Raw genomic sequence first — 57,671 nt, 5'->3', positions numbered from 1 at the left:
CCCTGCTTTTTCTTCTCCATTTTCCGCTGCTTTTGCCGCAAGTTTATGTAATGCATCCCATGTCATTTGTTCAATTTCTTTAATTTTCTCTCGATTCATAATGACCAAGAACTCCCATGTTTGTGAGTTCGTATCGCTCGGTGCATAACGAGCACAATCAATAATTTCTTTTATATCACTTGTGGACACTTCTTGTTCCGTGAATTTTCTAACACTTCTTCTACCGTGAATTACTTCTTTAAAATCTTCATAATTCATACATTAAATCCCCTTTTAACAGCGTTTTCAAAACTTGTCCTATGGTTGAATTATATCATGAAAAAAAGCTGGGAGAATACCAGCTTTTTTCTTCATTATTAATTTGTTACTTTAAACAAACTAATACTTTCCTCATATGCAGCTTGTAGCTTTTTCGTAATTGTCCCTCTTTCGCCGCTTCCAAACTGTTCATCACCAATTTGAACAACTGGGAATATTTCAAGTGGTGTCGCCGTAAAGAAACACTCATCAGCCTCATATACCTCTTGTAATGAATATTCTCGTTCTTCTACTTCAATATGTAACTCTTTCGCTAATGTTATAACATAATGACGAGTAATACCATGCAAAATAAAGTGATCAGCTGGATGTGTAATCAGTTTATCATTTTTAACTATAAAGAAATTGGAATGACATCCCTCTGTTACAACTCCATCTCGTACTAAAATCGCTTCTTGATACCCTTGTTCATTTATTTTATTTTTAATCATGATATTAGGAAGGAGATTTAAAGATTTTATATGACAAAATTTCCATCTTATATCCTCTTCTACCGTTACCTTTATACCTGCTTCCATCGTAGCGATTGGTCTTGGGAACGAAACAATATTTGCAAAATATGTAGGTTGTAGATCTGACTCATATACATGATTACGTGGTTGGGCGCCTCTTGATATTTGCAAATATACATTTCCATCTTCTTGAAATTGATTTTTTTCAATCATTTGATGCAGCTCTTCCACTAATTCTTCCTTTGTAAATGGTGGAATTAGTTTAATTTCTTCCATGGATTTAAAAAAACGGTCCAAATGTAAATCTAATAAATGAGGCTTACCATCGTATAGTCTGAATACCTCATATATACCATCACCAAATTGGAAGCCTCGCTCTTCTAATGCCACCATCGGCTGTTCTTCCTTCATATTTACCATTCTTCCGTTAAATAAAATCCAATCTTTATGAGTAGCTTTCATTCCTTCCCACTCCTTTATTCCATGATTGGTTTTATTGTACAACTTATCCAAACTTAAAAGAAGGAATTTTCTGCGTTTTATTAATTTAAAATGCGTATCTATGTTGTACATAACAAAGATACGCATCCATAACACACTATAAATTTAATTCCTAATATTGGGTATATTTAATATACGAAGGATCATTGTACACCCATTGATTTCCACCAAGGTTCAACCATCCGTTTTGATTAATAAATACTAAATAAGATTCCGGTTTATTTAATTTACGAATAACTGAAGAAGATGTTGATGGAGCACTTCTTAAATTCACATTCATTCCTTGTATATATGCGACACCAATTGCGCTTCCATCATTATTGCTCGTCTTTACAAAATTAATGTAAGAAGGGTCATTATACACCCATTGTCCATTTCCTAAGTCTAACCATCCGTTACTTTCCTGAAATACGACATACGATTCTGGAGAGTTTAGTTGACGAATAACTGAAGAGGACGTTGATGGACCACTTCTTAAGTTTACATTTTTCCCAAGGATATAAGCAATCCCCTTCGTTTGTGGTGTTGGCTGCGGGTTGGGGGGTTGTGGATTCGGAGGATTTGGATTTGGAGATATTTCAAAAATAGCTGCTATTCCATTTGCATACGCTTGACTTAGATCCTCAATAAATTGTGGATTTTTCAATAAATTAGCATCAAATGTTGTATCAATAAAAGCAGTCTCAGTTAAAATTGCATCCATTGCAGTCTCCCTTAGTACCGCATAATTTGCTTTTTTTGCCCCTCGATCACGAAGACCGTATTTTGTTAATACAGGATTGACTGCTGCATGCATTTTTTGTTGCTTTGCATATGCGGAGCTACTATTAGATAACGCATTATAAATATAACTTTCAAAACCAGTACCCCCGCCACTATTTATATGAAATGAGATAAAGTAATCTGCACCAAAAGAATTAGCAATATTAGCACGTTCTGATAAAGAGATAAACACATCACTATCACGTGTCATTTTAATAGTAATTGGATAGTTGGCAGATAAAATGTCCCGAACACGTCTAGCGATTTGAAGTGTTAAGTTTTTTTCTACTAACCCATTACCAACAGCACCAGAATCATATCCACCGTGCCCTGCGTCTATAACAAGTTTCATATCCCTGTTTCATTCCTTTCTTTCATTTAATAAATTTACATTGCTACTCGTCCTATTTTATGTGAAATGCACAAGTTTCGTTACAATTGCAAATAAAAAACCCCCTTATGTAAGGCGGTTCCTCTCATTTTGCTTTAACCAATTTAAAATAAATATATACGATTGATAGTGAATATAGCGTATGCAAAATAAAATAAATACAAGAGCTATTCCGGCACCACTATACAATAGGCCAAACTTTAAAAAAATGTTCAAAAGTGGTGGGAAGTTAGTCATATTTTGTAATATAGCAAGCATACAAAATAAAATGAAAAACACAGGGACATATTGTAATTCATATGGCTTTCTTTTCTTATTCATTCTTTTCCGGATGAAAATATGGCTCATCTCAGCTACTATAAAACACCCTCCAATTAATACAAGACCAGAAGTTATCGTCATACATCCACCTGCCTTATATTTATTTTACCGCATAGCCAAGCATCGTTATATTTTCTTTACATATGTTCCATCTACTTCATTAAAACCAAAGCTCTCTATGAAAGATGTAGCTTGTTCCGTTAATCCCTCTTGTAATACTATTATCTCTTTCATACTTCTTTGTTTCATCATTTCTTCAAATGTAAAATACGTATTTGTACCATAACCATAACCTTGATAATCAAAATGAATAATTAACTGAGATAAAACAGCACTTTCCTCTTGAACACTATAATCTATTACACCAATATATGTATCATCAACTTTTACACAATACTGTACCTTTTTCTCAACTAAACTATGCGAGCTAAACATTTCTTTAACAACGCTTTCATTTTCTACAGTTACTTTCTCAAACGTAATCATATGTTGTCCATCCTTTTACTATTATTGTATCAATAACACGTTCTATTTATGAAAAAAACCTTAAGACCATATGCGATCTTAAGGTTTTTCTAATTAAACTAAGCTATACGCACGTTTTGTTTCTTCATGGAACTTATTCGTATCGTATTTATGCTCAACATAAATTTGGTGCCATACCATAAATGCAAGTACAGTCCAAATTTTACGGCTATAATCGCCTTTATCTGCACAATGTGCTTCCAGTAAGTTTAATACGTACTGTTTGTCGATTAAATGCTCGGTCTTACTTTCGTTAATAATATTTATAGCCCAGTCATGCATTTCGTCTTTTAACCAGTGACGAATTGGTACTGGGAATCCAAGTTTTTTACGATCTAACACGTGATCCGGAACAATTCCACGTGCTGCTTCACGTAAAATAGCTTTCGTAGTTCCGTTAGCAATTTTAAATTCAGTTGGAATTTTAGATGCAACATCGAATACTTCTTTGTCTAAGAACGGTACACGAAGTTCTAATGAGTTCGCCATCGTCATTTTATCAGCTTTTAATAAAATGTCGCCACGTAACCATGTGAACATATCAATGTATTGCATTTTGCTTACATCATCGTAATCTTTAATTTCGTTATACAATGGTTTCGTGATATCCATATAGTTAACACTTTCATTGTAATACTTCATTAATTCAGCTTTTTCTTCTTCACGGAAGATTTTCGCGTTTCCATAGTAACGCTCTTCGATTGGTGTACATCCACGCTCTAGGAAGCTCTTTCCTTTAAATCCTTCTTTAAGAGCACCACTTAATGCTTTTAGAACGCTCTTACCTGGGCTAGGAATGTAAGAGAACATTTTTAGGGAGTTTGGCTCACGATAAATGTTATAACCACCAAATAGCTCGTCTGCCCCTTCACCAGAAAGAACAACTGTTACATGTTTACGCGCTTCTTTTGCAACAAAGTACAATGGCACAGCTGCTGGATCTGCTAAAGGATCATCCATATGCCAAATAATTTTTGGGAACTCATCCATAAATTCTTTCGCTGAAATAAATACGTTATGGTTTTTAACGCCTAATTTCTCAGCAGTTTCTTTCGCCACATCAACTTCACTGAAACCACGTTGCTCAAAACCAACAGAGAATGTTAAAAGATTCGGATTCATTTCTCTTGCGATAGAAGCGATAATAGATGAATCGATACCACCAGATAAGAATGAACCTACTGGTACATCACTACGCATATGCACTTTTACAGAATCGTATAATACATCACGAATTGCTTGGATATGCTCTTCTTTCGTTGCGCTTGAAGCATTGAAATACGGCTTCCAGTAGCGATGGATTTCCATCTCTTTACCGATTTCCTTTACGAAATAATGACCAGGCTCAATTTTATTAACATCAATTGTTAATGTTTCTGGTTCTGGACCGTATTGGTACGTAAAGTAATGTTGTAGTGACGTTGGGTTTACCCCTTTGTCTTCCATTACATGCATAATACTTTTCTTCTCAGATGCGAAGAATGTAGTATCACCTTGTTGTGCGATATATAATGGCTTAATACCGAAGTGGTCACGTGCACCGAAAAGTTTCTTTTCTTCACGATCCCAAATCATAAACGCAAACATACCACGAAGGTAATCTACACATTTTTCTTTCATATGTGCATACAATGCAATGATAACTTCTGTATCAGATTGCGTTGCAAACGTTGCACCTTTTTCAAGTAACATTTCACGTAATTCTACATAGTTGTAAATTTCACCATTAAAAATAATTACATATCGATCATTTTCATAAGTTAGCGGCTGATGTCCTGCCTCTAAGTCAATGATACTTAAACGGCGGAAGCCAAATTGTACATGTTCATCACGAAAATATCCTTCGTCATCTGGACCACGGTGGAAAATCATCGTGTTCATATTTTCAAATTGATGTTTTTCTGTTTCTGAAAACCCTCTAGGGTTTTCACATAAACATCCTACAAAACCACACATACTTCTTACCCTCTTTCGGTTTTCATTCTGTCTCTATACTACTATATCAACCCTATTTATACTAGCATAATCAACTGAATATGGCGACCAAAAACTATAAAAAAATCACTCCATTTCACATTTTTAACAATTTTTTATGAAAACATGAAAACTAGGCATTCACCTTTCTCCGCTTTTGTCATATGATATCGCAAATTGATTTCTAGGAGGGAATACTATGAGTGAAGAAAAAAAAGATTCTTCTCGCCCACCAGTTCGAAGTTATTTAAAGCAAATTGATGATTTTTTTGAGCAAACTCCACTTCGTAATGTAATCGCTGATTTAAATCATTTTTTCCAAAAAGGAAACCGTTTATTAACATTCCCTGTAGATTTATATGAAGTTGGTGAAGAACTCGTTGTTACAGCTGAACTACCAGGTATACAAAAAGAACAAATTCAAATTGAAATACAAAATGAATACTTAAAAGTCTCTGTAAAAGAAGAGATGCTTGAAGAGACAGAAGAACAGACATCTCATAACTATTATCGTCGAGAACGTTCTATTTCAGAAGCATCAAGAATAATTAAATTACCATATTCAATTAATAAAAAAGCAACGAAAGCTTCCTATCAAAATGGTGTGCTAGAAATTCGTGCGCCGAAACTGCCTCAGCAACATGACATTTTATCTATAGACTAATGTAAAAAAGAAGGGTGCTCTGCACCCTTCTTTTTACTCCACTAGTCGTTTCATATCACGTATAATATCTTCATATGGCGTATTACTAATACCATTATACTTTTTCATTACTTTTCCATTTTGATCAATCAAATAAAATGATGTTCCATGTATTACTTGACCGTTCTCTGGCTTATCTACAAGTGATTGGAAATTATCTTTTGAAAACTTTGTAATATCCTCTAATGAATAACCAGTTAACAAGTTCCAATTACTCGTATCTTCTGTGAATTTTTGGATGAAAGTTTTCAGATTCTCTGGCTTATCAAGATCAGGGTCTACACTAAACGACACAAACTGAACGTCTAATTTCTCTTCCTTCGCCATTTTCTGTAATTTTGCCATGTTAGCAGTCATTGGTGGACAAACTGTTTGGCAGCTTGTAAACATAAAATCTGCAACCCAAACTTTCCCTTTTAAATCTTTTGTACCAAATTGTTTTCCATCCTGATTTGTAAATTGGAATGTTTCTAAGTCCCAGTTTAACGGTTTACGAAGCTTTGAGCCTGATTCACTACATCCAGCAAGTACAAAGAGACAAAATACAACCATAAGACCAATTATTTTTTGATAACGCTTCATTTATAAACCTCTTTTCTCTATCCTAAATTTAAATAGGTTATGTTCATAATAACAAAAGTTAACACTACGAGAAAATTGTTTACTACATTTGTTCACGAAATCGTACGAATTTACGTATGTTGTTTCTTAAATTCAAGTGAATTACTAGACAAAATATATTTTTTTACGAATATTTATCTAAATAGTATTTGCAAAACAAAGTTCATTGTTAATTTTGTAAATACTCCCCCCTATTTTTTAACAATTACTTAAACATTAATCCACGTTTTACACTGTATTCCTTAACAACATTTCGATACAATACAACTACAACGATTTTAAATGAGGTGATGTTCATGGCAAAACGCTATGAAAATATGGATAATGTTAGCACAAAAAAATCAATTCGTTCTTTTTTACGATGGCGTAAAGAACGAAAGCAAAACAAAAAAGACTTTTCATTCCTAGTAGAACAATCACCTGTTAAACAAAGTCCATTTTTGCAAAGTAATTTTGAAAAAACAACCGTCACATGGATTGGGCATTCCACTTTTCTTATCCAAACGAATGGACTTAATATATTAACGGATCCAGTATGGGCCAATAAATTAAAACTAGTACCAAGACTTACAGAACCTGGACTTTCTATAGAAGAACTACCGAAAATTGATATTGTCCTTATTTCACACGGTCATTATGATCACCTAGATTTTTCAACACTTCGCCAGCTAAATGATGATGTTCTATACCTTGTACCTATCGGCCTAAAGAAATTATTTACCCGTAAAAAATTCCCCCATGTAGAAGAATATAATTGGTGGGAAAGTACGACAATTAATGAAGTTTCATTTCACTTCGTACCTGCTCAACACTGGACGAGAAGATCATTATTTGATATGAATACGTCTCACTGGGGTGGATGGATTATTAATAATGAAACTACCATGGAAACCATTTATTTTTGTGGTGATAGTGGCTACTTCCAAGGTTTCAAAGAAATTGGCAAGCGATTTTCCATTGATATTGCTCTTATGCCAATTGGCGCGTACGAACCGGAATGGTTTATGAAAGTATCTCACGTTTCACCTGAAGAGGCAGTGCAAGCTTATTTAGATTTAAACGCTACACATTTTATACCAATGCATTACGGGACTTTTGCACTCGCTGATGAAACACCTCGTGAGGCAGTAACAAGACTTCGCAATAACTGGAATTTACGTATGTTACCGTGGGAGCAACTGCATGTTCTCTTTTTAGGCCAAACTTTCACTTACAATACTGCAACAAATGATAAACATGTAAATGAAAAAATTGAAACGTTACATGTATAACGTAACTACTTATTTCTTGCACCCATCATATACTATAGAAAATCATAAAGGGTGTTTTCTATGAATGAATATTTACAGATTCGCTATATCATTAGCGGTAGTGCCTGTATAACCCTTCTTATTTCTTACTTTCTCTTCACATAAAAAAGCTACTTGAAATACATTTTCAAGTAGCTTTTTTATTACTCTGCTAAATACATAAATCCGATTGCACCCGGACCTGTATGAGTACTAATGACAGGCGTTGTATAGAAAATTTCAGATTGTGCGAATCCACTCGCTTTTTCAATCGCTGCTTTCATACTTTCAGCTAAAGGAATTGCTTTTGCATGAGGAATCCCAACAGCTTTTATAGATTTCCCTGCTGTATCCTGCTCAAATATTTTAGTTAGTGTCTTTACAATTTGTCCTTGACTACGAACTTTCGTTACTGGATTGTATGCTCCACCATCAAGGTTTGCAATTGGTTTGATGTTCAGTAAAGAGCCGATAAATGCTTTACCTTTACCAATACGTCCACCTTTTACTAAGTTCTCTAATGTATCTACGACTACATATAAACGAGTATTTTTTCTCACTTCATCAATTCTTTTTACAATATCTTCTAATGAGCGTTCTTCTTTTGCCATTTTTGCTGCTTCAATTACTTGATATGCTAATGCATGGCTAATGAACTGAGAATCCACAACAGTTACTTTTGTATCAGTCATTGTTGCAGCACTATTTGCTGTTGCAACAGTACCACTCATACCACCTGTCATATGTATGGAAAGTACTTCGCTCCCATCTTCTCCTAGCTTTTCATACATTTCTACAAATGTACCCATAGCTGGTTGTGATGTTTTTGGTAATTCTTCTGATTTTGCCATCTCTTCAATAAATTCATCTGGTTGTAGATCAACGCGATCTAAATAAGTTTGTCCATTTACAGAAATTGATAATGGTAGAACATGAATGTCATACTTCTCAATTACCTCTTGTGATAAATCTGCCGTTGAATCTGTTACAATTTTAATTTTTTGCATATTATATTCTTCCCTTTCCAATACGCTCTCCTTGTTATTATACTAGCATTCCTAATCCTTTCAACAATTTCGAACAAAATTTCATCAAATTAATTATATTTTTATACCTAAAATAAAAAAGACAGAGTATTTCTAACTCTGTCCTACTTTGAATTATGCATTCTTTTCAAGAGTATTTGTTTTATATACCTTTGAATAATCATTCCACTTCAAACAATTTTGTAAATATTCACGGAAAGAATATGAAAATCTTGGGTGCTTTTGTTTTTGAATTTTTGTAATAAATAATTGAAGACGAGACTGAATTAGAAACGATAATGGATGCTGCGCTTGTAGGACAGGGATTTCAAATATTTTAATACAATTCCCTGTTGCATGAGTGAAATAAAAACTTTTCGTAATCACAATATCAATCCTCTTTTTCGTTGGATTTTTGAACTGCCTCCACTTAACGTTTTGACACATTGTGTAAAATACATGTTTTCTCCTACTACTGAAAAAATACGTTTTTCCTACAGTTAGTATTGGCAGGACTCATCTCGATCTAATTATCCTTTTGAGACGATAGTCTTGTTTCCAGTATATAGCTTATGAGCATAAGTATAAACTTATAGAAGCGCAAAGTTTGTCTAAATTTCGGAGATTCTATAATTTTTTTCTTCTTTATATTGTATACGATTATAGCTATAGTATAACAACTAAATAAAAAAGTGCCTTTATAACGAGGCACTTTTCGAATGTGTTTCTTCTCTTTTTTGTTTACGCTTACTTACAATTTTTGATATAGCAATACTAATTTCATAAATACAAATAAGTGGTACCGCAACTAAACTATGAGATAAAAAATCCGGCGGTGATATACACGATGCAATGATAATCAATGCTACGTATGCATACCTTCTTATTTTTATTAGCAATTCAGCCGTTAGTATTCCAATACTTGTTAAAAACATTACAACTACAGGTAATTCAAAAATCACAGCAAATGGTACTGTTAAATTAAGTACAAAATGAAAATATTTCTCTGTCGTAAACATCGTATTAAACATTTCATTACCTATCGTAGTTAAAAAATGAAATAGAAACGGCATTACAATGAAATATCCAAAACATAAACCTGCAATAAATAATACAGACAATACCGGTATATACATTAACGTCGCCTTTTGTTCATTTGGATGTAAACCTGGTTTTACAAATAGCCAAATTTGCAACGCAGCAAAAGGAATTGTACAAACGATAGCAAATACTGTAGCAATCGAGAAAAATATCCACAACACATCGCTCGGACCGAGAACAGTTAATTTCATTGGTAAATCTTTTACTAGCCAAAAATAAATATCCTTCGTAAAAGTAAAACCTATAATTAAAAATAATACAAAGGATAACACTGTATATATTACTCGTTTGCGAAGCTCAACAATATGTTCTACTACGCTCATTTCCCGATCTTCCATCTCGTTCACCACACTTTATTTATCCATTACAAGTAACATTCATCACATTTTTTCCTTCTTTTCCTTCTCTTCAAATGCGTCATCTGTCAATTCTTTCGTTGATTTTTTAAATTCTTTTAACGTTTCCCCTAAAGCCTTCCCGATTTCCGGCAATTTTTTAGGACCAAATAAAATGAGTACGGCTACTAAAATTAAAATTAACCCTGGAAAGCCAATATTTGAAAACATTTCCCCATCCCCTTTATTAGTAGTTTATTTGTCCTACTATTACATAATTTTATTTTGTCAAAAAAGTTTGAAAACGTCAACAAATCCATTGCCTTTTGTCAAAAAAATTCAAAAATATAATCAATTATACAAATTTCATTTTCTATTGCCCTTGTGTATGATATGGTAAGGGAAACGACATATTATTTTATGATAGTAGAAAGGATTTGCATTATGACTGAAAAAATGACACGAATGACCCAATTTGTGAAAGAAGAAATTGCAAATGCAATTACACATGGTATCGGTGCCATTTTAAGCATCCCTGCCTTAATTATATTAATTATCCATGCTTCTAAGCACGGTACCGCATCAGCTGTATTTGCATTTACTGTTTATGGTGTAAGCATGTTCTTACTGTACTTATTTTCAACATTGTTACATAGCATTCACCATCCAAAAGTAGAAAAATTATTTACTATTTTAGATCACTCAGCCATTTACTTATTGATTGCTGGCACGTATACTCCTTTTCTACTTATTACGCTTCGTGGCCCATTAGGTTGGACGTTACTCGCTATTATATGGACACTTGCGATTGGCGGTATTGTCTTCAAGATTTTCTTTGTACGTCGCTTTATAAAAGCATCGACATTATGCTATATCATTATGGGTTGGCTCATAATTGTTGCCATTAAACCACTTTATGAAAATCTAACTGGACATGGTTTTTCTCTACTCTTAGCAGGCGGCATTTTATATTCCGTCGGGGCAATCTTCTTCCTTTGGGAAAAGCTCCCTTTCAACCATGCCATCTGGCATCTTTTCGTTTTAGGCGGTAGTACAATGATGTTCTTCTGTGTACTCTTTTATGTCTTACCTGCAGCATAAATAAAGTGCTTCTTTAATCAGTGGAGGGTTTCGTACACCCCCGCTGATTATTTTACGGCATAAAAAAAGTTTCAGCTTACAACAAGCTGAAACTTTTTTTATTACTTATGTAATTGTGATGCAATAACATCCTGTGTATGCTTTGTTAATTCTTTAATATCCATATCTGCATACTCTTCAGGTGTAATCGGCTTAGAAATAGTTACCGTTGCATGTGCTGGTTTCATACGGTTTCCATTTGCCTCAAACATTTTATACGTACCATCTAACGTTACTGGTAAAATAGCTACGCCAGATTTTACAGCAAGATGAAAACTACCAGCTTTAAACTCTCCAATTTCGCCACCCTTACTTCTCGTTCCTTCTGGGAAAATTACGATAGAATGTCCATTTTTTAATATTTCAATTCCATCTTTAATCGCTTGAAGAGATTGACGACGATCATTTCGATTCATAAATACACAGTTCATAAGTTCCATCCAAGTTGGTACAACTGGAAACTTTTTAATCTCTGCCTTTGAAACGAATCCAATTGGTTTATTTAAATAACCTAGTAAAACAGGGATATCCATATTACTTTGATGGTTACTTACAACGAGGACTGGCTTGTCTTTCGGAATATTTTCAAGTCCTTTTACTTCTACTGCCCCTCCAGCTACGCGAACCATTTTCTTACCAAACCAATTTGTCGTTTTATACACAACACTATCTTTTTCTTGTGGTGACATCGTATTTACTTGTCTTTTAAGACGCCACATTCTTGGTGTAATCGCAATTACGATTAAAATTAAATAAAAGATTTTAAAAAACGTTTGAATCATACAGAACCCCCACCTATTATCATTCCGACCTTCATTATACTAGACAAACGAAGGAAAAAGAAGAAAAAATGTCCAAACAACAAGTGTTTGGACATTTTTGAAGTTTTCTATATTAGAAACGTTTTGCTAGTTCTTGTGCATTAGCAATTGCTGCTTCTTTAATTTCCTGTGCTTTTTCAGGGTTTGCATTCATGCCTTCAACTGCAATATATTCAGTATCATTTACACCGATGAATCCTAATACTGTTTTTAAGTGGTTGCGACCGAAGTCCACAGCTGCATATGCTCCTTCAGAATACACGCCGCCTGTAGCTTGAATGTGAAGTGCTTTTTTGCCTTCTAATAAGCCAACTGGACCATTTTCAGTATATTTGAATGTTTTACCTGCGATTGCTACGTTATCTAAGTATGCTTTTACTACTGGTGGGTAGCTAAAGTTCCACATTGGAGTTACGAATACATAACGATCTGCATGCATAAATGTTTCTAGGTTTGTGTTCATTGCTGCAACTTTTTGTTGTTGAGTTTCAGTTAAAGTTTCAAAACCTTCACCCGCTGCAAATTTACCCCAAGCAGCAAATACATCTGCATCGATTGCTGGTACTGTTGTATTGAATAGATCAATTGTTACAACTTCATCTTGTGGATGCTCATTTTTATAAGCCTCGATGAAAGCTTCCCCTACTGCCATACCGAAAGAGCCCTCTGCTGAATTTGGATTTGCTGTAATAAATAGTACTTTTGTCATTGTATTCTCTCCCTTTTTGCATTTTATCTTTAATTCGAGATTTATAATTTGAAAGTAAATAACTTACCTTATGTAAGTATAATACAAAAAGTTGGACGTGATGTCAATAAAAAATAGCTACTTTTTTTTCGTAAGTTAATGATTTATCTTGTTCCTTTATAGTTCGGTATACAAATATTTAGAAATTTTCATCCAAAAAGACTATCTCTACAAATTATAGAGATAGCCTTTTACTACAGATTATTTTTGAAAAACATGTTTCACTTTTCCAGCTGGAATATTACTTCCGCCTCTACCTTTTACATCTTCAATCATCATTGTAACCACCATATCTGGTGAATTCAAATCAAACGCAGCGAACCAGCCTAGTTCTTTTCCTTCGGCCTCTTTTGATACTTTTAATTCCGCTGTACCTGTTTTTCCAGCAAGAGTCATGCCGTCAATTTTAGCAATTTTCCCTGTACCATCTGGATCATTAATTACTTTAGTCAAAGCATTTTTTAATATATCCTGATTCCCTTTTGAAATGACATTCTCTTTCCAAACTTTTGGTTGTTTATCTGTTTTGATAATGTATGGCGAAGGTATATTTCCATCATTTACAATTGGCGCATATGTTAAAGCTAAATGAAGAGGAGTCATTAACACTTCTCCTTGTCCATATCCTGTATCTGCCATTTGAATATCATTTTTAATGCCGTCATTTGCAATTTTAGAAGCAGGGAATCCATATTCAATTGGTAGTTTCTCATCGAATCCGAATTTTTTCGCTCCACTCATAAATTTATCTTTTCCGATTTTCAAAGCTTCTTGTGCGAAATAAATATTATCCGAGTATTTCATTGCCTTATCAAAATCAATCGGATTTGCGTCTTTCACACGTGTTACATAATAATTACCCCACGAAGAATCTTTAGTCCATTGTAATCCTTCGATTTTCAATTCTTCTTTCGGATCAATCGTTTTCGTTTCCAGACCGATTGCAGCTGTAATTGGCTTAAATACAGAACCTGGTACCGATAATTGTGTGAATCGATTCGTCATAGGCTTTTTCGGATCATTATTCCAAGCTTCACGTTGTGCTTTTGATGTTCCTCGTGCAATTAAATTAGGATCATAAGCCGGACTACTTACAAGAGCAATTGTTTCTCCGCTTTTCGGATTAATCGCCGCACTTGACCCAGCTTCCCCTTTCATTTCATTATAAATTTTTTCTTGAGTAGCACTATCAATAGTTAAAGTTACATTTTCTCCATCAACAGCTTCTGTTTTTGCTAAATTTTTTATTTCTTTTCCTTGTGCATCTTCTACAAAGACACGGCCACCTTTTTTACCGCGCAGCTTTTCTTCTAATACTTGCTCTAATCCAGCCTTACCAACTGGATCCTCGGCTTGATAGCCTTTCTTTTGAAGCGTTTTTAAATCTTCAGCATTTACCTTTCCAATATAGCCAGTTAAATGTGCTGCCGCTTCTCCTAACGGATATGTACGAACATTTACAGGTTTTGTTGCAACGCCTGGTAAATCGATGTACGTATTTTGAGTTGCCCCTTCAGGCAATATTCCAATTGGTACAAGATAATTTGGTTTTACCCATTTTGCAGCTAATTTTTGATCAATTTCTTCTACAGACATATTTAACAACTTCGCTACAGTTTCTTTCGTTTGCGGAGCAGTATCGTCTAATTTTTCTGGAACGATTCCAATTTCAGAAGCTTTCCCATTCGTCGCAAGACCTTTTCCGTTACGATCGTAAATTTCACCACGTTTCGGTTGCGTCGTCTGCATACGCACTTTACTATCTTTAGTCATACCTGGGAAAATAAAATCAGGAGTCCAATCTACTTTCCAAGACTCTTTATCTCCATCTTTTTCTTTCACCATTTTTGCTTCATGTCCAAAAGTAATTTTACCACCAACTGTATCCATGCTTACTTTAAAAGGAACAGGGCCTTCATCTTTTTTATCTTCTTTTACTTCACCTGTTTCTACTTTTAAATCTTTCACTTCAATGCCAGAATAAATTTTTTCATATTTCTCAGTAAACTCTTTCTTAGAAATATCTTTTTTTGCATTTTCTGATAATTGATCATACATCTCTGCAAATTTTTGTTTATTCCACGCTTTTGCATATGTATCAAACGCTTCTTGTGGTTTTTCTTCTTTACCGCATCCAACTAACATGAATGTTAAGCAAAGAAAAAGAATCCCCCATATCTTTCTCAATCGCTTCTCCTCCTCTTTCTATATTAATACTTTTGAAAATTTTAGCATTTTTCACATGCTACCATTCATTATAGCACTATCAAATACCATCTATAAACTTACATTTATAAATACAAACAAAAAAGATTGATACGAATATTCGTATCAATCTTTTTTGTTATTGTTGTTTCTCGTATACATGATAATAATACGTATACGGATTTTTTTCATCTGTTAAGCCTTTCTCTGCAAAAATCTCTTTCCAATTTGTCATATCCATTTCCGGGAAGAATGTGTCTCCTTCAAATGCGTGGTGGATTTTTGTTATATATAACTTGTCTACATAAGGTAAAAAGAGGTCATAAATTTGCGCCCCGCCAAAAATAAAAATCTCTTCTTCGTTTTTACATAACTCAAACACTTCTTCCACAGTATGAGCAATTTCACAACCTTCTACATGGTAATCACCGTTACGCGTTACGATAATATTACGTCTTCCTGGTAGTGGTCTACCAATTGCTTCATAGTTCTTTCTTCCCATAATAAGTGGGTGACCCATCGTCGTTTTCTTCACGTACTGTAATTCACTCGGTAAACGCCAAGGTAAGTTATTATCTTTACCAATTACTCTATTTTCGTCCATTGCGACCATAAATGAAACAATCATCTTTTCATCTCCTCTACAATTACACTGCAACCGGTGCTTTAATTGCTGGGTGCGGATCATATCCTTCAATAGTTAAATCTTCCATTTCAAAATCAAACACAGATTTCACATCTGGATTTAATGTAAGTTTCGGGAATGGACGTGGTTCACGTGCCAATTGCTTTTCTACTTGTTCAAAATGATTTGTATAAATGTGTGCATCACCAATTGTATGAACAAATTCTCCTACTTCAAGACCACATTCATGTGCAATTAAATGCGTTAATAGTGAATAGCTTGCAATGTTAAATGGTATTCCAAGGAAAATATCACCACTTCTTTGATATAGCTGACAAGAAAGCTTTCCATCTGCTACATAAAATTGGAATAGCGTATGACAAGGCGGTAAAGCCATACTTGGTACATCTTCAGGATTCCAAGCAGAAACAATTAAGCGACGTGAATCTGGCGTTTTCTTAATCATTTCAATTACATCTTTTAACTGATCAAGCGTCTCACCGGCAGTCGTTTTCCAAGCACGCCATTGTTTCCCGTACACGTCTCCTAAATATCCATATTTCTTCGAGAATTCATCGTCTTCTAATACATTCTTTTTAAACAATTCCATTTGCTCATCGTATTGCACTTTAAATTCCTCATCTTGTTGTGAGCGAAGACCGAAATCTTTCATATCAGGGCCAGTATACTCATCGCTTTCCACCCAGCTCTTAAACGCCCATTCATTCCAGATGTTATTATTATGTTGCAATAAATAACGAATATTTGTATCACCTTTCATAAACCAAAGCAGTTCACTTGCTACAAGGCGAAATGGCACTCTCTTTGTCGTTAATAAAGGAAAACCTTTACTAAGATCGAAACGCATTTGATATCCAAATACAGATACAGTTCCTGTCCCTGTACGATCTTCTTTCTTCGTACCGTGTTCCATTACATGGCGGCATAAATTTAAGTATTCATATTCAGCATGTTTCATATGTAGGAAAACCTTCTTTCAATCGTATATGCAATTTATCATAACATGAAAAACCGTAAATTTAATAATCCTAATTAACAAAATTTCTCGCAGTAATTCTTACAAAATTATTAACTTTCCATCTTGAAAAAGGTTTTTATCTTCTATTACCGAAAGTATAGTGCGGTAGAACAAAATTTATATTTGGAGGTTAGAAGTATGTCTAAAATTGAAACTCCTGGTATGACTTCTTTACAAACAACGGTTGAAAAAATGATGAAGGATTTAAAAGTTCCTGGAGCTGCTGTAGCTGTTATAAAAGATGGTAAAGTTATTATTTCAGAAGGATTTGGCTATCGTAATATAGAGAAGAGAGAGGCTGTTACACCACAAACACGCTTTGCAATTGGTTCTGCAACGAAAGCATTCGGTACACTTTCCTTAAGCTTATTAGCCCAGCAAAAAAAGTTTAATTGGGATACCCCTGTCCAATCTTATATACCTAACTTCTCTCTTTCTGAACTACTTGCTAGCTCACAAGTTACAGGACGCGATTTAGCATCTCATCGTACTGGAGTAAGTCGTCATGATGCTCTTTGGTACAGCTCTTCCTTAACTCGAAAAGATCTCGTTGAAAAAATAAAGCATTTATCACTTGATGCACCGTTCCGCACAGCATTTTTATATAACAACTTAATGTATGCAACAATTAGCTATATTGTGGAAAACATTACGAATCAAACGTGGGAACAATTTGTTACAGAACATATTTTAGAGCCATTAAATATGGATCATACGAACTTCTCTGTTACAGACTCACAAAATGCAGATGATCACGCTTTACCTTACACTGAAGATAATGGTGAAATTAAAGAAATCCCATTCCGAAATATCAATACAGTTGGAGCTGCCGGATGTATTAACTCTACCATTGAAGATATGGCAAAATGGGTCCTGCTTCATTTAAACGAAGGAAAAATAGAAAATCATGATTTAATTTCTACTGAACTACTCCAAGAAATGTATACACCGCATACACCAATTCCAGATCAGCCGATATTATCAACAAGTGAATCACCATTAAACAGTTACGGACTAGGTTGGTTTATTAGCGCTTACCGTGGTTATAAACTTATTCATCATGGCGGTAATATTGATGGATTTTCTGCACTTGCGTCTTTTATGCCAAACGAAAAGATCGGTATTATTGTACTAACAAATTCCGGACAAACTTTACTCCCTACTTATATTACAAAACATATATACGACGAACTTCTCGGACTAGAATATATCGACTGGCATGAACATGCTTTAGAAGATAGTGAAAAAATGAAAGAAATGATGAAAGAAACAATGGAATCACTTCCTGAAGCAGTAACTGGGACTACACCTTCTCACAAATTAGAGGACTACACCGGTACTTTTGAACATCCTGCTTATGGAGCATTACAAGTATACACACGAGATGAATCGCTATATGTACAATTTATGGAGATGGAGATTCCATTACAGCATCATCACTACAACGTCTTCTCCGCACCAGTTGACTTCTTCCAAATGAAAATGAATCTATTATTCTCTTATGAAATGAATGTGAGTGGTGAATTCCCATCCCTTCAGTTACATGTGCCGGCAACGTTAAGTACTCAGCCGCTTGTATTTACGAAAGTTAAATAATTTTTTATAGAGGGATGATAATACTTCCCTCTATTTTTTATTAAAATCTCCATCCGGATAAAGGATAATACGTAAAAATACAGAATTTTCTTATTCAACTAATTAAATTCTTAGGAGGAAATGCCGTGTACACAGAAATTTTCAAAGAAGTTGTTTCGATTACTCATCACGATTATTCAGGCTGTATAGATAAGGACGGATGGGACGATCCTACTACACATTTACAGACAATTGAACAACGAGAAAGACAAGGGGATTTAACATCAGTACAATTTACTGAAATTGTTAGGGATTACTTATTAGACTTTAAAGATAATCATATGTTTTTCAAAATGCTCTTTAACGATCAACCTCTTAACAGTGTTGGCTTCCAAGTGAAAAGATACGAAGACCAACTGTATATTACATCTACTTCACAAGAAAAAAGGGTAAAAAAAGGACAGTCTATTCTTGCATTAGATAATATGAAAATTCCTGAGCTATTAATAAAGTATAATAAGTATTTAAATGAGACTACATATGAGCGTGAAAAATGGGGATATGTTTTATCGAAGTCATCTAATTGTACACTTATAGATGAAGACGGAGTAACCCAAACTATTACTTTACAAAAGTATAAACAAAGTGAATACACCCCTATCTATTCATTAAAAAAGGAAAATAAAGATACACTCTTCATTACTTTGACGGACTTCGAAAATGCTGAAGCTATTAATCAATTAATAGCTTCACACAAAAACGAGCTTGATTCTTTTCCAAACTTAATTATAGACGTCCGAATGAATCGCGGTGGAAGTGATGATGCATTTTTCAACTTACTTCCATACTTATTCGAAGACAAAGAGATCTCTCTTTTCGATTCTTCAGATACAATGCAATTAAATCATACAGAACGAAACTATCATTTACGAATGAAAGACTTCGAAAACAATGATTATGACTCGTTAGATGAGCTTTCAAGATTATGTATTGATTTATTTATTCAGGATTTAAAAAAGAATTATAAAAAAGGATTCGTTACATTTGATACCTCTGGATTACCAATAGAACTACAAACACTAAAAATACACGGAAGAAAAACACCAAATAAAGTAGTCATATTAACAGATGTGACATGTGGAAGCTCTGGCGATTCCTTTGTAGAAGCAGCAAAAAAATCATCGAAAGTAAAAGTAATAGGTCGTCCTACTGCTGGTGTAACTGACTATTCTAATTTAGCAGTAATGGACTGGGCAGATACTTTCGCTCTTTACTATCCAACTTCACGGCGTTCTATTATAGATAAAGGTAAAGGAATATCCGGAGTTGGTATACAACCACATATACATATCCCGTGGACTCCGGAACATACACAAGAAGATGTAGATCTGAAGTTAGCTTTGCAAATACTACAAAACGAGGAATGGTAAAAAATAAAGGTAGGTGTAAATCTCACCTACCTTTACTATTTCATATTTATCTTTTCTGGTTGAAACCAAATCGGCTTCGATAACTCAAAATTTTTATGATCCTCTAATACATTATGAAGACGCTCTAACATATCATCTAACATATGCGGCGCTGCTCGTAAACACCAGACAACTGATGAGAAAACCGTCATACCTACATAAACCGCATATAATCTCCAAAACTCTTCCGGTATTCTGCCATTAAAATATCCTGTAATTTGTCCAATTGAATATGGGACACTAATGTCTCTTGCAAATAGTGCAATCTTTACGAAATCATGCAGTGGATCGCCCCAATCATAACCATTAAAATCAACAACACCTACATATTTACCATCCCGTACAATTATATTTTCTAAATGAAAATCGTCATGCTGAAATCGATTTGGACGATTTTTTACATACATTTCATTTTCATCTATAAACTTAATGATTTTATCGTCATTTTTAATTTTTATTCCGCATGTTTTGTATGCCTCTAAATATTTTCTATGTTTTTTCATTGCTCTTTCATGCCAAAGTAGTAAGTCCTTTGGAGCTTCATATGTATGCATTTTTGCTAAATCTTTTCCTGCCTCTATACCAATTTCATATTGTTCTTTTGACGTATATGTAGGCAAAAGCTTTTTCGCATCTTCTCCTTCTAAATATGAAAAAATACTATAGCATAATCCTTCCTCTTTCAGCATACCAAGTTCAATCGGTCTTTGCGCTTGCACACCACGTTTTTGCATTTCATTTAAAATTCGAAACTCTATTTTCTTTCTTTCATACTCTTTTATATCGCCTGTTCGTAATAAATATTTTTCATCATCACTAGTCGTAATAATATATTTTTTATCAGGAGAGAAACCTTTAGAGATTTCTTCAATGTTTGCTGCATCTTTTACTAATTGTATGTTGTTTCTCCATACCGTAAATATCTTCATGATTATTCCCCTTACATGTCTGCATTCGGTGTATACGCTACTTCTACAATAAATCAATTCGGGTCGTAAAAATCGATTGTATAGTACCCATCTGAATAATGATTCATTTCAATCGGACCACGTATTATCTTCACTTTCGTACTAGCAAGAAACTCTGCTACTTCATCAACTACACCTCTATGAATAGCTTGATAACAAATATGTCTAGGCCCTAAAGTCCTTACAATTTCCTCATTAACTTCTTTAAAATATATTTCACTTTCGCCCGTACTATATGCTACTTCACTTAGTCTTCTCCAACCAATGATTGAAAATAACTTATCATAAAAGACAATGGACTTCTCTAAATTCGCGACCCAAAATTCAATATGATGAATACCTGCTCGAAGTGTATTCAGGTTAAGAATGCGCCGCCTGTACTACTTGCACAATTTCCCTTGGAGTGTTAACCATATAATCTGGAGCATCCTCTTTTACCGCTTCAATGACATCATATCCCCAAGAAACCCAAATTACGTTCACACCAGCCTTTTTACATGCTGCTACGTCTCGCTGCTCATCACCGACGTATAACATATCTTGCTCTGTTATCTTTTTCGATTTTATAAATCTTTTTATCATTTTATCTTTACCGAACAAATTTTTGGAACAATACACTTCTTGAATATTTTCTATACCATTATTGTGTAAAAATGCCCGAATATGCTCTTCTGAGTTCGATGATATAACTGCAATTCCGTAGCCTTTTTTATGTAGTTCATCTAATACATCCTTCATCCCATGGAACAAAACGAGATCTTTTATAGCGGGTTGATATAATTTATAAAACTCTAACGCTAATATCGGTAGTTTATACAGTGGTACATCGAGTTGTTTACATCTCTCTGGCATCGTTAATTTACGTAAATGCTCAATTTCTTCTTCCCTTACTGTTTTATAACCATGCTTTTCAGCTAATTGATTATAGATCGGTACAAATATATTTTGTGAATCTACTAATGTGCCATCAAAATCAAAAACAATATATTTTTGCATTCCCATACTCCCTTTTCTTCTTTTTTCCTAAACCTATTTTATTCAACAACATAGTTGTCTTACCCTTTTATCAAAATAAAAAAGAACAAGATTTTCTCTTGTTCTTTTTAAGACAGCCATTTTGGCGGTACATTCGTATTCCAATAAATAGTTCCTAATTCATGATGTCCAGAGTACCCATCATCAAAACGATGATAGTGGAAATTAAAATAATAACCGTCTTGCGGTGGATGATCTCGTCTTACATGAAATCGCAGTAAATCATTTCCTGATTTCGTATCATAAACATGAAAAATCTTCTCATTATTTCCACCAGCAGGTCTTTGAGAAATCGCTAATGACTGTAAAGACTCCTCTGGTACATCATTGGCAAGCTCAGCAATTGCCTCTTCAATTTTCGGTAATATTACATCTTTAAACTCATCTTCAATTACTGGACCAATTTTAGTACCAAACTTTTGCATCGACTGTTTCTCTGCTTCTTGCATTGCATAAGTAATAAAAGTATCGGTGGTTAACCTGTCGTTCGTTTCTTCATATGTATAGGACGTGCTCTCCAAATTTTGTTGCCCAGCTGTGCTCGTAGGCTTGTCCGCAGCTTTGGCATTATCAAGCAATATGGAAGGAGGTGTCACTAAACCAAATGTAAATACGGTAATTAATGCGACTAAGGTTTTTCTAAACCAATTTGGCATTTATGTTCCCTCCCCTTTCACTCATTATATTTTATATAACGGTTGTTTCTTCTATTATACAAAATGATTGTAATTTTTGCACTTTACAATTTTGTTAACGTTCACACATTTTTCACTTGAATATGAAATTGTAAGATTTCATACAATATAAAGTGAAACTATAATCAGTGGGGATTTTGTTCACCCCCCACTAATTATTAGTTGAACCAATCGGGCGTTTATGGACAGTTGGTCTCCCACCTAACTTCTTTGCTCCAACTGAATTTTGAGGTGGGAGTCTTACTGACCGTTAATGCGGGATAAATACAACAATGAGGAGGCGACCAGATGACTTTAGATGTCATGTATTCCGCCGCAAGCATACTCGTTTTAGTATATTTTATTTATCAATGTGTGACGGATTAGAAAAAGAGCCAATTTCCGGCTCTTTTTCTATGGTAAAAATACAATCCAACTAATCAATACTATAAAAACAACCAAAGCAATCAAAGCCGGCAATAAATAAAAATAGGAAAGTATAACTATTCCATACAAAAGTATTGCCGGGAGTAGTAAATAACGATCCGCCTTCCATCTTAACAAAAGTAATTTCCCTTCTTCACAATATAAATGAAGAAACATTTTTTTCGTAAATTCATTCCAATAATCACGTGCATAGCGAGAAATTGCAAATAAAGCAAATACAAGAATAATAGCTGCAATCCACCTTGGAGTCATGATAATACTTACCGTGCTTATACATACAATTTGAATATAAAATATACGTGCACTATTTGTACGGAAAAATTCTTTCAAAAAAGATTCGACAATACGAGAATCCGCTTTCTTCCCTAAAAACTTTTTGGAACGTGGAAACATCCAAGGTTTTTTATTCGAACTGCTCGGTTTAGCCGCATGACCTCCAACTTGCATAATTCCGCTCGTCCAGCGCATACTTTCTTCTTTTTCTTTCTCAACCTCTTTAAAAAAGTAATTTTTATAATTCATCTTTTCTTTTACCAATACTATAACTAGAAAAACTACTAAACCAATACATAGTATGGAATAAAATAGGTTTTTATAAATAAAAAATAGACTAATTCCAACAAAGGATAAGCTCATAGAAAATACTATACTTTTTACAATCCATAAAATCCATCGTTTCCCCGCACGTACTTGAATAAGTCTCGTCAACAACGACAGCATACATTGAAATGCAGTGAAAAATACCCAAAATAATACAATTTGTACTGTTGTCGCTCCAATACTTTTTATCAACACCGGCAACATAACAACCACTACCATTACATTCGTTATCGCTATTTGAACAAATGTGTAAACCATGCCATAATGAAGTAATTTTCGCATATGAGCTGGATACGAAATTAAAAACAAACTATCTGCTTGTTCAAAAAATGAGCGAACTCCTCTCGAATATGTTACAAGATAAAATGCGAGTAACCCTAATCCGAAGTAAATCGTCTCTTCCATTGATACTTCATTTATCCACAGTGACCGATAATAGATTCCCATAAATATAAGTGCTGGAATAATAATATATAACGCAACTGTCCAATCTGTTACCGAACGTATAGACTTCCATTTTCGTTCAAGTTCATGGCGTAATCTTTTATAAAATTGTTTTTTAATCACGTTGTTCACGCCTTACAATTGCATCAAAGCAGTCTAATAATGGACTCTCCGGCATTTCAGCTAATGTTTGGATCGAATGTAAATTCCCATCTGCTACTAACGTTCCTTGCGAAATAAGCAAAAATCTCTCACAAATTCTTTCAGCCGTATCTAATACGTGCGTACAGAGTAAAATCCCTGCCCCACGTTCTTTCTCTTTATATAGATAACTTAAAAATTCTTTTGTAGCTACTGGATCTAAGCCGATAAAAGGCTCGTCAATTATATAAAAATCTGGTTCAGTTAAAAACGCCAATATGAGCATCGATTTTTGTTTCATACCTTTTGAAAACTTTGATAAATACTCATGCTTATGCTTATCCATTCGAAATGTATGTAATAATTGTTCCGCCCGTTCTTCCCAGCTTCCTATCTCATTTACACGAGCTGCCATTAATAATTCGATATGTTCCCAGAGCGTCAAATAGTCATAATATGTTGGATGTTCCGGCACGTATGCGTAAGGATTTTTCTTTTCACCGAATGATATTTCCCCCTCTATATTGGCAAGTAAACCGAGCATCGTTTTAATTGTCGTACTCTTTCCGGCGCCATTTGCACCAATAAGAGCAACTAACTCACCTTTTTCGATGGAAAAAGCAATATCATGAATTGTCTTTTCACCTATTTCATATCCAGCAGAGCGGATATTTACTTTTAACATACATTCCCCTTCTTTCCATTTCCAATACAATCAAGGAAAAGAATAACATATAACTATCTATATATCATTATAAAATATTTATTTTCATAGCAGGAAAAAACCTTTTTTAACAGAATATTGAATGTTTGACTACATTTTATTGGAGTGGATAATATGTCTTTTCAAATTCGCAAAGCGATGATAGATGATATAGATGCACTTTGTTCTTTAACGAAAGAATTAAAAGGTTCCTCTATTTCCTATGAAGATATGAACAACCGATTGCAATTCGTACAAATGAGTCCTTTTGATTTTCTATATGTTTATGAGGAAGAAGAAACTATATTTGGATTACTTGGGTTTCGTATACGTGAAAATTTAGAAGATGTAACTCGTTATGGTGAAATTTCAATTATTAGCGTTAATTCTACAATACGGCGCGGAAAGGCATTGGACAAGTGTTAATGGATTATGCAGAACAATTAGCAAAGAAGCATAATTGCATTGGCACATGGCTAGTTAGCGGAACAAATAGAGTAGAAGCACATCCTTTTTACAAAAAATTAGGTTATGAAGTAAATGGATATCGATTTGTAAAACATTTTTAAACTACTTTTTAATTGAAGGGACTATAACTATGACAAACATTAAAGCAATTTTCATTGATCGTGACGGTACAATTGGTGGCGACACTACAATACATTATCCTGGATCTTTTGCATTATTCCCCTTTACAAAAGCAGCTCTGCAAAAACTAAAAGCTCAAAATATAAAACTTTTCTCTTTCACAAATCAACCAGGTATCGCAGATGGAATAGCGACCGTAAATGATTTTGTACAAGAATTAGAAAGTTTCGGTTTTGATGATGTTTACGTATGTCCTCACAAACACAGTGATGGTTGTGAATGCCGTAAACCAAGTACAGGCATGCTTCTTAAAGCAGCGGAAAAACATGGACTAGATTTAACACGATGCGCTGTAGTTGGTGATCGTTGGACTGATATTGTTGCAGGAGCAAAAGTGAATGCAACAACAATATTAGTACGAACAGGCGCTGGATACGATGCTTTATATACGTCCCAAGACAAGTGGGCACATATTGAGCCAAACTACATTGCAGAAAACTTTGAAGATGCAACAAACTGGGTTTTAAATCAACTATAATACAATTGAAAAGAATTTATTTTTATCTCCTTCTTTTACTGAAGCGCATAAAGTGAAACTTTAATCAGTGGGGGTTTTACTGCCGGCAAATAGCGGGATAAAATAAACACAAAGAAGGGATAGCTTAGTAGCTATCCCTTCTTTATTAACTCCTGCTAATTACATTTGTTATTTGTTTTTATTGCGTATCTTCGTCGCTTTTGTACTCCAAAATATCACCAGGCTGACAATCTAAAGCCTTACATATCGCTTCTAATGTTGAAAAACGAACCGCTTTTGCTTTCCCATTTTTCAGAATAGAAAGATTCGCCATAGTAATTCCAACCTTCTCCGAAAGCTCCGTTACACTCATCTTTCGTTTTGCTAACATGACATCAATATTAATAATAATTGTCATATCCTCCACCTCAGACCGTCAAGTCATTTTCTGATTTTATGTTAATCGCTTCTTGTAGAAGGTGTTGGAGAATAGCAGCAAAGACGGCTATTACGAACGAAGCGAAAATAATAATGAGTCCTAATAATCCAATAGGAGGATCCATTTTCTTCGCTATAAAATGAAAGAGTGGCAATCCTAATACATACACACCACTGATTGTAATTGCACAGCACTTTATGTTCTTTAACGCCTTTACAGATAATTCCGAGAACGCTGTGTTCATATCAATGTACCGTAAAAGATTGAAAGCCTGATAAAGAGCAACGTAAAAAGGCACAGCCGCTCCATACATCACAATAAAAACAAGATATTTCATTGGAACCATATTTGGATACAATTGTGCTGCAAAATTCGCTATATTGGGCACTAAAAATATACATAAAGCAAGCACTGCGACTCCAGTCAGAAAAATAATTACTTTTAAGAAAGTGGTTGAACCTCGTTTAACATTCATTGAAAACACCTCACTTATTCGATGACAACATGATTTTATCACACTATTTATTGTTTAACAATAAATTAATACTGTTTATCATTAAATTATCATTGTTATTAACTTATTTAACAAAAATAAAAAGAATTTCTCATTACAAAGAAATTCTTTTACTTGAAAACGTCTCTATTAATCTAATATTTTTTAAAATGTTAATTCATAATGGAAATAACGATTATCTCTCAAATAACCATTTTCAGCGTATAATCGCTGTGCTGATAAATTATCAATCTCTGTTTGTAATTTTACACCTTTTGCGCCATTTTCTAATGCGAATTCTTTAGCAGCTTCTAATAACTTTTTACCTGTTCCTGCTCCGCGCTTAGTCGCTTGTACAAATAGATCATTTAAAATCCATAATTCTTTCATTGAAATGGAAGAAAATGAAGGATATAGTTGCGTGAACCCAATATATTCACCATCTTCAACTGCCACGAAAATAACAGATTCTTTTCTCTCCATTCGATTTCGTAAAAATAATTTTGCTCCTTCTAAATCGGAATCTTGTCGGTAAAACATGCGATAGTTATTAAAAACTGATGCTAGTCCATCTAAATCTGCAATTGTTGCCTCATATATTCTCATTTTACTCCATTCCCCTTCCAATACTGTCTCATTATATCCGTTGCCCATTTAGGCTGTTGTATTTCTTCTTTTGGCATAAACTCTTTCATTATTGGCTTTATATCCAATATAGGGGTTCCATCAATAGCATCTAGCCCGTCCACAATAATTGATTTTCCTTCTCTTTTTATCACTTTTACAATTGTTGCACCTATGCGATTCGGTCGATTTTTCCCACGCTGTGCAAAAATGCCTACTTTAGGATAATCATTATTATTTCTAGGGTGTCTAGCAACATATTGAATTTGTTCATCCTTTACTTTATGAAAATAAAAAACAACTTCAAGATGAGAAAAATCTTCAATCCCTTGTATACTTTCCTCTGGATACATTTCAGTTAAAGTAATACAGGATCTTACTTCTCCCCATTCATCATCTTTTATTTCCTTTCTTTCATTATGTACAAATGCGATTGGTTGAACTGAAAACATACGCATTCCCCCTTAAATGTAACCACTTACATTATAAAATATTTTCTGAATGTTTTCCAGATACACGAATTAAGTTTACATAATATGATTATCTTATATTTTCTAAAGCGACGTTTACTGCTTCAATTGCATGTATATAAGTTGTATCGAATATCGGAATTGATACGTCTTCTTGTTTTATTAATAACCCTATTTCTGTACAGCCTAATATTATTCCTTGCACTCCTTGTTGCACTAACTCTTCTATAACACTTTTATAATACTCTCTAGATTGCGAATTGATTTTTCCTAAGCATAATTCTGTATATATTACTTCATTTATTTTTTCTCTATCTTTTACTAATGGTACCATTACTTTTATATCATTCTCTTCTATACGTGACTTATAGAAATCTTGTTCCATCGTATATTTAGTTCCAAGCAGACCAACCCTTTGAATTCCTTTTCTTTTTATTTCTTTTGCAGTTGCATCCGCGATATGTAATACTGGGATGTTAATATTCTCCTTTATTTTCTCAACTACTTTATGCATTGTATTTGTGCAAATGATAATAAAATCTGCTCCACTTTTCTGCAATGAGTACGCCGCATTCCCTAATAATTCTCCAGCTCCATCCCAATCTCCGCTAGACTGGTATCGTTCAATCTCTTCAAAATCTACACTATTAATCAGACATTTTGCTGAATGTAATCCACCTAATCTACTTTTTATTTCTTCATTTAAAATTCGGTAATATTCCGAAGTTGATTCCCAGCTCATTCCACCAATAAGTCCTATCGTCTTCATAAACAAACAACACCTCTTCCACATTATTTTACATGTATAAAACAATTAATTATTATATATTTTTTAAACAATAAAACAAGACTTTATAACAAATATAAAGTCTTGTTTCTATTCTATTATTCTATTCCTATTATTCCTAACTTAATTATTGATTTATACTCTATTTCATTTCCAAGGAAATTTTTATTGAATTTTCAGAAATTATTTATTGGATTTTTCAGAAAGAGATTCATAATGATAATTAAAACACTCTCGATACAATTGTTTGATTTCATCATAAGATGGAACTCGTGGATTGTTTCCTGGGCTACCACTTTCAATTGCATCTGACGCCATTTTAGAAATAGCATTTTCAAACTCAATTTCATCAATTCCGTATTCTTTTAAATTTGGAATACAAAGATCAAAACAAAGTTTCTTTATTTCAGCAAGTGTGTTGCTCGCTACTTCTTCATCAGAATATGAGTAGAAATCTTTATTTACATTGCGTCCAATCTCCGCTAGCCTTTTCACCGCACTTGTTTTTGTAAACTCTAAAACTGTAGGTAATAGTATGGCATTTGATATACCGTGCGGTACATGAAACAATGCACCTACTGGCCTTGACATACCATGAACTAACGTAACTGATGCATTTGAGAATGCGATTCCAGCTTGTAATGAAGCAATCATCATCACTTCTCTTGCTTCCATATTATCTCCATCTTCATATGCAATACGTAAATATTTCATAATACTATTAATAGCTGAAAGAGCAAGTACATCTGTAAGTGGTTGTGAAACCTTAGAAATATATGCTTCGATTGCATGACATAATGCATCTATACCTGTTGCTGCCGTAATATGAGGTGGTACCGAGCTTGTTAATATCGGGTCAATAATCGCTACTTGCGGAATAAAACTCGGGTGCTTCATCATCATTTTTACATCTGTTTTTTTATTCGTAATTACTGCTACACTTGTTACTTCTGATCCAGTACCTGAAGTTGTTGGAATTGCAATGAGTGGTAGTGGATCATTTTCAATTTCAATATCTTTTTGAACGTAATATTCAATTTCACCGCCATTAGTATGTAACACTGCTACTGCTTTCGCAGCATCAATACAACTTCCACCACCAATACCGATAACAAAATCACACTTTCCTTCTTTACAAATAGTTAACGCTTCTAATACGTGTAAATTTGTAGGCTCAGCATTCACTTTATTATATGTAATAACAGTAATACCTTTCTTATTTAGTTGTTTTATGCACCTTTCAACATACCCTAATTTCTCCATAATTGTATCCGTAACTATAAAAGCCTTTTTTCCCAATTTCTTTGATTGATCCCCCAATTTTTCAAGTGAATTTCTTCCATATAATACGGACTTCGGCATGCGAAACTCAGCAACTTCTTGCAAGTACTCCACCCCTTCTTACCCTAATTAATATTTTATGAAATAAAATATCGATTTGATGAATCTTTACTATTATTTTAAATATTTTTAATAGATTCCTGTTAAAGTATAGAACGTGATGACTGCAAATACAGCAACCGTTTTCAAAACTGTAATTGCAAATATATCTTTATATGACTGTTTATGTGTTAATCCCGTTACTGTAAGGATAGTAATAATAGCGCCGTTATGTGGTAATGTATCCATACCACCTGATGCCATTGATACGATACGGTGCATTACTTCTAATGGAATGTCATACTGATTGGCCGCTGCGATAAATTTATCTCCCATCGCACTTAAAACAATTCCCATTCCACCTGATGCAGATCCTGTGATCCCAGCTAAAATATTCGTTGTCACCGCTCCATTTACTAAAGGATTCGTGAATGTTGCAGAGATACTATCTCTCATTATTGCAAAACCTGGAAGCGCTGCAATAACACCACCGAATCCAAATTCAGCTCCAGTATTCATGGTTGCAAGTAGGGCTCCTCCAATACTTGTATTCAATCCAGCTTGAAACCCTGTTACTACTCGTTTCCAGTATAATAATAGTGTTGATAAAATACCTATTATAAGTGCCAACTCTACAGACCAAATTCCAACTACCGCACTTAATTCCACTTTTCCAAATGCTTTCATACCAATTGCTGAAAAGTCAAAACCGTTCGGATACCACTTCGGTATCATAATAGTAAACACCTTATTCATTACACCTACTAAAATAAGTGGTACAAACGCAATCACTTGCTGTACTCTTGTAATATCAATGCTGCTCATTACTGGCATATCTTTTTCTTCTAATTGTAAAGATGCAGCCATTTCATTATTCCCATCATTAAACCCGAAATACCCTTCTCCCGCTACCTTAGCCTTTTTACGCCTACTCTCTAAATATAGTAAACCTAACGTTAAAACGAAGATTGCTCCTAAAATACCTAGTATCGGCGCTGCATAAATATCAGTTTTAAAAAAAGTTGTAGGTATTACATTTTGAATTTGCGGTGATCCAGGAAGTGCATCCATTGTAAACGTCGCTGCTCCGAGAACAATCGTTCCAGGGATTAAACGCTTTGGAATATCGGCTTGTCGAAACAACTTAGCCGCAAACGGGAATATAGCGAATACCACTACATACACACTAACACCGCTATACGTTAAAATAGCTCCCATTAAAACAATCGCTAAAATTGTACGTTTTTCCCCAACTAACTCTACAATTGTCTTTGCGATTGAATCAGCAATTCCTGACATTTCTACTACTTTCCCAAATATTGCTCCTAGTAAAAACACTGGAAAATATAACTTAATAAATCCTACCATTTTTTCCATGAAAATATTAGAAAAGAAAGGTAACACAAAACTAGGTTCTGTCAAAAATACCGCAAATAATGCAAAGATCGGTGCAAATAAAATAACAGAAAACCCTCTATATGCTACAAACATAAGTAAACTAAGTGCTAATAAAATAATAACTAGCTCCAATTATACCCCTCCCTTAAATTGAAAATTCAATCTTCTTTAGATAAACTTCTGTAATCTTGTCATACTCTATTCTTTCATGACAAACCTCCTCTATTTATTACAAATTTTTCATGCTAAAAATGTCTAATTATACATATTCGATTACATATGAAAAATCCCTTTAAAGAATAACGATTTCATCGTCACACGCTATAAAGGGACTGTTAGTGTCTATATTCATTGCTTTATCAAGCTATTTTCTATACAAAAATGATATAGCCCTTCTACATCATTCGCGATATGAGTCACACCAACTTCAGTCAATTCTTTTTTACTTCCATAGCCATACAAAACTCCAATTGAAGCAATTCCATTATGGTTCGCACCAATTATATCGTGCTTTCTATCCCCAATCATGACCATCTCTTCTTTTTTAAGCCCTTCATTTGTTTGTAAAATATGAGCAATTATTTCTTCTTTTTTTATTCTCGTACCATCTAAATTGCTTCCTATAATATCCTCAAAATAATTTGTTAGTTGAAAATGCTCTATTACTTGTCTAGCAAATATAGTAGGCTTTGAAGTAGCTATAAATAAACGATTTCCCGTATCTTTTAATTGTTTTAGGAGATTTGGAATACCCTCGTATACATTATTTTCTAACAATCCACATTGCTTTAAATACTCCCTGAAATAAAAAACAGCTCGTTCAACTTCACCTTCACTCATATTATATCTCTCTACGAATGATTGTTGAATAGGAGGACCGATAAATGAATCTAACTCTTTTACGTGTAATTCTTCAATTCCAATTTTTTCTAATGCGTATAAAACTGAATTTACAATCCCTACTTTCGGATCCGTTAACGTTCCATCTAAATCAAATAGAAATGTTGTATACATATTTAATCCCCCACTCATTTTACTTTACATGCAATACTGAAGGCTTTCTCCTCCTCCACCTCTACTATATTACCATTATTTATCTTTTCAAAAAATTACTTTTTCTATGTTACATACTTTCAGTTACAAAGTGAGATAGATATGATAAAGTAAAAAAGTTACAATTATTTTAATAGAAACTGGTGAAACAAATGTCAATTACGTTAATTTTTATAATGGCTTTCACAATTGTCATTCACGCAGTCGAAACGAGTTCTTATAGTATTCGTTTAGCTGGTGTTCGTTTAAAAAAGATTGCCGTTGCCTTATCCGTCGTAGGAATGGTACTGCTTATTTCAAGAACATCTAACTTACTACAAGCCTTTTTAATCGGTGGTATTGTCGATGAAGCAAAGCTAGATTCTTCTATTGATTTAGAGCATATTATACGGCTCGTTCTATTATCTGCTTCTGTCGGTACATTGCTCGCGATTATACTTTATCCAACTTTGACAAAGTTATTTGGATATGTCATTCAAAACTTTGAAACAGACGGTTCGTTCATTCGAATGATGAAAACAAACAACATACAAAAATTAAAGTACACAAAAAAGTATGTACGCTTTCCAAAGCTAGAAATGATTCATAGACTGCGTATCGGTGGTATTCCAAAGCGTATTATGCTTATCAACATGTTTGCTACTGCAATTTATACAGCCGGTGTCCTTTCGGCCCTTTACGCTTCTTTTCTAAATCCAGATTATGCAACAAACGCAAGTACTGCTTCTGGACTTGTAAATGGTTTTGCTACTATTTTATTAACAGTACTACTCGATCCACGCATTGCTTTATTAACAGAGCGAGCTTTACAATCAGAACACGGCGCTGAATCTATGAGTAAAATGTATGGTTGGCTAATGATTTCTAGACTTTTCGGTACATTACTCGCACAACTTTTATTCGTACCAGGTGCTTATTGGATTTTATGGATTATTGAGCTTATGCATTAATTCACTCTCTACAAAAGTAGGTGTATTATGAAATGACTATTAAAACCGAACAAGATATTATCCAATTGATACAAAATGATCCTTGGATGATGGATGTATTACAAATGGCAAAATCACTAGAGCTACCTGATTGGTGGATTTGCGCCGGATTTGTCCGTTCTAAAATTTGGGATACTTTACATAACTACGAAGTAAGAACAACTACACCAGACGTTGATGTCATTTATTTTGATTCTTTTCTTAAAGATGAGGCATACGAACAATCATTAGAAAAGAAACTGACAAATTTGGATGCTTCTGTACCTTGGTCAGTTAAGAATCAAGCTCGTATGCATGTAGTAAATAACATGCCACCCTATTCTTCTTCTGTGGATGCTATTTCTAAATTCCCTGAAACAGCAACTGCTTTAGGCGTTACGCTTGACGAACAAAACAAAGTTATATTAACGTCTCCATGCGGAATAGAAGATGCACTTTCATTACAAGTGAAGCCGACAGCTCATTTTCTTGAAACGAAAGAACGAATATATATGTACAATAAAAGAGTTATGAAAAAGAATTGGCAAAGCAAATGGCCTAACATAACAATCACTTATCCCGAAATTTAGATAGGGTGCTTCTCATTTGTAGAAGCACCCTTTTTCATTTCAAAAAATGAATGACTGTTTCTGCGAATCGATCTGCTTCCTCATAATGAGGTGTATGACCACTCTCCTCAAACACGATATATTTACCGTTTCGGGCATCTTTATTAAATGTTTCAATTTGTTTTTCACACGTTACTACATCATATTTCCCTACAATTAATAACATTGAATTCTGTACATCTTTTATTTTTGATAATAATGACGTATGAAATGTGCCTTCTGATTTTAACCTATCAAAATGGACTCGGGAACGATTTGAAAATAGTTCCCACTCTTCGTCACTATATAAACTATCGTCCGTTTCATCTTCCTTATAATTGTAAATCTCCATTCTTTTTTCTTCTAATTCATCGCTTAATCTTATATAAGCTTCTAGCAAATCTTTTGAACTAGCATTACTAGATGAATAAGCAAAGCACTCTTCTGCCTCTAATTCTTTTCTATATTTTCCCAATAAAATTCCTGTCTTTTGTAATAAAGCCCTACTTGTTAATGCAAAATCGAAAGTCGGACCTTCAAATATTATTTTCTCTATTGAATTTGGATATGTCGCCGCATATAATAACGCTAAATATCCACCGAAAGAATGTCCTATTACAGACCATTGATCAATTTGTAATACTTTTCTTAGTTCCTCACAGTCTTCAATTAAATCATTTAATCCAAAAGGTTCTTCTTCGGTAATTACTTCTGAACGACAAACTCCTCTTTGATCTATCATAACTACATATAAGGAATCTTTTAATCGTACTGCTTGATGAAATGAGAAATCATAACAGCTCTCTCCCGGACCGCCGTGCAAGTATAATACAGGCTTACTTTTAGGGGTTCCATGTGCTTCAACATATAATTTCTTCCCTCTAATGTCCATATATTTCCCTGTTTCTATCAAATTCGCCTTTATAATCATCACCTTCTTTTTTACTGAATATTATAACATTTAATACTAAATAATCCCTATTACATTTAAAAAGACAATAATTATGGCAAGTGGTGCTACAAATCGAAGTAAAAATGCCCAACAAATAAATACTTTCTTTCCGTAATTTCCACCTACAAAAAATTCTGCTTCTAACACTTTCTTTTCCATTTTGAATGATACGAAAATACTAATAAATAGCGCTCCAAGTGGCATTAATATATTACTAGATAGAAAGTCTACTGCATCAAAAATATTCTTCCCAAAAATCGTAATATCACTCCATACTCCAAATGATAACGCTGATGGTACACCTACTAAGAAAATGCAGAAACCGATAATCCATGATAGTTTAGTTCTTCTTTCTTGTTCACCATTTGCTAATGCTGAAACGACCGTCTCTAGTAGAGAAAATGCCGATGTTAACGTTGCAAATGTAAATAGAGCAAGAAATACTGTTAAGAACAATCCACCGAATGGAATTTGACTAAATACTGATGGTAGTACGATAAATAGTAGTCCAGGCCCTTCTGTCGGCTCCATGCCTAGTGAAAATACTGCTGGAAATATAGCAAGACCTGCAAATAAGGAAACAAATAAATTCAATCCAACAATCGTCACTGCTGATTTTGGTAAACTTTCTTTTTTATTTAAATAGGAACTATACGTAACCATAATCGAAATTCCGATACTAATCGCAAAGAATGATTGGCCCATTGCGAACAGAATACTTTCTGAAGTAATCTTTGAGAAATCTGGTTGTAAGAAAAACTTTACACCTTTCATCGCATCATCAAGTGTCAATGAACGAATAATAAGAGCGACAAATAATACGAACAATGCCGGTAACATATATTTACTTGCTTTTTCAATCCCATTTTGTACCCCTTTTGATACAACCCATATCGTAATGAACATAAAAACGAAATGTCCAGTAATAGCCCAAACAGGATTTCCAATTGTTTCAGTAAATAATGCACTATAATTCTGCCCTGAAGCAATAAGCTGTCCAGTTACTCCTCTGAATAAATAAATTAGTACCCATCCACCTACAACACTATAAAACGAAAGTAATATAAAACAAGTTCCAACACCAAGTCGTCCAATCCAGTGCCATCCTGTATTTGGCGCTATACTTTTAAATGCTCCAACTGCTTGTTTCTGTGTACTGCGTCCAATCATAAATTCAGCTATTAGTAATGGTAGTCCAATTAATACCGTAAATAATATAAAGATTAAAAAGAATGCTCCTCCTCCGCTCTTTCCAGCGATATAAGGAAACTTCCATATTGCTCCAAGTCCAATTGCTGATCCTGCTGCAGCCATTATAAATCCTAATTTCGAAGTCCATTGCTCCGTCTGTTTCATCTTATTTTCCTCCTAATTAAATCTTTTTATATAAATAATTAAATTTTATAAACCAATCCAAATAAACCTCCATTCCTTTTTCTATAAAATAAAAAATGGCCTAGCATCTCTTTATATAAAGAGACGCTAAGCCATTTACTTAACGCGGTACCACCCTTATTGATTCCATTATGAATCCACCTTAGTAGTAATCGTTTGATTACAAACCTAATATCGAAGGTTAACCGTTAAGATTTACTAAGAATGTAATTCCGTTCCACCTTACTGCTCCTAGGCGAGTTCAGGATGTCATTTGACTATGTCACACCAACCCATAGCTCTCTGTACAAATACATGACCTTACTACTCCTATTCAACACATTTTAATATTTAGAATATATTTTCTTTTTAAATTAATATGAAGTATATCGGTTATATTTATAACTGTCAAGGTATAGATTAAGTTTTTTGTCGAAAAGGATTTTTATATAGATTTATAGAAAATATTTACAATAAAAATAAAAGGAGATTAAAACGTTATGTCACTATTAAAGAATGGCTGTTTTTTTGTTATCCGCTCATTTCTCATCATTCTTGGCATTATTGCGATCTGTTCCTTACCACAATTATTTTTCGGTACACCTCCAAATTCAGCAAAAGCGCTAGCAATACCGCCTACACCAACTTTACAATTTAATTTTAGTAACTACTTAGATTCGATATCTAATGTAATTTCTTCTTTGTTTCACCCTACAAGTATTACTTATAAAGTTAGCAATGCTGGCACTCAATCGCCAGACCGTGATCTTTTTCCATACTTACTAGAATCATATACGCATACATTAACTATTATGATTTGTGCTTTCCTTATCGCCGTACTCCTTTCTACTACCTTTACCATACTTACATTTTACTTTCCTAAACGCATTCAATCTCTTATTCTTAAAACCTTACACGTACTAGAATCATTGCCAGATTTATTTTTTGTCGTCTGTGTACAGTTATTTGTCATTTGGATTTATAAAAATACAAATTTACTCGTTACGGTTCCTTTTTCTACTATGCAAGAAAAAACATATTTGTTACCGATATTAACACTGAGTATTTTACCGATTATTTACTTATACAAAATTTGCCTGTTAAATTATAACGATGAACTGCAAAAGGATTAAAACCGTTTTACATATTATATAAACACGTACTCATCAACGCCCTACTATCTATCTTTTATAATGCAAAATCTATTTTTTTATTTATGATTTCCAATATGATCGTACTAGAGTATTTATTTAATTCATATGGCTTATTTAAATTTTTAATTATGCACCAAACACCAGAAATTATTACCGTAAGTATATTAATTTTAACGATTCCATTCTATCTCTCCTTTGAACTATTAAAACGCATTTTACCAGGAAGAAGGGATTTACATGCTTAAAAAGATAGTTTTTAATATACGCTTTTTAATCGGTCTTTTTATTTTAGTAACCATTATTATTTCAAGTTATATTACAAAAGAGAAAGTAGACGCAGGAAAAATCAAACCTATTCCTCCTTATCAATATGTTGATGGAAAAATAACTAGTACTGCCCCAGCACCACCATCTTTTTCTCATCCCCTCGGTGTTGATAAAGATGGCGATGATGTGTTAATTCGTACGCTTTACGGTGCAAAAACACCAATTTTTTATGCAATGATTATTAGCTTTTTCCGTATAACCTTTTCACTTATATTCGGTATTCTTCATGCATACTTTTATCGATACGTACGCTTTTTAGATGTTCTATTTGAAACATTCCAATACGTCCCTACCACCTTATTAGCGATATTTTTATTATCACCAGTATTATTTGTATCTCCAGAGGATGAACAACTTTGGCTGACTTATACGCTTTCCGTTTTAATTTTTATTAGTGTACCTAATTTAGTACAACTTTTCAGCAATGAAATTCGTTTATTACTACAAAATGAATTCGTGACAAGTTCTAAAACATTAGGTGGTGGGTTTTTTCACATTTGCAAATTACATTTAAAACCCTTTCTTACGCCAAAGATTTTCATTTGGATAAATCAACAAATGCTGCAAACTTTAGTTTTATTACTGCATTTAGCACTATTCCGAACCATTCCATTTAACATTGCTGGTACACTTGTTTTACTTAGCCACAATCATCAGTTTTTAAATGTTTTACCTTGGATAGCATTCGGTCCTGTTTTATTTTTCACTATCGTTATATTAGCTGTATATATGATGTTATCTGGAATGCAAAATGCACTACAGGATGAAATGGTTCATATCGATAATTCACTTTTATTAAGTGTATTAGCAAAAGAAAAAAGAGAAAAAAAGAGTCAATATTTTTCCTTTTTTAAACCCAGTGTAAAAATAAAAGAGCATTAAAAAAGAATCTTCGCGATAATCGCGAAGATTCTTTTTTACGGTATAAGACGCGTACAATATCTCGGAAAAGCACTTGCTTCTCGCACATTCGATAATTGTAAAAACTTATACACAACTCGTTCTACCCCAATGCCGAAACCGCCATGTGGTGGACAACCGTATCGGAATGTATTTAAATAAGATTGAAATTTCTCTGGATGTAGCCCTTTTTCTTTAAAAGAAGCGAGTAACATATCATAATTATGAATACGCTGTGCACCTGACGTAATCTCTAATCCTTTATACAATAAGTCAAAAGAATCAGTAATAGATGGATTCTCTTTATTTGGCATCGTATACATCGGTCTCGCTTCTTTCGGATAATGAGTAATGAAAACAAATTCACTATTATATGTTTCTTTCACATATTTCCCTAATAACTTTTCACCTTCTGTATCTAAATCCCCAAGCGGTGATTCTTTACGATACTTACTTTTCAAGATCTCTTGTGCTTCTGACAATGTGATTTTCGGTATTTCAGTAATGACAGGTACTTCTATTTGTGATAGTTGTAGTTCTTTCTCACATGTTTCTCCTACTTGTTGAAACATATAGCGTAAAACATCTGTTTCTAATCGCATCACTTCATGAAAATCATGAATAAACCCAAGCTCTACATCTAACGATATATATTCATTCAAATGACGGGAAGAATTGTGATGTTCCGCTCTGTAGACAGGTGCAATTTCAAAAACACGTTCAAGTCCTCCAGCTACCATCATTTGTTTATAAAACTGGGGTGATTGTGCTAAATAAGCTTCTTTTTGAAAGTATGGAAGCTTAAAAACATTCGCTCCTCCTTCTGCCCCTTGCGAAACAATCTTCGGAGTAAATATACGTGTGAAATCGTTCTCTATTAGAAATTCACTAAAGCTTTGGACAAGTGTAGATTTCACTTTAAAAATCGCTGCGGTTCGCTCATGTCTTAATGATAATACCCGCTCATTCAATAGTTGATCTAAGCCAACTTGTAACTTCTTTTTATTTATTTCAAACGGAAGTGATTCTGCACCATTTAATACTTTCATTTCGTGAGCAAGCACTTCAACCCCTAATTCTGTTTTCGTAGTTTCTACTATTTCACCAACTATTTGAACAACACTTTCTACATCAACTTTGTATCCAGCTAACTCGTTTTCTAATATACATTGAATAACTCCTGTTCGGTCTCGTAATAATAAAAAACTAACATTCCCTAGATGACGAATCTTTTTTACCCATCCTTTTAATAATACAATCTTTCCGCTATGCTCCGTACATTCTCGTGTGAGTGAACGCTTCATTATTTGATCCATTACATTTCCCTCCAATAGTTTTAGTTTTATTTACATTATTGTTGTCATCGTCATCATCCACGGTCACTCACCTCCTTTCAAAGAATACAAAAATCCGCCCCTATAAATAGGGACGGATTTTTTCCGCGGTACCACCCAAATTGTCATACTGACCATCTTAGCCCTGATAACGGTAGGTACCGTTTGCTTTTACTAATAATCACGTTCAAAGCAACGCTCACAGGTGTCTTTCCATCATGCGGTATCGCAATCTTCCCAGCAACCGATTGCTCTCTGTAGACCCTTGCATCATGTACTTTTCCTGATCATCACTTTTTATATTTACAGAGTATTCTATCTCTTTATTTTATAATACGCAAGCCTTTTTTTGTAAACATTCCGATTCCCAAACTCTTAAATGCCTCTAAAGAAAGAAAGGTAAAATATCTTTTAATATATATTCTTATATACCTATTTAGAACTAACATTCCAATTATTTTTCCATTTTATTACATAACCTCCATGTTATTTACGCATATTAATATAAAAATTCATAGCGAGGTGTGTATATGAAAAAAGCAATTAGTTTCTTCTTCCTTTTGTTTTGCCTAATTGTAGTAAATGAAACATACGCCTATTCACCAAAATCTTTACCAATCTCTCAAAATTCTGATCAATGGCGAGTGAATATTGCTGAACCGAAAAAAATAAGCAAGAATATGCTTCAAGCTAAAAAAGATGAATTTCAAACATATCAATTTTCAGTAACGAATGTTGGAGAAAACGAAGTATATAACGTACAAGTTGAAGTCTTCCGTAATGAGCCAAATATGAAAACCAAATACGAACTCTTTTCCCTAAAAGAAGGTCGACTAGCAAGCGGAAAAACTGGGTTCAGACATGCTAACTTCCCTGTTGCTACAAAATCAGATGAAGTGGACGTGATCATTACTTGGCAAGAACATCCCTTCCGCTCGATGAGAAACGGTCAAAAAGTTGAGTCTAGAAAATTTAAAGAGCATTTTGTTTTTAAAGACACAAAAAAGTAAATCAAAAAAGTCGTGGCTTATAAACACCACGACTTTTTTGATTAGTTTGTACTAATTCCTCTCGCCGCCCAAATACGATCAATTTCAGACGCATGTTGTCCGCCATATAAAAGAGCATCCGCTTGCTTAATTGCTTTTGCTCCATCACGGAATTTTGCATTTGGCGTTAATGACCAATGTGATTGTAAAATAATTTTCGTTGCTACATCACGGCCAAAAGCTTGTGCCATTTCGTATTGGCCTTGAGCCCAAATTTCTCCATCATCATGTACTTCATTCTTAATATCTTTCGGATACACTTTATTATTATCTAATCGGCGTAAGCACGTTGGATTTGAACTAGAATACGCTGTCGCATCCCATTCTCCAACACATGCTTTTCCGTATCCTGTAGCCGACACAGCATCTTCATAAGTAGCACCTAAAAAGTCACCAAATCCTTCTCCCATCGCTCCGCCTTCTGCTGAACTACCGAAGCCAGGAACTTGATTATCTTGAATCGAATGCCCGTATTCATGTGCGATAATACCCGCATCTTCCGCATCATCTACTCCACCAGTACCAAATGTTAATGCTTTCGTTGATGGTGAATAGAATGAGTTATCAGCTGTCGTACCATTAACATTTACTTTAATGGAGCGATTGTTAATATTTTTAAACCCTATACTTTGAATATAACGTTGCAATGTATCAATATGATAATATGACATAACATCTTCAAAGCTATCATTTGCCCGGGTATAGTTAAATTGTAAGTTTGTAGATTTCGTCTTTGCTTTTGAAGAAATCGTAACATACTCTCCAATTAAAAATCCTGTACCATCTAAACCTTTTAAAGTAACAGTTTTTAATTGATTCGTTAATGCTGGTGAATCTGCATCTTTATTATCCTTTAATCCTGCTAAACTACCGCTAGATACAATTGGGTTAGGCAAAAATACTTTCCCTGTGCCTTCTGCTTTTCGGTTTATATCCACCTTTTTAATTAGCTTCCCATTTTCCGCATCAATAAATGTTTCCCATGCACCGAATGGATTATTAGAATGGACTACCACTTTATATACTGGAAGAGCGATACCTTCTTCAACAATATATCCGAATTCTTTCTCTGTAGGAGCCCATAAGTTTTGCTCACTCGCTCCTCCAACATACGCCATTGATTTTTGTTCTGCATCTTTTTCGCTAATTTTTGCCGTTACTTCCTTCACACCTTTTACAGATTGATAATCAGAAACAGCTAGTACTCCTTTTCCCTCTCCGTTAAGAGTCACTGTAATTTGTTTTGAAAATACAGGAGCACCATTTACTATTTGTTGAAATCTAACGTATGAAGCTACTGACGTTTCTGTTGTAGAAATATATTGCAAGTCTGAAAGGTCTGGCTTTAATCCATACTGATCAGCATTCGCTTTTAAATATTCAATTGCTTTTTTCTGTGGTGAATAAGCTTCTACCTTTACTTGCTGTTGTTTTTCTAATGCCGAAGCTGTAGAAATTGTCCCCATTACTAACGGTACAGTCATTGCCACTGCCACCATTTTTTTGTTTAACATAGAACCACTCCCCCTAATAAATTGAAACCTTTACCCCATTCCTATAAGGGTATCACTGTCCATAAGTAACGAAATAAAGTGAATCTACGAGTAATTCTATACGAGCAAATCTATTACCTTTACATTTAGGGTGAGTGAAATTTTCTCAATATTTATATGTAAAACGAGAAAAATACTGTAGAAATATATTTCTTTCCCAGTCATACAAAAAGGAAGTTGGAATCATTCCAACTTCCTTTTCTTTATTTAGCCGCGCTTAATTTAATACGAACTTTCGTCTCACCTAAAGGTAGTTCATCGTCTTCATTCTTTAAGTGATCAAATGTAAATTGCTTAACGAGTAAGTTTTCTTCCAACAAATCTTTATGATTTGTTAACGTTTGCTGTAGTTCTTCCTCTGCATCAAGAATAACATCCACTCGTAAGTTTACTGGTAAATTCAACTGCTTACGATATTCTTGAACCGCGCGAATGAATTCACGTGCTATCCCTTCTTGTAACAATTCTTCCGTTATATTCGTATCTAACATAACTGTATATTGTCCGTTAGTCGTATTAGAAAATCCTGATTTTGCAACTTTCTCCACTAATACATCTTCATTCGTTACAACTACATCTTCTCCTGATGCAGCTTCATATACCGCTTTTTCAGTTGAAACAAAGTTTTGTACTTCTTCTGGTGACAATTGTTTTAACCAACCATTTACTGCATTCACATTTTTACCGAACTTCGGCCCCGCTGTTTTAAAATTCAGCTTTAATTGATAGGAAGTATACTTCGTTTCATCTAGTTCAACATGGAACGCTTTCACATTTAGCTCATCCATTACGATATCACGATAAGAATCCCAATCGATATCATTCTCTTTATGCTCAAGTAAAACAAGCTCTGCTAACGGCTGTTTTACTTTTAAAGAATGCTGATTACGGTTACTTCTTCCTAGTTCAACAACTTGTAAAACAGCATCCATTTCCGCTTCTAATTTCGGCTGAAGTAGTGATTCATTTACAACTGGATAATCCTCTAAATGAACGCTACTTTCAGTTAAATTTAAATGAATATCTTCAGCGACAAACGGTGTAAATGGTGCAATTAATTTACTAATTGTCACAAGCACTTCATGAAGTGTCTCATATGCAGCTGCTTTTTCAGCATTCATACCAGATTCCCAGAAGCGATTACGTGATCTTCTTACATACCAGTTACTTACTTCATCTACAAGCGTAGCAATTTCACGAGCTGCATTCGTGAACTGATAATCATCAAGTGCTGTTCTTACCTTTTCCGTTGTACTATGCAGCCTTGATAATACCCATTCATCTAATTTTGTCCGCTGTACGTCATACGTTTCTTTCGGATTATACCCATCTAAATTTGCATATAAGACGTAGAAGCTATACACATTGACTAATGTATCTACAAATTTAGATTTTGCTTCTAGTACTGTTCTTTCAGAAAAGCGCTTCGCATTCCACGGGGCACTATCAACGAGTAGAGCCCACCTTAGCGCATCTGCACCAAACTTCTCTACTAAATCTACTGGATCTAGTGCATTGCCTTTACTTTTAGACATTTTCTGTCCTTCTTCATCTAAAACATGCCCGAGTGATAATACTCGTTTATACGGTACTTTTCCAGTGTATAGTGCTGATACTGCTAATAAACTATAAAACCAGCCGCGCGTTTGATCAATTCCTTCTGCAATAACATCCGCTGGAAACTGTTCTTCAAATAACTCTTTATTTTCAAATGGATAATGATATTGCGCAAATGGCATGGAACCACTATCAAACCAAACATCAATTACTTCTGGTGTACGATTCATCGTCCCGCCGCATTTTTCGCAGCAAACTTGTACTTCATCCACATATGGCTTATGCAATTCTAAATCTCCAGGTGTTTCTTTCGTACTATGCTTTCTTAATTCTGCAATACTTTTCGGTGCGAATTGATGATCACAGCTCTCACATTCCCATACGTTTAATGGCGTTCCCCAGTATCTATTTCGGCTAATATTCCAGTCCACCATATTTTCTAAAAACTTACCAAATCGTCCATGTTTCATATGATCTGGATACCAGGTGACAGAATCATTATTTTGTAAAAATGTATCTTTAATTGCAGTTGTTCGGATCAACCAACTTTCTCCTGCATAATAAAGTAGCGGTGAATCACAACGCCAGCAATGTGGATAGCTATGTTCATATTTTTCTTTATGATATAGTAAACCTTCCTTCGCCAAATAACGAACGATATCAACGTCACAATCTTTTACAAATTTACCTTTCAAAAATGGTACTGCTTCTGTATACTCACCTTTTTCATCTACAACATGTAGGAACGACAATCCCTCACTTTGAACGACTTTATAATCGTCCTCCCCATATGCAGGAGCAATATGAACGAGTCCTGTACCACTATCTGCTGTTACGAAATCCGCTGCGATTACGTGGTAACCATTCGTAACTTCTTTCATTGGAAATGGTGCTGTATACGATGTGTTTACTAATTCTTCACCTCTATGAACAGATAATACTTCATAGTTTTCTTTTAATACTTCTTGTACACGTTCTTTCGCAACAATATATACATGTTCTTCTTGTTTCACTTTAACGTATTCCATATTCGGGTGTACAGCGAGCGCAACATTCGCTGGAAGAGTCCACGGTGTTGTCGTCCAACCTAAGAAATACTCATTTTCACTGTCTTTCACTTTAAATTTAACTGTTGCACTTAAATCTTTTACTGTTTTATACCCTTGTGCAACCTCATGTGAACTAAGAGATGTTTGACAGCTTGGGCAGTACGGTGAAACTCTATGCCCTTTATACAATAATCCTTTTTCATGGATCGTCCCTAAAATATGCCATACGCTTTCAATATATGGATTTTCTAAAGTAACATACGGATCATCCATATCTACCCAATAACCGATACTTTCAGTGAATTCACGCCACTGCTTCTCATATGTGAATACACTCTCTTTACACTTTTGGATAAAAGGTTCAATTCCGTACTCTTCGATTTCATGTTTACCAGAAATACCGAGTTGCTTTTCAACACCTAATTCTACAGGTAAACCATGTGTATCCCAGCCCGCTTTTCTTAATACTTTATATCCAGCCATCGTTTTATATCTTGCTACTACATCTTTAATCGCCCGCCCAAGTGCATGACCGACGTGTGGTAAACCATTCGCCGTTGGTGGTCCTTCATAAAATACAAAAGATTGTGCGCCTTCTCGATTCTGAATTGATTGCTCGAAAATACGTTGTTCGTTCCACTGCTTACGAATACGTGTTTCTCTCCCTACAGCTGACTCTTTTACATCTACTTTTTTCATGTACAATCACTCCTTTGAATTTTTTAAAAGCACACAAAAAACCCGTCCCTATGAAGTAGGGACGGGTTTAACCGCGTTACCACCCTAATTCTATTAGCTCTTCGCTAATAGCACTTAGCAACGTACTATCATACGTGTTCTTTGTAACGGTAGACATCCGTCCGGGCCTACTTACTTTCAGCCGCAGCTCCTCGGAGATGATTTTCAAATAACGTCTGAACACCGGCTTTCAGCAATATACCGGCTCTCTGGGGGACAGTTCATTATTTTACTCTTTCTCGTCTTCAGATTTGTATACTTTGTTAAAAGCTATTTTATGCCATTTGACAATAAATTGTCAACTAATTCAAAATATATTTTTATTTATATCCTTTTTATCTATTTCTATACAATTATTTTTCAAATTCTCGCAATCCCGCTAAGTCTTCATCTTCCTCAATAAGCTCAGCAAAGAATCCTGTTTCATCTTCACGAAGTACGATTCCAAGCTCTTCTTTCGCCTCTTCATTTCTGTTTAAAATCGCTAAATAACAAGCATGATCATATCTTGCTAACAAATCAGTAGCATCAATTTCTAATATATCACTTGTTATTTTTTCTGCCTGTGTCGTTTGTCCAGCCCCATGATACGAAGATGCTAAAGCAAGAAGAATTTCCGTTTCATTTGGATGATGTTTAGTAGCACCTTCTAATAAATGAATCGCTTCTTCAAACCTCTCTTGACTATGGTACATTTCTCCTAAAGCAAGGAATCCTCTACTTACAAACGGTGTTTTCTCCGTTAACTGTATATAAATTTTTTCTGCTTTTCTTTCTTCACTGGCCTTATAAAATACGTGTGCTTGTAATAGAAGCGTATCATAATCATCCGGTAGCTCTCGAACTAATTGCTTCGTTATCTCTAAAGCATCTTGTAACATATCTTCTTCCTCACACTCAATGAAAAGATTTACAAGTTGCTTTGCTACATCATAATCCCATTTATTTTCTAGCGATGTTTGCAATACTTCTATTGCTTCTTTATTCATCGCTACATTCTCGTAAAATAGTGCAAATCGCTGTGCTGCCATACTATTTTTCGAATTTAACTTTAACGAGATTTCATATAAATCAATGATTGTTGTAACCATAGACATTTCTTTCACACGGTTTTTCATACGATAAAAAGCTCTCGTAAATATAGATTTTTTCGGTTGTTCATTTTGTTGACGTTCAATCCATATTTCCGTAACCGCAGCTGCTGCATACATAAATACCATACTTCTTTCAGCTTTTTTCACCTTTAATGTATGAAGAGAATCTCGTATGTGAGATAACTTTTTATGTTGTTCTACTGCTTTTACATATACATTAAATATGCGTTCATTATTTAAATCTTTTTGTATTACTTTCATTGCAACTTCAATTGCTTTTGCATTTCCTTTTTTCACTAATACTTTTGCATAATGATATAAAACTTCTGTATGCCCTTCATCCAATTGTAGCGCTTCTTCAATTTGTTCCTGTTCTTTAACGATTTCATTCATCGCTCCATACACGTATGCAATCGCATCTAATCGCCATATTTCAGGTACTTCGTCCGCTAATTGTTCCAATTCCATTAGCAACTCTTCCTGAAGATTCATTTCTACTGAGAGCTGTGATAAATATTCCATATTAATATGCAATGGCTCTTCTTTCATCGCCTGAATCATATGACTTTGTTCTTTAGAACGATTTTCTTCTTTTTCGTATATTTCTGCAAGTTGTAAATGTACACCTGTAAAATTTTCATCAAGCTCTAAACATGTTTCATACGCTTGTTTTGCTTCCTTCAATTGTCCTAATGCCATAAGTGATTCGCCAATTCGGTAATATGGTAATGCCGTTTTCTTTTGTTCTATTGCCTTATTATATCTTTTCATCGCTTGACCATACTGTCCAAGAGATTCATATAAAACGCCTATATAACAACCATATTCACTTACTTCCATTCGCTCTTTTTGTAACGTTCTTAAGAATGCTATACCTCGTTGTACAAACACTGTGCCTTTAATTCGATTTACATATTCATCTAACACACCCGCTACATTATAATGAGTCTGCTTTATCCCGATTTCTAATTTAGACAATGCTACTTTTAGCTCTTCCTCATTTCCACCAAGTTCAACCTCTGCATCCCATAAAACCATTCCTGCATTCATAAGGAAATCTTGGCTCTTTTCAATTTGTTTTTCGATACTGAAAATATATTGTTTTGCTTCTTTGTATTGCTCTTTTGCCATATAAACTTGAGTAAGTCCGAAATGAGAATACACATCTTCATTATCTTCTTCTAAAGCACGCCTATACAATTTTTCTGCTTCTTCCAGACTATCATTTTGGAAATGATAGTCACCTAACCTTACGTATAAAGATGCCTTATCATCACAATTCTCAATACCTTCTAATAATATTTCTTTCGTACTTTTCTCATCCTTCAAATCAGATTCGTATATTTCCGATAATTTCGTATAGAGGTATGGTGCATTACTATCTAAATGAATCGCTACTTTAAGTCCTTTTATCGCTAAATGCAATTTTCCTAACTGATGCGCACATCTCGCTCGCTCATACCATACATGCGCCTCATGCTTATACTCTTTTAACAAATCATTAAAGATTTCATACGCTTCTTCATATCTTTCTAAATCGATTAATATTAAACCGTGATTCGTTAAAGTGAACCTTTCAGGGCTACGCTCTAAAGCAACTTGAGAAAACTGCAACGCATTTTCAGATTGATCGATATACATATAGGATAAAGCAAGAAAACTCCAAGCAATCGGCTGATCTGCATCCAATTGTAATGTTGAACGAAAACTAGAAATCGCTTCTATATAATTTTCCTGTTCAAATGCATACCTTCCATTTATAAAATGATATAAAGCCCGATTATTTTTCTTCTCAACACTAGCCAGCATCTGCCCAGCCTTCTCTATTTCTTGAAGGCGAATAAAACACTGTGCACCATGCAATTTAACAAAATCCGAATCTGGAAATTTTTTAGCTAATTTTTCTATACAATACAGAATAAATTCTTTATCTACTTCTACATCTAAGTGCTTAATCGTATATAACCACGTATTCGGATTTTCACTCGTCTCTTTTAAAAATCTTACTAATTTACTTATTCCCTCTTTATCCTGTTCTTCTAAATGATCCGTAAGAGAAAAAATAGATTTAAAATAACGATTTTCTTCTTCACTTAAAAAAGTAAGTTGATCCTTCTTTTCTTTCGGAACAAACGTAATCGCTAAACAACCTGTGTAACGATATCTCTCTTGCAATTTACTATATTCCACAAAAACTGGTTCTATAAAGTTCGGATCTTGTACATAGAATGCTTGTAGCGTATCATCATATCCAGATAGCACTTGTACATGTGAAGCATGCTCAATATCTATACTCAATAAAACAGGAATCCTTTGGTCGAGTAGCCTCTTATAATTTTCCACAGTCCCTTTAAAATAACGATATTCATAGCCTAGATCTTCTAAATAGGCAACAGTATCTGAAAACTTTGAACCTGTCATATCAAAAATAAACTCTGCTATTTCATCTTGCGTACGTTTTTCTCCCCATAGCTCCATCATCATTTCTAAACTTGTCGGCACACAATAATTATCCTTTTGGACAATGGGAACTATCGGCAGGTGAACCTTTTTTCCATTTGGATTTTTTTCTAAATTATGATATAAAGACTCTTTTAAACTTTTTTCTTCTTTTAATAACTCTTGTAAATCTACTAATTTATTCATTTTGTACAGTGCTTCTGCACGTAAATGTACGAAGTAAGCTTCATAAGCATGATAAGGAAGCTTCTGATTCATATTATCTATTTCCGCTAGCATCTCTCCATATTTCCCTAAATCTAATAAATATTTTACCTTTTCAAAATGAAAATATGGTACTTGTGGAAACTTTACAATTGCATCATCAATTAGCTGTAATGCACGTTTTTGTTCCCCTTTATTCGCATATAACTGTGATAATAAATATGTGGATAGTTCTTCACAATCTTCATGCTGCATGCCGGCTATAAATTGTTCTTCCGCTTTCTCCCATTCACCCGTATGCATATAGACGTAGCCCCATTTATCAAATACAGCACGTGTACTGTACTCCTCTGCTTTTTGCATATAGATTAGCGCTTCTTCATTTCGTTTCATTTCTAAAAGACATCGTACTAACGTAAAGTATGTTTTCGCTAAAAAATCGGCATCTATTTCTTCTTTATTACTCTCTTCTAAAGAATCTTTTAACAACTGTTCTGCTTCAAGAATTTTCCGCTCATCAATTAACTCGTCACAATATAAAGAGAGCGTTCTCATATTTGGGAATTTTTTATAAGCGTAGCGAATGAGGAATGAACTGTATTGGTGCATAAGCCCTTCATCAGTAAGGCGAATTAATATATCAAACTCCTCATGTGAAGAAATATTAGCAAGCCACTTTTTCACATAAGATATAGTATTCGTTTCTTTTATATATGAAATTTCTTTATTTATTTCCTGTAATCCATCTACAAACCTCTTGTCTTTTAAACAAGTTTCTAACTGCTTAAAATCTAGCATGCATTCACCTCGAATTTATATTTATCCCGCTATTTGCGGGCAGTAAAACTTCAACATCAAAATTCCGCGCTGGAGCTAAGAAGATAGGCGGTAGATCAACTGCCCGTAAATGCCCGATTGGTTCAACTAATAATCAGTGGGGATAACCCACCCACTGATTAAAGTTTCACTTTATACTGCTACTTGCTTAGATTTTACACATCATATTGTAGGTATTCAACTATAATCTCTTATAATGAATGGTATTATTTAATATTATTCTAATTTATAACAGAATATAGTAAAAATGTTTGTTTTTCTTCGTATTTTGTTTAATTTTATGTACTAACGTAATATGAGTCTCTTACCTTTTAAAGGCTGAAATCAGTACATGAAATTATATCGGCGATAATTCAAATATATGAGCGATTAGATATCGAATATCTACTTACCGACATCTTTTTATTTATCAAATTGCAAATCTGTAAAAACACCGTAATGATCACTAGGAAATATGCCCAATGAAGTTAATGATGAGTTCCCAAATATAGATACGTTTTCAATTATAGGAAATCCCAATGGGTCGTTTTCTTGTATCATAATCCAGTCGTATCTTTTGTCTTTCTTTACCTCTCCTCTTAAATTCGTATTCTTTCTATAATCTAAAGTTGGCTGAGCTTTCATGCCATCTTGATTTTCTTTAAGCTGAGCAGCATCTATCCAATGATTACTGATTAAATATTGATGCACCCTTGAATGTGGATTATCATTAAAATCACCACATAATAGTTCGTAGTCACTCACCCTGTGTTTAATCCAATTATTTACTGTATTCATTTGCTCTTGTCTTATCCTTCTAGATTTCCAATTTAAACCTGATTCGAAGTGCACAATAATTTGATTCTTCTATATCTGTTTCCCATATAGCTTCTTCAGCTTCGATAGGAATTTTGCTTAAGAAGGCTAGTCCTTCATCTGGAGAATCGGGATACGCTTTAAATATACAAAACGGATATCCAGTTTGATCCGCTATATATTGCGCAACATTCTTCTTTGATTCATAAGTAACACAACTTCTAACTTCCTGCAAGGCAAGAATATGCGGGGAAATATTTCGAACTTCCTCACAAATGGCTTCTAACCTCTCAACCCAAAAACTCTCATGATTCCATATATTAAAAGTAGCAACCCTCATCATATCGCTACTTTTTAACATTCTATTTCACCAAATGTAATTTTCATATTCGGAGCGTATACTAAAGAAGAATGTATATGAAACGCTTTAAAAAATCGTCGTTCTGCTTTATATTGAGCTAACGCTTCATCATACGTTAATCCTCTTGCCATTAAATGTTCTATAAATTTTAGTTTATCACCTGGATTACCCGCAATCCCCTCTTCTTTTAATGCATAATACAATTCATTTTTATCATTTTGATGCATATTAGAGTCTAAAAAGTTCACTTTATCACTCACTCTACACTCAATATTTTTCACGCCTAATTCACTTAAATACATCGGTATTTTCATACCGATATTTCCATCCTTACCGTTTCTTTGTGTATCTCTTTCAAATACTTTCTGCAAAGCACCTAGTTTAATAATTTCTGATTGATTCTCTCCATCTAATACGTAGGAAGACATATTTGAAATCCAATGTGGTTCAAAACAGATTACTTTACCGCCATCCTTAATTGAATGTACCATTTTTTCTAGCATCGTTTTTGGTGAACTCATATGTAATAAAAAGGCATGGCAGATTGCTATATCGTATTTATTTTTCAATTCAATTTCTGTAGCATTTCCTTCAATAAATTGTGATTCATATGGAAGTGAACGAAATAACTCTCTCGCTTCAGCTATTAATGTTTCTCCGCTATCTATGCCTGTATACTTTGATCCCTCTGGAAGAAAAGGTAACAAAACTAAGCCTAAATACCCATATCCACAGCCATAATCAACAATATGTACTGGCTCAGAAATCTTCCAGACTGAATTTACTAGAAATCTTAAATAATCGTCGTTATAATACAAACTTCTTGTATTTCTTAAGTACTTTAACTGACTATTCCAATCATATTCTTCCAAATTTATTACCTCCTACTTATATGTATAACTAAAGTTCTCTGTATAATAGATAATATCCTACACATTCATTCAAATTCCAGAATATTTAAAAACAATTACCCCCTTCTTACCTAATCGATGAACTAATTCGAAAAAATAAAGTGAAAGAGTATTAAATATACAGTGATTACAAACACATATAGGAGAATTTTAAAACAAAAGGGCTAGTGCATCGTTACAGATACATTAGCCCTAAAAAAATATAGATGCATAGAAACTTAACAAGTACAATCACAATCCGAACAATCAGTGCAATCTATAGTGCTACAATCTAAATTTCTCCTTTTTTCTCTTCTTTTAAGATAATAATATAACAGCCCAATAAATAACGTACAAATAACAAAAGCAATTATTGCTTCTATATATTTTTCATACATAATAAAACCGATTCCACTTCCTCCTGAAATGCAAATTAGAATTAAATAGATCCAGAACATCTAAGTAGCTACCTCCATTAATATATGCTTTAAGAAAGAATCCATATAATGCTAAATGAAATGAGTAATCCCATACCATTACCACTTAATAAACCGGTAGTTACTCTTAGCAAATTTGTACTGCTTCTCCATTCCCACTTTTGGGTGAATCCATCGATATGTAGTGGAATTTGAGCACAAAATGCTAACACTAATGAAAGAGTATACGAAGGCACTAAAAAAAAATATATTGGAAACATAAAGAACCCAATAAGCATACCTGTGCATCTCGCACATAAAGGTATGTATTTTTGTAATTTCATGAAACTTCTTTCCGCTCTTCTATGACAAGGAATTTGTAAAATGCAAGTTCGAATCAATATAAATCACCCTCTCTAAAAAGATTTTAATTGATTTTGCAAAAGAATTATATAACCAATAAAAAAACAAACCAGGCTCATACTAGCCATGGTTTGTCAGTGTACTTCTAAGTTCATAATGATTATTCTCATATTTACATCTCCTCAGGAGCACCCACCCCAAGTAATCGTAATCCTTCTTTTAATACAACCGTCACAGCATATACTAATGCAAGTCTGCTGTCTTTTCCTTCATTCTCTTCTAATATTCGAACATTACCGTAATATTTATTAAATGCTTGTGCTACATCTAATACGTATTTCGAAATAACCGATGGCTCATTTTTATTAAAGGCTGCTTCAATTACTTTCGGGAATTTGTTTAGTAATTTTATGACGCTCCAGCTATGATCATCTTTTAATGCGAACGTACACGTTTCAAATTCTACACCTTCTTTTCTTAAAATAGAGCAAGCACGTGCGTGTGTGTACTGTACATACGGTCCTGTTTCCCCTTCAAATTTCAGCATATTTTCTAATGAGAATTCAATATTATGCATACGCTCATTTTTTAAATCGTGGAAGATGATTGCTCCAACACCGACTTGCTTTGCTACTTCTTCTTTTTGTTTTAAGTTTGGATTTTTCTCTTCAATATTTTGTTTTGCAAGTTCGATCGCTTCTTCAAGTACTTCTTCAAGTAAAATAACTCTTCCCTTACGTGTCGACATTTTCTTACCGTCTTTTAAAATGAAGCCAAACGGTACATGTTCCATGCCATCAACCCAAGTGTAGCCAATCTTTTTTAATACAGTAAAAAATTGATTAAAATGCAAGCTTTGTTCCGGGCCAACTACATATAACGCTTTATCAAATCCATATGTGTTTTGACGATATAATGCTGCTGTTAAATCACGTGTTGCGTAAATCGTCGCACCATCTGATTTTCTAATTAAGCAAGGCGGCATACCCTCATTTTCTAAATTAACGACTAATGCGCCTTCTGATTCTTCAAGTAACTCATGTTCTTCTAAAATCCCAATAAAATCTTCCATTAAGTTATTATAAAAAGCTTCTCCTTGAAAATTAGTAAATTCTACACCGAGAAGCTCATAAATACGAGAAAATTCTTTTAAAGACTCGTGACGGAACCAATTCCAAAGCTCGACTGCTTCTTCATCAGCTTCTTCTAATTTTTTAAACCAAGCACGTCCTTCTTCTTCTAATTCTTCGTTCTCTTTTACTTCCTCATGGAATTGAACATATAACTTAAATAATTCACGTATTGGATCCTCTTTAACTACATCTTCATTTCCCCATTTTTTATATGCGGTAATTAACTTTCCAAACTGTGTTCCCCAATCGCCAATATAATTAATTCCTACAACTTCATATCCACATTTTTCAGCGATATGTTTCAGCGAATTCCCTATCATTGTAGAACGTAAATGCCCCATCGAAAAAGGCTTCGCGATATTTGGAGATGAGTAATCAATAACTACCGTTTTTTCACATCCAATGTGGTTTTGACCATATTCTTCTTTCTTAGCTAAAATCGTTTTTAATACTGCATCACTAACAGTTTCACGGTTAAAAAATACATTTACATAAGGACCAACGGCTTCTACTTTCGTAAAGAACGGATCATTTAATTTCTCCGCAATTTCCTTCGCGATAATGGCTGGTGATTTTTTATATTGCTTCGCAAGTGAAAAACATGGAAATGCTGCATCTCCAAATTCATCTTGTTTCGGCGTTTCGATTAAATCTAAAATTTGATTTTGCGTTAATTCATCAGCTAGAATATTTGATAAACTTTTTGCGAACTGCGTTTTATCATTCATACAATAACCTCCTTATTTTTTTAAACACAAAAAACTCGTCTCTATATAAGAGACGAGTTTTAACCCGTGGTACCACCCTTGTTGTTCATTTCGAACCACTTTCCCGTTTATAACGAGGACAGGGGGCCTCGGCTTACTCTACTATTCGTTCAAGAAGCATCTCCGAAGTGCGCTTCATCTTTTTCTTCCGCACTAGGCTCACACCATCCCCAGCTCGCTTTCCTTCTGAAAAAGACTACTCTCTTCATCACAGACAGTATATTTAATTAATTATTGCTTATTATACATCTTTTCAAACAATTAGCAAGGGTCAATTACACCAAAGTGAAACTTCGCACTTTTTCTTTTGTATACATGAAAATTGTGTTTTTCAAATCTAGAACTACGGAAATGATCTTTCAAAACGACACGCTTTCTTGCCACACGCTTCGCCTCCGTAATTGTTTCATCAGTAATATCATGATACAAAGCGAAGTGTTTTAATCCTTTTATTCCATCTGATTCTATGACAGTTTCTTCAAACATTGGATCGAGGTAAACAACATCATAACTATTATCTTCACATTGTGTTAAAAATGCGAAATGCTCCGTTTGCTTTACATCGATTCTTTGCATTGCTTCATCGATTTCAGACACGGATGAAGACCATGTTTTCAAACCATTTCTCATGATGTAAGCCATATATTCGTTTCCTTCAAGTCCCGTTACTTTTCCACTTTCACCAACAATATAACTAGCTACAATACTATCTGATGCCATACCGAGCGTACAATCTAATACTGTCATTCCGCTCTCTAATTGCGTGGCTTGTACAAACGGATCGTGCTCTCCGCGCATTAACCTTTTCACACGAAACATCGCCGAATTTGGATGAAAGAAAAACGACTCTTCCGTACCTTTCGGATAAATAGCTAATCGATTTTTTCCTACGACAAGTACATCTTGTGCATACTGCTCATGCAGTTTATGTACAGGTATATCATTACGGATAACGAAAGAACTATGTAACTCTTCAGCTACCTTTTTTGCATAATCCATCATTTCTTTATTTGTTCGTCCTGCTGTTGTTACAATCATTATTTCACCTCTATATAAAGAAAAGAGGGAGATTTACTCTCCCCCTTCTTTAGCAATTCTTTTCGAAAGCTTGTTCTAAGTTCGTAATAATTTCGTCCATAGTTGCACCTTCAATTTCATGACGATGAATGAAGTGAACCACTTCTTTTCCTTTTAGTAATGCCATAGATGGTGAAGATGGAGGAATTTCTCCGAAGTATTCACGCATTTTTGCAGTAGCATCTTTATCTTGACCTGCAAATACAGTTACAAGATGATCAGGTTGTTTCTCGGCACGAACAACCGCTTGACCTGCTGATGGGCGTGCTAAGCCAGCTGCACAACCACAAACAGAGTTTACAACTACTAAAGTTGTACCTGATGTATTCTCCATAAATTCTGTAACAGCTTCTTCTGTAGTTAACTCTTCAAATCCAGAACGCACTAATTCTTGGCGCATTGGAATTACCATTTGGCGCATGTATTCTTCATAAGCATTTGACATCTTGTAATCTCTCCTTCAACTTTCATTCCAAATTCATCATATCACGCTCTATTAATAGGTGCAAAAGAAAGATAGTGATGATTTCATTTTTTTGAAGGGATTTCACAAATCCCTTCACGGCAGTGTCCAACTGGGACAAGTTTTCTATTGTTAGCGATATAATCGTATACTTTACTTCCAAATCCAAGTACGATAGATAGTTTTATAAAAGGAACTGCAAACCAATAAGATGGGACGGCTTTTGCTAATACATGAATGCTATGAATACCGTCATACCACTTATTATTTTTATAAATATATAATCTTTGTTCCATCTTACTTTGTAGTTCTTGAGAAAGATCATACTTCTTAACTACATCTTCATCTCGAAATGAAACAAATTTCATCTTACCCTTTTTATCTAACTTCTTCGTACGCTCTGCAACTGCAGTACACATTGGACACCAACTATCATAGAAAACGATCATAGATTATTCCCCTTTACGAGAATCCGTCATTTGTTTCCAAACTGATCCCTTCGCTTCTTCGCCGCCTTCAATACGCTCTAATGCAAGACGCGCTTGCA

Annotated in this window: 58 protein-coding genes, 1 pseudogene and 4 other annotated features (2 of these 63 running past the window's edge); of the genes and pseudogenes, 13 read left to right on the top strand and 46 right to left on the bottom strand. The window is 34.3% G+C overall.

What is annotated here, in order from left to right; genetic code table 11:
* The 6 genes from COI75_RS20225 to asnB form a co-directional block, all read right to left on the bottom strand.
* A protein-coding gene (locus tag COI75_RS20225; RefSeq protein ID WP_001105301.1) for a nitroreductase family protein crosses the window boundary here: on the bottom strand, positions 1-258 show its start. 390 nt of this gene lie to the left of the window's left edge; only the first 258 of its 648 coding nucleotides appear in the window; the start codon lies at positions 256-258; its stop codon lies off the left edge, out of view.
* 98 nt (positions 259-356) lie between these two features.
* Positions 357-1,232 (bottom strand): D-amino-acid transaminase, encoded by an 876-nt coding sequence (gene dat / locus COI75_RS20220; protein WP_000648390.1) that lies wholly within the window; start codon positions 1,230-1,232, stop codon positions 357-359.
* Positions 1,233-1,383: 151 nt separating this feature from the next.
* Positions 1,384-2,385, bottom strand: coding sequence for an N-acetylmuramoyl-L-alanine amidase (locus COI75_RS20215; RefSeq protein ID WP_000779877.1), 1,002 nt, complete (start codon positions 2,383-2,385; stop codon positions 1,384-1,386).
* A gap of 105 nt (positions 2,386-2,490) precedes the next feature.
* Positions 2,491-2,826: a hypothetical protein gene (locus COI75_RS20210; protein WP_000156789.1), complete on the bottom strand. Its 336-nt coding sequence runs from the start codon at positions 2,824-2,826 to the stop codon at positions 2,491-2,493.
* Between the two features lie 45 nt (positions 2,827-2,871).
* Positions 2,872-3,231, bottom strand: a complete 360-nt coding sequence (locus tag COI75_RS20205; RefSeq protein ID WP_000627526.1) for a GNAT family N-acetyltransferase — start codon at positions 3,229-3,231, stop codon at positions 2,872-2,874.
* A gap of 93 nt (positions 3,232-3,324) precedes the next feature.
* Positions 3,325-5,226, bottom strand: a complete 1,902-nt coding sequence (asnB, locus tag COI75_RS20200; protein ID WP_000333829.1) for an asparagine synthase (glutamine-hydrolyzing) — start codon at positions 5,224-5,226, stop codon at positions 3,325-3,327.
* A 217-nt stretch (positions 5,227-5,443) separates the two neighbouring features.
* Between asnB and COI75_RS20195 the strand changes: the two genes are divergently transcribed.
* Positions 5,444-5,908: an Hsp20/alpha crystallin family protein gene (locus tag COI75_RS20195; protein ID WP_001288093.1), complete on the top strand. Its 465-nt coding sequence runs from the start codon at positions 5,444-5,446 to the stop codon at positions 5,906-5,908.
* Between the two features lie 33 nt (positions 5,909-5,941).
* Here COI75_RS20195 and COI75_RS20190 read toward each other — a convergent pair whose 3' ends face one another.
* Positions 5,942-6,529 (bottom strand): SCO family protein, encoded by a 588-nt coding sequence (locus tag COI75_RS20190; protein WP_000833336.1) that lies wholly within the window; start codon positions 6,527-6,529, stop codon positions 5,942-5,944.
* A 335-nt stretch (positions 6,530-6,864) separates the two neighbouring features.
* Between COI75_RS20190 and COI75_RS20185 the strand changes: the two genes are divergently transcribed.
* A complete protein-coding gene (locus tag COI75_RS20185; RefSeq protein WP_001129644.1) occupies positions 6,865-7,839 on the top strand; it encodes an MBL fold metallo-hydrolase in 975 nt (324 codons plus the stop codon).
* Positions 7,840-8,021: 182 nt separating this feature from the next.
* Here the strand turns inward: COI75_RS20185 and COI75_RS20180 are convergent, their stop codons facing one another.
* The 4 genes from COI75_RS20180 to COI75_RS20165 form a co-directional block, all read right to left on the bottom strand.
* On the bottom strand, positions 8,022-8,864 hold the full coding sequence (locus COI75_RS20180; RefSeq protein ID WP_033657168.1) for a DegV family protein: 843 nt from the start codon (positions 8,862-8,864) through the stop codon (positions 8,022-8,024).
* Positions 8,865-9,017: 153 nt separating this feature from the next.
* Positions 9,018-9,269, bottom strand: a complete 252-nt coding sequence (locus COI75_RS20175; RefSeq protein WP_000629008.1) for a DUF2535 family protein — start codon at positions 9,267-9,269, stop codon at positions 9,018-9,020.
* Positions 9,270-9,580: 311 nt separating this feature from the next.
* Positions 9,581-10,321: a twin-arginine translocase subunit TatC gene (gene tatC / locus COI75_RS20170; RefSeq protein ID WP_000390134.1), complete on the bottom strand. Its 741-nt coding sequence runs from the start codon at positions 10,319-10,321 to the stop codon at positions 9,581-9,583.
* A 42-nt stretch (positions 10,322-10,363) separates the two neighbouring features.
* Positions 10,364-10,549 (bottom strand): twin-arginine translocase TatA/TatE family subunit, encoded by a 186-nt coding sequence (locus tag COI75_RS20165; protein ID WP_000492440.1) that lies wholly within the window; start codon positions 10,547-10,549, stop codon positions 10,364-10,366.
* Between the two features lie 213 nt (positions 10,550-10,762).
* On the opposite strand from COI75_RS20165, the gene trhA reads away from it, so the two are divergent.
* Complete coding sequence (gene trhA / locus COI75_RS20160) at positions 10,763-11,419, top strand: PAQR family membrane homeostasis protein TrhA (protein WP_000136881.1); 657 nt, start codon at positions 10,763-10,765, stop codon at positions 11,417-11,419.
* Between the two features lie 101 nt (positions 11,420-11,520).
* Here the strand turns inward: trhA and COI75_RS20155 are convergent, their stop codons facing one another.
* The 5 genes from COI75_RS20155 to COI75_RS20135 form a co-directional block, all read right to left on the bottom strand.
* On the bottom strand, positions 11,521-12,240 hold the full coding sequence (locus COI75_RS20155) for a lysophospholipid acyltransferase family protein (protein WP_000616599.1): 720 nt from the start codon (positions 12,238-12,240) through the stop codon (positions 11,521-11,523).
* A 112-nt stretch (positions 12,241-12,352) separates the two neighbouring features.
* Complete coding sequence (locus tag COI75_RS20150; protein ID WP_000170030.1) at positions 12,353-12,988, bottom strand: FMN-dependent NADH-azoreductase; 636 nt, start codon at positions 12,986-12,988, stop codon at positions 12,353-12,355.
* Between the two features lie 240 nt (positions 12,989-13,228).
* Positions 13,229-15,214 (bottom strand): penicillin-binding protein 3, encoded by a 1,986-nt coding sequence (gene pbpC, locus COI75_RS20145; RefSeq protein ID WP_001227224.1) that lies wholly within the window; start codon positions 15,212-15,214, stop codon positions 13,229-13,231.
* A 157-nt stretch (positions 15,215-15,371) separates the two neighbouring features.
* Positions 15,372-15,860, bottom strand: a complete 489-nt coding sequence (locus COI75_RS20140; RefSeq protein ID WP_000637209.1) for a dihydrofolate reductase — start codon at positions 15,858-15,860, stop codon at positions 15,372-15,374.
* A gap of 19 nt (positions 15,861-15,879) precedes the next feature.
* Positions 15,880-16,836: a thymidylate synthase gene (locus COI75_RS20135; RefSeq protein WP_000679619.1), complete on the bottom strand. Its 957-nt coding sequence runs from the start codon at positions 16,834-16,836 to the stop codon at positions 15,880-15,882.
* Between the two features lie 198 nt (positions 16,837-17,034).
* Here COI75_RS20135 and COI75_RS20130 point away from each other — a divergent pair, with 198 nt between their 5' ends.
* Together COI75_RS20130 and COI75_RS20125 are read left to right on the top strand one after the other, a co-directional pair.
* The gene (locus COI75_RS20130) at positions 17,035-18,492 is read left to right on the top strand and encodes a serine hydrolase (RefSeq protein ID WP_000034300.1); all 1,458 of its coding nucleotides are present in this window, start codon (positions 17,035-17,037) and stop codon (positions 18,490-18,492) included.
* Positions 18,493-18,617: 125 nt separating this feature from the next.
* Complete coding sequence (locus tag COI75_RS20125; protein ID WP_000287827.1) at positions 18,618-19,901, top strand: S41 family peptidase; 1,284 nt, start codon at positions 18,618-18,620, stop codon at positions 19,899-19,901.
* A gap of 35 nt (positions 19,902-19,936) precedes the next feature.
* Here the strand turns inward: COI75_RS20125 and COI75_RS20120 are convergent, their stop codons facing one another.
* The 6 genes from COI75_RS20120 to COI75_RS20095 all read right to left on the bottom strand — a co-directional run bounded on the left by COI75_RS20120 (position 19,937) and on the right by COI75_RS20095 (position 24,934).
* Positions 19,937-20,869, bottom strand: coding sequence for an aminoglycoside phosphotransferase family protein (locus COI75_RS20120; protein ID WP_000689412.1), 933 nt, complete (start codon positions 20,867-20,869; stop codon positions 19,937-19,939).
* A gap of 53 nt (positions 20,870-20,922) precedes the next feature.
* Positions 20,923-21,267 carry a VOC family protein gene (locus tag COI75_RS20115; RefSeq protein WP_080013214.1) on the bottom strand — a complete coding sequence of 115 codons (345 nt, stop codon included), beginning with the start codon at positions 21,265-21,267 and terminating at the stop codon, positions 20,923-20,925.
* Between the two features lies 1 nt (position 21,268).
* Complete coding sequence (locus tag COI75_RS20110; protein WP_001174996.1) at positions 21,269-21,904, bottom strand: HAD family hydrolase; 636 nt, start codon at positions 21,902-21,904, stop codon at positions 21,269-21,271.
* Positions 21,905-22,011: 107 nt separating this feature from the next.
* Positions 22,012-22,599 carry a YpjP family protein gene (locus tag COI75_RS20105; RefSeq protein ID WP_001134415.1) on the bottom strand — a complete coding sequence of 196 codons (588 nt, stop codon included), beginning with the start codon at positions 22,597-22,599 and terminating at the stop codon, positions 22,012-22,014.
* Between the two features lie 432 nt (positions 22,600-23,031).
* Positions 23,032-24,231 (bottom strand): ABC transporter permease, encoded by a 1,200-nt coding sequence (locus COI75_RS20100; protein WP_000592555.1) that lies wholly within the window; start codon positions 24,229-24,231, stop codon positions 23,032-23,034.
* Entirely contained in the window at positions 24,224-24,934 is a 711-nt protein-coding gene (locus tag COI75_RS20095) for an ABC transporter ATP-binding protein (RefSeq protein ID WP_000921907.1), read from the bottom strand. The genes COI75_RS20100 and COI75_RS20095 overlap by 8 nt, the downstream gene beginning before the upstream one ends.
* A gap of 153 nt (positions 24,935-25,087) precedes the next feature.
* Between COI75_RS20095 and COI75_RS20090 the strand changes: the two are divergent.
* Together COI75_RS20090 and COI75_RS20085 are read left to right on the top strand one after the other, a co-directional pair.
* Positions 25,088-25,521, top strand: a pseudogene (locus COI75_RS20090) (GNAT family N-acetyltransferase).
* Positions 25,522-25,550: 29 nt separating this feature from the next.
* Complete coding sequence (locus COI75_RS20085) at positions 25,551-26,078, top strand: HAD-IIIA family hydrolase (protein ID WP_000181770.1); 528 nt, start codon at positions 25,551-25,553, stop codon at positions 26,076-26,078.
* A 178-nt stretch (positions 26,079-26,256) separates the two neighbouring features.
* Here the strand turns inward: COI75_RS20085 and COI75_RS20080 are convergent, their stop codons facing one another.
* From COI75_RS20080 to COI75_RS20045, 8 genes are all read right to left on the bottom strand, one after another.
* Positions 26,257-26,475, bottom strand: coding sequence for a helix-turn-helix domain-containing protein (locus COI75_RS20080; protein WP_000152533.1), 219 nt, complete (start codon positions 26,473-26,475; stop codon positions 26,257-26,259).
* Between the two features lie 10 nt (positions 26,476-26,485).
* Positions 26,486-26,971, bottom strand: a complete 486-nt coding sequence (locus COI75_RS20075; protein ID WP_001101372.1) for a DUF2975 domain-containing protein — start codon at positions 26,969-26,971, stop codon at positions 26,486-26,488.
* A 183-nt stretch (positions 26,972-27,154) separates the two neighbouring features.
* A complete protein-coding gene (locus tag COI75_RS20070) occupies positions 27,155-27,595 on the bottom strand; it encodes a GNAT family N-acetyltransferase (RefSeq protein ID WP_001223861.1) in 441 nt (146 codons plus the stop codon).
* Positions 27,592-28,065, bottom strand: a complete 474-nt coding sequence (locus tag COI75_RS20065; protein WP_000493243.1) for an SAM-dependent methyltransferase — start codon at positions 28,063-28,065, stop codon at positions 27,592-27,594. The genes COI75_RS20070 and COI75_RS20065 overlap by 4 nt, the downstream gene beginning before the upstream one ends.
* A gap of 88 nt (positions 28,066-28,153) precedes the next feature.
* The gene (locus tag COI75_RS20060; protein WP_000848590.1) at positions 28,154-28,852 is read right to left on the bottom strand and encodes an aspartate/glutamate racemase family protein; all 699 of its coding nucleotides are present in this window, start codon (positions 28,850-28,852) and stop codon (positions 28,154-28,156) included.
* A gap of 201 nt (positions 28,853-29,053) precedes the next feature.
* Complete coding sequence (locus COI75_RS20055) at positions 29,054-30,256, bottom strand: iron-containing alcohol dehydrogenase (RefSeq protein WP_001158491.1); 1,203 nt, start codon at positions 30,254-30,256, stop codon at positions 29,054-29,056.
* An 84-nt stretch (positions 30,257-30,340) separates the two neighbouring features.
* Positions 30,341-31,780 (bottom strand): GntP family permease, encoded by a 1,440-nt coding sequence (locus COI75_RS20050; RefSeq protein ID WP_000424319.1) that lies wholly within the window; start codon positions 31,778-31,780, stop codon positions 30,341-30,343.
* 216 nt (positions 31,781-31,996) lie between these two features.
* Positions 31,997-32,662 carry an HAD family hydrolase gene (locus tag COI75_RS20045; protein ID WP_002095685.1) on the bottom strand — a complete coding sequence of 222 codons (666 nt, stop codon included), beginning with the start codon at positions 32,660-32,662 and terminating at the stop codon, positions 31,997-31,999.
* A 191-nt stretch (positions 32,663-32,853) separates the two neighbouring features.
* Between COI75_RS20045 and COI75_RS20040 the strand changes: the two genes are divergently transcribed.
* Both COI75_RS20040 and COI75_RS20035 read left to right on the top strand, forming a co-directional pair.
* On the top strand, positions 32,854-33,651 hold the full coding sequence (locus COI75_RS20040) for a lipid II flippase Amj family protein (RefSeq protein ID WP_000028914.1): 798 nt from the start codon (positions 32,854-32,856) through the stop codon (positions 33,649-33,651).
* A 32-nt stretch (positions 33,652-33,683) separates the two neighbouring features.
* Entirely contained in the window at positions 33,684-34,259 is a 576-nt protein-coding gene (locus COI75_RS20035) for a nucleotidyltransferase family protein (protein WP_000153326.1), read from the top strand.
* Between the two features lie 34 nt (positions 34,260-34,293).
* Here COI75_RS20035 and COI75_RS20030 read toward each other — a convergent pair whose 3' ends face one another.
* Positions 34,294-35,208, bottom strand: coding sequence for an alpha/beta fold hydrolase (locus tag COI75_RS20030; RefSeq protein ID WP_000584228.1), 915 nt, complete (start codon positions 35,206-35,208; stop codon positions 34,294-34,296).
* 36 nt (positions 35,209-35,244) lie between these two features.
* Positions 35,245-36,585 carry a sodium-dependent transporter gene (locus tag COI75_RS20025; RefSeq protein ID WP_000814546.1) on the bottom strand — a complete coding sequence of 447 codons (1,341 nt, stop codon included), beginning with the start codon at positions 36,583-36,585 and terminating at the stop codon, positions 35,245-35,247.
* A gap of 116 nt (positions 36,586-36,701) precedes the next feature.
* Positions 36,702-36,950: a binding site (T-box leader), on the bottom strand.
* A 153-nt stretch (positions 36,951-37,103) separates the two neighbouring features.
* Between COI75_RS20025 and COI75_RS20020 the strand changes: the two genes are divergently transcribed.
* From COI75_RS20020 to COI75_RS20015, 3 genes are read left to right on the top strand one after another with little or no spacing between them, the layout of a single operon-like run.
* On the top strand, positions 37,104-37,736 hold the full coding sequence (locus COI75_RS20020; RefSeq protein ID WP_255265689.1) for a hypothetical protein: 633 nt from the start codon (positions 37,104-37,106) through the stop codon (positions 37,734-37,736).
* An 11-nt stretch (positions 37,737-37,747) separates the two neighbouring features.
* Complete coding sequence (locus tag COI75_RS27425) at positions 37,748-38,002, top strand: hypothetical protein (protein ID WP_368665682.1); 255 nt, start codon at positions 37,748-37,750, stop codon at positions 38,000-38,002.
* Positions 37,995-38,966: a hypothetical protein gene (locus tag COI75_RS20015; RefSeq protein WP_000913991.1), complete on the top strand. Its 972-nt coding sequence runs from the start codon at positions 37,995-37,997 to the stop codon at positions 38,964-38,966. The genes COI75_RS27425 and COI75_RS20015 overlap by 8 nt, the downstream gene beginning before the upstream one ends.
* Positions 38,967-39,001: 35 nt before the next feature.
* Here COI75_RS20015 and aspS read toward each other — a convergent pair whose 3' ends face one another.
* A complete protein-coding gene (gene aspS, locus COI75_RS20010; RefSeq protein WP_000372097.1) occupies positions 39,002-40,300 on the bottom strand; it encodes an aspartate--tRNA(Asn) ligase in 1,299 nt (432 codons plus the stop codon).
* A gap of 105 nt (positions 40,301-40,405) precedes the next feature.
* Positions 40,406-40,618 (bottom strand) — a binding site (T-box leader).
* Positions 40,619-40,848: 230 nt separating this feature from the next.
* Between aspS and COI75_RS20000 the strand changes: the two genes are divergently transcribed.
* The gene (locus COI75_RS20000; protein WP_000709305.1) at positions 40,849-41,328 is read left to right on the top strand and encodes a hypothetical protein; all 480 of its coding nucleotides are present in this window, start codon (positions 40,849-40,851) and stop codon (positions 41,326-41,328) included.
* A 41-nt stretch (positions 41,329-41,369) separates the two neighbouring features.
* Here the strand turns inward: COI75_RS20000 and COI75_RS19995 are convergent, their stop codons facing one another.
* From COI75_RS19995 to COI75_RS19940, 13 genes are all read right to left on the bottom strand, one after another.
* Positions 41,370-42,881 (bottom strand): M36 family metallopeptidase, encoded by a 1,512-nt coding sequence (locus tag COI75_RS19995; RefSeq protein ID WP_000932733.1) that lies wholly within the window; start codon positions 42,879-42,881, stop codon positions 41,370-41,372.
* A gap of 242 nt (positions 42,882-43,123) precedes the next feature.
* The gene (ileS, locus tag COI75_RS19990; protein ID WP_000754885.1) at positions 43,124-46,225 is read right to left on the bottom strand and encodes an isoleucine--tRNA ligase; all 3,102 of its coding nucleotides are present in this window, start codon (positions 46,223-46,225) and stop codon (positions 43,124-43,126) included.
* Positions 46,226-46,279: 54 nt separating this feature from the next.
* Positions 46,280-46,519, bottom strand: a binding site (T-box leader).
* A 98-nt stretch (positions 46,520-46,617) separates the two neighbouring features.
* Positions 46,618-50,820, bottom strand: coding sequence for a bacteriocin-processing peptidase family protein (locus tag COI75_RS19985; protein WP_098448592.1), 4,203 nt, complete (start codon positions 50,818-50,820; stop codon positions 46,618-46,620).
* A gap of 441 nt (positions 50,821-51,261) precedes the next feature.
* The gene (locus COI75_RS27420; RefSeq protein WP_002095691.1) at positions 51,262-51,636 is read right to left on the bottom strand and encodes a hypothetical protein; all 375 of its coding nucleotides are present in this window, start codon (positions 51,634-51,636) and stop codon (positions 51,262-51,264) included.
* 19 nt (positions 51,637-51,655) lie between these two features.
* Positions 51,656-52,015, bottom strand: coding sequence for an endonuclease/exonuclease/phosphatase family protein (locus COI75_RS27415; RefSeq protein WP_232288618.1), 360 nt, complete (start codon positions 52,013-52,015; stop codon positions 51,656-51,658).
* Positions 52,009-52,887 (bottom strand): class I SAM-dependent methyltransferase, encoded by an 879-nt coding sequence (locus tag COI75_RS19975; RefSeq protein WP_000393360.1) that lies wholly within the window; start codon positions 52,885-52,887, stop codon positions 52,009-52,011. Before COI75_RS19975 ends, COI75_RS27415 begins: the two co-directional genes overlap by 7 nt.
* A gap of 257 nt (positions 52,888-53,144) precedes the next feature.
* Entirely contained in the window at positions 53,145-53,363 is a 219-nt protein-coding gene (locus tag COI75_RS19970) for a hypothetical protein (protein WP_002095694.1), read from the bottom strand.
* A 29-nt stretch (positions 53,364-53,392) separates the two neighbouring features.
* On the bottom strand, positions 53,393-53,722 hold the full coding sequence (locus COI75_RS19965; RefSeq protein WP_080020297.1) for a DUF2085 domain-containing protein: 330 nt from the start codon (positions 53,720-53,722) through the stop codon (positions 53,393-53,395).
* Positions 53,723-53,856: 134 nt separating this feature from the next.
* Positions 53,857-55,545, bottom strand: a complete 1,689-nt coding sequence (gene argS / locus COI75_RS19960; RefSeq protein WP_000998549.1) for an arginine--tRNA ligase — start codon at positions 55,543-55,545, stop codon at positions 53,857-53,859.
* Between the two features lie 45 nt (positions 55,546-55,590).
* Positions 55,591-55,805, bottom strand: a binding site (T-box leader).
* Between the two features lie 40 nt (positions 55,806-55,845).
* A complete protein-coding gene (locus tag COI75_RS19955) occupies positions 55,846-56,622 on the bottom strand; it encodes a class I SAM-dependent methyltransferase (protein WP_000637430.1) in 777 nt (258 codons plus the stop codon).
* Positions 56,623-56,671: 49 nt separating this feature from the next.
* Complete coding sequence (locus COI75_RS19950; RefSeq protein WP_000063706.1) at positions 56,672-57,106, bottom strand: BrxA/BrxB family bacilliredoxin; 435 nt, start codon at positions 57,104-57,106, stop codon at positions 56,672-56,674.
* Between the two features lie 83 nt (positions 57,107-57,189).
* Positions 57,190-57,573 carry a thiol-disulfide oxidoreductase DCC family protein gene (locus COI75_RS19945; protein WP_000634880.1) on the bottom strand — a complete coding sequence of 128 codons (384 nt, stop codon included), beginning with the start codon at positions 57,571-57,573 and terminating at the stop codon, positions 57,190-57,192.
* 3 nt (positions 57,574-57,576) lie between these two features.
* On the bottom strand, positions 57,577-57,671 hold the end of the coding sequence (locus tag COI75_RS19940; RefSeq protein WP_000692593.1) for a conserved virulence factor C family protein. It continues 1,033 nt past the right edge of the window; only the last 95 of its 1,128 coding nucleotides appear in the window; the start codon falls outside the window, past its right edge — the gene reads right to left on this strand; its stop codon occupies positions 57,577-57,579.

Origin of the sequence: Bacillus cereus (genome assembly GCF_002564555.1) — a bacterium.
Classification (GTDB): domain Bacteria; phylum Bacillota; class Bacilli; order Bacillales; family Bacillaceae_G; genus Bacillus_A; species Bacillus_A cereus_K.
Note: the sequence above shows the minus strand (reverse complement) of the source record. Positions and strands in the feature narration are given on the sequence as shown.

What these genes read in the sequence shown, in the direction of transcription:
- dat (WP_000648390.1), bottom strand. Translation starts at nt 1,232, where the DNA reads ATGAAAGCTACTCATAAAGATTGGATTTTATTTAACGGAAGAATGGTA.
- COI75_RS20215 (WP_000779877.1), bottom strand. Translation starts at nt 2,385, where the DNA reads ATGAAACTTGTTATAGACGCAGGGCACGGTGGATATGATTCTGGTGCT.
- COI75_RS20210 (WP_000156789.1), bottom strand. Translation starts at nt 2,826, where the DNA reads ATGACGATAACTTCTGGTCTTGTATTAATTGGAGGGTGTTTTATAGTA.
- COI75_RS20205 (WP_000627526.1), bottom strand. Translation starts at nt 3,231, where the DNA reads ATGATTACGTTTGAGAAAGTAACTGTAGAAAATGAAAGCGTTGTTAAA.
- asnB (WP_000333829.1), bottom strand. Translation starts at nt 5,226, where the DNA reads ATGTGTGGTTTTGTAGGATGTTTATGTGAAAACCCTAGAGGGTTTTCA.
- COI75_RS20195 (WP_001288093.1), top strand. Translation starts at nt 5,444, where the DNA reads ATGAGTGAAGAAAAAAAAGATTCTTCTCGCCCACCAGTTCGAAGTTAT.
- COI75_RS20190 (WP_000833336.1), bottom strand. Translation starts at nt 6,529, where the DNA reads ATGAAGCGTTATCAAAAAATAATTGGTCTTATGGTTGTATTTTGTCTC.
- COI75_RS20185 (WP_001129644.1), top strand. Translation starts at nt 6,865, where the DNA reads ATGGCAAAACGCTATGAAAATATGGATAATGTTAGCACAAAAAAATCA.
- COI75_RS20180 (WP_033657168.1), bottom strand. Translation starts at nt 8,864, where the DNA reads ATGCAAAAAATTAAAATTGTAACAGATTCAACGGCAGATTTATCACAA.
- tatC (WP_000390134.1), bottom strand. Translation starts at nt 10,321, where the DNA reads ATGGAAGATCGGGAAATGAGCGTAGTAGAACATATTGTTGAGCTTCGC.
- COI75_RS20165 (WP_000492440.1), bottom strand. Translation starts at nt 10,549, where the DNA reads ATGTTTTCAAATATTGGCTTTCCAGGGTTAATTTTAATTTTAGTAGCC.
- trhA (WP_000136881.1), top strand. Translation starts at nt 10,763, where the DNA reads ATGACTGAAAAAATGACACGAATGACCCAATTTGTGAAAGAAGAAATT.
- COI75_RS20155 (WP_000616599.1), bottom strand. Translation starts at nt 12,240, where the DNA reads ATGATTCAAACGTTTTTTAAAATCTTTTATTTAATTTTAATCGTAATT.
- COI75_RS20150 (WP_000170030.1), bottom strand. Translation starts at nt 12,988, where the DNA reads ATGACAAAAGTACTATTTATTACAGCAAATCCAAATTCAGCAGAGGGC.
- COI75_RS20140 (WP_000637209.1), bottom strand. Translation starts at nt 15,860, where the DNA reads ATGATTGTTTCATTTATGGTCGCAATGGACGAAAATAGAGTAATTGGT.
- COI75_RS20135 (WP_000679619.1), bottom strand. Translation starts at nt 16,836, where the DNA reads ATGAAACATGCTGAATATGAATACTTAAATTTATGCCGCCATGTAATG.
- COI75_RS20130 (WP_000034300.1), top strand. Translation starts at nt 17,035, where the DNA reads ATGTCTAAAATTGAAACTCCTGGTATGACTTCTTTACAAACAACGGTT.
- COI75_RS20120 (WP_000689412.1), bottom strand. Translation starts at nt 20,869, where the DNA reads ATGAAGATATTTACGGTATGGAGAAACAACATACAATTAGTAAAAGAT.
- COI75_RS20110 (WP_001174996.1), bottom strand. Translation starts at nt 21,904, where the DNA reads ATGCAAAAATATATTGTTTTTGATTTTGATGGCACATTAGTAGATTCA.
- COI75_RS20105 (WP_001134415.1), bottom strand. Translation starts at nt 22,599, where the DNA reads ATGCCAAATTGGTTTAGAAAAACCTTAGTCGCATTAATTACCGTATTT.
- COI75_RS20095 (WP_000921907.1), bottom strand. Translation starts at nt 24,934, where the DNA reads ATGTTAAAAGTAAATATCCGCTCTGCTGGATATGAAATAGGTGAAAAG.
- COI75_RS20085 (WP_000181770.1), top strand. Translation starts at nt 25,551, where the DNA reads ATGACAAACATTAAAGCAATTTTCATTGATCGTGACGGTACAATTGGT.
- COI75_RS20080 (WP_000152533.1), bottom strand. Translation starts at nt 26,475, where the DNA reads ATGACAATTATTATTAATATTGATGTCATGTTAGCAAAACGAAAGATG.
- COI75_RS20075 (WP_001101372.1), bottom strand. Translation starts at nt 26,971, where the DNA reads ATGAATGTTAAACGAGGTTCAACCACTTTCTTAAAAGTAATTATTTTT.
- COI75_RS20070 (WP_001223861.1), bottom strand. Translation starts at nt 27,595, where the DNA reads ATGAGAATATATGAGGCAACAATTGCAGATTTAGATGGACTAGCATCA.
- COI75_RS20065 (WP_000493243.1), bottom strand. Translation starts at nt 28,065, where the DNA reads ATGTTTTCAGTTCAACCAATCGCATTTGTACATAATGAAAGAAAGGAA.
- COI75_RS20060 (WP_000848590.1), bottom strand. Translation starts at nt 28,852, where the DNA reads ATGAAGACGATAGGACTTATTGGTGGAATGAGCTGGGAATCAACTTCG.
- COI75_RS20045 (WP_002095685.1), bottom strand. Translation starts at nt 32,662, where the DNA reads ATGTATACAACATTTCTATTTGATTTAGATGGAACGTTAACGGATCCG.
- COI75_RS20040 (WP_000028914.1), top strand. Translation starts at nt 32,854, where the DNA reads ATGTCAATTACGTTAATTTTTATAATGGCTTTCACAATTGTCATTCAC.
- COI75_RS20035 (WP_000153326.1), top strand. Translation starts at nt 33,684, where the DNA reads ATGACTATTAAAACCGAACAAGATATTATCCAATTGATACAAAATGAT.
- COI75_RS20030 (WP_000584228.1), bottom strand. Translation starts at nt 35,208, where the DNA reads ATGATTATAAAGGCGAATTTGATAGAAACAGGGAAATATATGGACATT.
- COI75_RS20025 (WP_000814546.1), bottom strand. Translation starts at nt 36,585, where the DNA reads ATGAAACAGACGGAGCAATGGACTTCGAAATTAGGATTTATAATGGCT.
- COI75_RS20020 (WP_255265689.1), top strand. Translation starts at nt 37,104, where the DNA reads ATGTCACTATTAAAGAATGGCTGTTTTTTTGTTATCCGCTCATTTCTC.
- COI75_RS20015 (WP_000913991.1), top strand. Translation starts at nt 37,995, where the DNA reads ATGCTTAAAAAGATAGTTTTTAATATACGCTTTTTAATCGGTCTTTTT.
- aspS (WP_000372097.1), bottom strand. Translation starts at nt 40,300, where the DNA reads ATGGATCAAATAATGAAGCGTTCACTCACACGAGAATGTACGGAGCAT.
- COI75_RS20000 (WP_000709305.1), top strand. Translation starts at nt 40,849, where the DNA reads ATGAAAAAAGCAATTAGTTTCTTCTTCCTTTTGTTTTGCCTAATTGTA.
- COI75_RS19995 (WP_000932733.1), bottom strand. Translation starts at nt 42,881, where the DNA reads ATGTTAAACAAAAAAATGGTGGCAGTGGCAATGACTGTACCGTTAGTA.
- ileS (WP_000754885.1), bottom strand. Translation starts at nt 46,225, where the DNA reads ATGAAAAAAGTAGATGTAAAAGAGTCAGCTGTAGGGAGAGAAACACGT.
- COI75_RS19985 (WP_098448592.1), bottom strand. Translation starts at nt 50,820, where the DNA reads ATGCTAGATTTTAAGCAGTTAGAAACTTGTTTAAAAGACAAGAGGTTT.
- COI75_RS27420 (WP_002095691.1), bottom strand. Translation starts at nt 51,636, where the DNA reads ATGAATACAGTAAATAATTGGATTAAACACAGGGTGAGTGACTACGAA.
- COI75_RS27415 (WP_232288618.1), bottom strand. Translation starts at nt 52,015, where the DNA reads ATGTTAAAAAGTAGCGATATGATGAGGGTTGCTACTTTTAATATATGG.
- COI75_RS19970 (WP_002095694.1), bottom strand. Translation starts at nt 53,363, where the DNA reads ATGTTCTGGATCTATTTAATTCTAATTTGCATTTCAGGAGGAAGTGGA.
- argS (WP_000998549.1), bottom strand. Translation starts at nt 55,545, where the DNA reads ATGAATGATAAAACGCAGTTCGCAAAAAGTTTATCAAATATTCTAGCT.
- COI75_RS19955 (WP_000637430.1), bottom strand. Translation starts at nt 56,622, where the DNA reads ATGATTGTAACAACAGCAGGACGAACAAATAAAGAAATGATGGATTAT.
- COI75_RS19950 (WP_000063706.1), bottom strand. Translation starts at nt 57,106, where the DNA reads ATGTCAAATGCTTATGAAGAATACATGCGCCAAATGGTAATTCCAATG.
- COI75_RS19945 (WP_000634880.1), bottom strand. Translation starts at nt 57,573, where the DNA reads ATGATCGTTTTCTATGATAGTTGGTGTCCAATGTGTACTGCAGTTGCA.